A 57,671-nucleotide genomic window follows, 5' to 3' on the forward strand; every position below is an offset into this window, starting at 1 on the left:
TGTCTGATCAGAGTCTTTAACAAACGGCTGATCCACGATGCAGATTTCTTCTAAATACTTGCGGATTCTTCCTTCAACCATCTTGTCGACGATTTTTTCAGGTTTACCTTCATTTAATGCCTGCTGACGCAGAACATCGCGCTCGTGATCAAGTTCAGCCTGATCTACTTCGTCGCGTGAAACGTATTTAGGGTTTAATGCTGCAGCGTGCATAGCAACATCTTTCGCAACTGTTTCGTCAGTAGTACCTTCTACAACTGTTAATACGCCGATGCGTCCGCCCATGTGCATGTACTGGCCGAAAGCGTCATTGTCAGTTTTGGTTTCAACTGCAAAACGTCTGATGTTTAATTTCTCTCCGATAGTTGCAACTGCGTTGTTCATAATTGAAGTTACAGTTTCACCATCAAGTTCAGAGCTGTATAAAGCTTCTACATCTGCAGGTTTAGTTGCAAGGATGTGTGAAGCGATTCTTTTAACAAGTGTCTGGAATGCTTCGTTACGTGCAACGAAGTCTGTTTCAGAGTTGATTTCAACGATTACCGCTTCGTTTCCTTCAGAAGTGATGTAAACAGCACCTTCTGCAGCGATACGGTCAGCTTTTTTAGCTGCTTTTGCAATACCGTTTTCACGGAGGTAATCGACTGCTTTGTCGATGTCTCCATCAGTTTCGATAAGCGCTTTTTTACAGTCCATCATGCCTGCGCCTGTTTTTTCACGTAGTTCTTTAACTAATTTTGCTGAAATAGCCATTGTTCAGTCCTCCATATAATTGTTGTAAAAAAGGTGATAAGTATTACGCTTATCACCTGAATTCTCAATTAATTATTGCGCGTTTTCTTCTGTAGTTTCAGCTGAAGCATCTTCTTCTTTTAAGTCGATATTTTGTTCTGCTGCTACTTCTTCGTCTGAAATACCGCGCTGACCTTCTAAAACAGCATCCGCCATTTTGCTTGTCATCAGTCTGACTGCGCGGATAGCGTCGTCGTTAGCCGGGATTACGTAGTCGATTTCGTCAGGGTCACAGTTAGTGTCGACCATTGCTACGATAGGAATTCCTAATTTTTTAGCTTCTGCAATCGCGTTGCGCTCTTTACGAGGGTCAACGATGAAAATAGCGCTAGGCATTTTCTTCATGTCGCGGATACCGCCTAAGAATTTGTTTAAGCGTGCGTATTCTTTACGCAGTTCAACAACTTCTTTTTTAGGAAGAACGTCGAAAGTTCCGTCAGCTTCCATTTTTTCAATTTCAGAAATTCTCTTGATGCGTTTGTTAATCGTCTGGTAGTTAGTTAAGATACCGCCTAACCAGCGCTGGTTAACGTAAAGCTGTCCAGCACGTTCCGCTTCTTCTTTGATAGCGTCCTGAGCTTGTTTTTTAGTACCGACAAACAGAACCTGTCCGCCTTCTTCAGAGATTGACTTAACGAAGTCGTAAGCCTCTGCAACTTTTTTAACTGTTTTTTGCAGGTCGATAATGTAGATGCCGTTACGTTCCGTGAAGATGTATTTGCTCATCTTAGGGTTCCAGCGGCGTGTCTGGTGTCCGAAATGCACACCTGCTTCAAGCAATTGTTTCATAGTAATTACTGCCATGATTTGTTTCCTCCTAATTGGTTTATACCTCCAGCATCGTGCTGAATAACCACCTGTAAACAGGCACCGGTTAATCCCTTACTCTGCTGTGCGTATTTGGTCTTTTGACCGATTAATACTATATCATATATATTCCTTCTCTGCAAGTTTAGCTTTCTTTGCGGAGCTCCGGAAGGAAGTCTTCTTTTTTAACTTTGATAAACGTTCCTTTCATACCGAGTGAACGGGATTCGATTACGCCTGCACTTTCAAGTTTACGGAGTGCGTTAACGATAACCGAACGCGTAATGCCGACACGGTCTGCAACTTTAGAAGCAACGAGCAGTCCTTCATCTGCATCAAGCTCATCAAAAATGTGTTCGATTGCTTCGCGCTCTGAATACGACAGAGAACGGATTGCCATGGCAATGCTCGCTTTATCGCGTGCTTTCTGTTCAACTTCTTCATTTTTCTCGCGGAGGATTTCCATGCCGACCACTGTACCAGCATATTCTGCAAGAACGAGATCGTCTTCTGAGAATTTATTTTCTCTCCGTCCAAGAACCAGTGTGCCTAAACGGTTGCCTCCGCCGTAAATCGGCACGATGCATGTTTCTGAATCCTGGTAAGGATCTTCAGCCGGGAAGATTGTTAAGTCATCTTCAAAAGCGATGTTTTCGCGGGTTTCTGTAATACGCATAATCTGGTTAACGTAATAGTCCGGGAATTGTCTGTTATCCAGCATATCGACGATGCGTTCGTTTTCGATTGTCTGAACAACACCGATACCGAGCAGTTTACCTCTCTTTGATACGATAAAAGTATTACACTCCAGAATACGACTTAATTTATCCGCTACTTCTTCGAAGTCTACTTTAATGTTTGAACTTCCTTGAATTAAATTGTTAATCTCACGTGTTTTCTGTAATAAACTTGGCATGGTTATTTCACTCCTGTTAAATTATAAAATAAATTCGCTTAAATCTTTGTCTGTAGAAATATGGTCCAGTTTTGAATCGACATACTGCTTCGTAATTTCAACGTGCGCGCCCTGCATATTGCTCGCTTCGAACAAGAGTTCCTCAAGCAGCGTTTCTAAAATCGTATGCAGTCTCCGCGCACCGATATCGTCTGTCTCGGAGTTTACTTTGTAGGCAATTTCAGCAAGCGCCTGGACCGCTTCATCCGTAAATGATACGGATACGTCTTCTGTCTTAAGCAGCGCTTCGTACTGTTCGAGCAGGGAGTTCTTCGGTTCTTTTAAGATACGTTCGAAATCGTCCGCCGTTAATTTGTTCAGCTCGACGCGGAGCGGGAAACGCCCCTGCAGCTCAGGTATTAAATCACTTGGTTTCGCCACGTGGAAGGCGCCCGCCCCGATGAATAAAATATAGTCTGTTTTTATCGAACCGTATTTAGTCTGCACCGTTGACCCTTCGACAATCGGTAAAATATCGCGCTGCACGCCTTCTCTCGACACGTCTCCCGAGTTCTGGCTGCTCTTCGCTATCTTATCAATTTCGTCGATAAAAATAATACCTGTTGTTTCCGCGAGCTCTATCGCTTCGTCGTTTACATTATCGATATCAATCAGCTTTTCAGCCTCTTCATCGATTAAGTACTGACGGGCTTTTTTAACCGTCATCGTCCGCTTGTGTTTTTTCTTCGGCATTAAGTTCTGCAGCATGTCGCCCATGCCGTTGTTATCCATGCCCGGCATCATCATGCCGAGCTGGTTCGAACTTTCCGCAACTTCAATCGTTACTTTCTCGTCCTCGAGTTTGCCCGCGAGCAGCTGGCTTTTAATATCGCGGCGTTTCAGGCGGACAGAGTCATCGACTTCTTCAATTTCTTCTTCCTCGCCCTGCTGGTTCATAAACATTTCAAACGGATTTGAGCCCGTCTGTTTCTGTTTTTTACGTCCCGGAGCGAGCAGGCCTGTCAGACGTTCGTTAGCCAGGTTTTCCGCATCTTCAGCAACTTCTTTTTTCTTCGCTTCTTTGACCATGCGGACGGCGCTGTCAACGAGATCCCGGACCATCGACTCAACGTCGCGGCCGACATAGCCGACTTCCGTGTACTTCGTCGCTTCGACTTTCGTATACGGACTGCCTGTAATTTTCGCTATGCGTCTCGCAATCTCTGTTTTACCGACACCAGTCGGCCCGATCATCAGAATATTTTTCGGAATAACTTCCTCTTTTAATTCATCGTCGAGCAGCATTCTTCTGTAACGGTTGCGCATAGCAATCGCAACTTTCCGCTTCGCTTCATTCTGTCCAATAATACTTTCGTCGAGACGTGCTGTAATTTCTCTTGGAGAAAGATTAGTGTTTGGCATTTATCTCACGCTTCCTTAATCGATTGTTTCTACTATTATATTGTCGTTTGTAAATACGCAAATTTCGCTTGCCAGTTTAAGACTGTCATAAGCAATCGTTTCGGCACTTAAATCAGCACCGTATTTTTTCATGGCGCGTCCTGCTGCGAGAGCATAGTTGCCGCCGGAGCCGATTGCGAGAATGCCGTCATCCGGTTCGATGACTTCACCGGTGCCGGAAACGAGCAGCAGATCACTTTTATCCATTACAATCAGCATGGCTTCCAGCTGCCGGAGCATTTTATCGCCCCGCCACTCCTTAGCCAGTTCAACTGCAGCACGCTGCAAATTGCCGTTGTACTCGTGCAGATTTGCTTCAAATTTCTCAAACAGCGTAAAAGCATCTGCCACACTGCCCGCAAAACCTGCTACAACCTGGTCGTTAAAGAGCCGGCGGACTTTTTTAGCTGTATGCTTCATCACAACCTGATTGCCGAGTGTTACCTGGCCGTCGCCTGCAATCGCCATTTTGTCATTATGTCTGATCGCGAATATCGTCGTCATTCATGTCACCTCTTCTTATTACTGGGGTGTGCATTTAAATAAGTCTTTTTAAGCTGTTCTGTCGTCACATGCGTATACCGCTGTGTCGTCGATAAAGACTCGTGGCCGAGCAAATCCTGCACCGCCCGTAAATCTGCTCCGTTGTTCAGTAAATGCGTTGCAAATGTATGCCTGAAAGTATGCGGGTGAATGTCTAAATGAAGTGCGCTCCGCTTGACCGTCATATCGATAATATGCCGGAGTCCGCGGACTGTGAGCGGTCCCCCTCTATGGTTTACCCACATTGCATCATTCTTAAGTATATCTTCGCTGTATATTTCCGCATAGTTTCGAAGCGCCGCCGCTGCGCGGTCATGAAACGGGACGACCCGCCATTTGCGTCCTTTGCCGAGTACCCGGACAATCTGCACAGTGAAATCAATATCCTGCAGCCGGAGGCCGATCATTTCGCCCGCCCGCATACCTGTCGCATAGAGCAGCTCCAGTATTGCGAGATCCCGTTCGTACATTTTATGATTCTCATCCAGGCTGCCAAACAGCGCTTCGATTTCGTTCGGATACATGAAATCCGGAAGTACAGCTTCCTTCTTCGGAAAAGGCAGTGCCGTAAACGGATTTATATCGACGCATTCCCTGTCAGCCAAATAATTATAGTAGCTTCGGAGCGTCGATATTTTCCTCGATACCGTTGATTTTTTTAAATTGCGTTCATACAGCATTGCCAGATAGTTTCTTGCATCCATATATTTAAACGATGGAACCGATAAACTTTCTCTCTTTAAAAAAGTTATGAACTCATGAATATCATGATCATAACTTTTTATAGAATGATCTGAAAAATTACGCTGATACTTGAGCATACGCAGGAAATCATTAACGTAAATTTCAACCACCTCATTCTTTGTCTGAATTTTATCATAATTTAAATTATTTATCCAAGCAATACAATAGTCACCTGTCCATAAATAAACAACATTAGCTATTTTAAACCATTTTTAAAGAAATTGCACTTAATTGTACAAATATTTATAATTCTGTCGAAATGGAAGACAATAAAGGCGCTTACATTAGCGCCAACAGCAAAAAACCGCCCACGCGGGCGGTTCACTCTTAGCTTGCGTCTTCTGTGTAATCGCAGTTCGTACATTTAACCTGCGCTTTTTTGCCTTTCTTCGTTTCGACCAGATAGTGTTCGCATTTCGGGCAGTCGCGTCCGATAGGACGGTCCCATGAGACGAAGTCACATTCAGGGTAGCGTTCGCAGCCGTAGAAGATTCTGTTTCTCTTCGATTTGCGTTCGACAACTTCCCCTTCTTTACAAGTCGGGCATTTAACGCCGATTTCCTTAACGATTGCTTTGGTGTTGCGGCAGTCAGGGAAATTCGAGCATGCCATGAATTTGCCGTAGCGACCCATTTTATAAACCATCGGAGATCCGCATTTCTCACAGTCTTCTCCGACCGGTTCATCTTTAATTTCAATTTTTTCCATCTCTTCTTCCGCGCGTTCCACCTGCGGACTGAATCCTTTGTAGAACTCATCGATCACTTCGCGCCATTCTTTATCGCCTTCAGCGACCGAGTCGAGACTTTCCTCCATATTGCGTGTAAACGCAATATCGATAATGTCCGGGAAATATTCCACGACCTGCTCGTTTACAATTTCACCGATTTCTGTCGGGATAAAACGCTTCTGGTCCATGCGGACATAGTTGCGTTTTTGAATCGTATCGATTGTCGGTGCGTATGTTGACGGACGTCCGATTCCCGATTCTTCAAGCGTTTTAACGAGACGCGCTTCGGTAAATCTCGGCGGCGGCTGCGTAAAGTGCTGGGCCGGCTCAATTTTTTCAGATGTCACTGTCTCGCCTTCGTTCATTTCGGGAAGTTTGCTGTTTAAATCATCTTCTTCGTCATCCGAACCTTCAATATAAATTTGCATAAACCCTTTAAATTTAATCGTCTGGCCCGTGCTTCTAAAGAGCACGCCGTTGTTACTTAAATCAATTTTAACAGTATCCAGTATTGCCGGTGCCATCTGGCTCGCTATAAAGCGATCCCAGATCAGTTTATACAGACGGTGCTGGTCGCGGCTTAAGTACTGTTTCATATTATCCGGTGTGCGGTTTGCCGATGTCGGGCGTACTGCTTCGTGTGCATCCTGGGCTGCCGCTTTGTTCGATGATTTCTGTGTTCCGGTAAATTCTTTGCCGTAGGCTGATTCAATTAAATCGTAAGCTTCATCTTTGGCAGTATTCGAAATACGCGTCGAGTCCGTTCTCATATAAGTAATCAGACCGACCGTACCTTCTTTTTTAATATCGATACCTTCATAGAGCTGCTGGGCAAGCATCATCGTTTTACGCGCTTTAAAATTCAGTTTGCGCGCCGCTTCCTGCTGGAGAGAAGATGTTGTAAACGGCTGTGCCGGATAGCGTTTCTTCTCTTTTTTCTCTACGGAATCGATGTGGAAGTCGTTGCCTTTCAGCTGATTTAATACTTTATCGACATCGTCTTTAGTTTTTAGTTTGGTCTTCTGCTTGTCTTTCTCAAGCTTATTGAATTTACCTGTAAATTTCGAACGCCCTGTTTTAAATGTTCCTTCGATAGACCAGTATTCTTCCGGAACGAATTTACGGATTTCATTTTCACGGTCGATAATCAGCTTCAGTGCCACTGACTGCACACGTCCCGCCGATAATCCTTTTTTCACTTTCTTCCATAATACAGGCGAAATATTGTAACCTACCAGACGGTCGAGTATGCGACGGGCCTGCTGGGCATCTACCAGCTGCATATCGATTTCTGCTGGTGTTTTAAAACTTTCCTTCACCGCGTCCTTTGTAATTTCATTGAAAACTACGCGGTAATAATCATTGTCCGGTCCGAGCGCATGGCTTAAATGCCAGGCAATTGCTTCCCCTTCCCTATCGGGGTCACTTGCGAGAAATACTTTTTTCGCTTTTTTTGCTTCTTTTTTCAATTCTTTCAATAACGGGCCTTTACCCCGTATCGTAATATATTTAGGTTCGTAATTATTTTCTGTATCAATTCCAGTCTGACTGCGCGGAAGATCTCTCACGTGTCCCATGGAAGCAATTACTTTATATCGTTTACCGAGGTACTTTTCAATCGTCTTTGCTTTCGCAGGTGATTCTACGATAACTAAATTGTCTGCCACTCTGCTGCCTCCTAATTTACTTTTAATCTATACAAGTCCAAATGATACACAGTTAAATTTTACTTTGTCAATAAAAATCGATTTATTATAATATTCAGCGTTCCGGAATTCAGACGAAATCACTCTGTATATCCTCTGCTTCCGTGACGATAGTTGCACCTTCTTTCAGGCGCAAGTTGGTGCCTTTAGACAGCGCTGAAGTAATGCTTCCCGGCAGGCAGTAAGCGTTCCGGTTCTCATCGAGCGCCATTTCGAGCGTAATAAGACTGCCGCTTTTTTCTTCCGCTTCAGTCACCAGCACACCGCGGGCGCACCCGGCAATAATTCTGTTTCTGGCCACAAACTGCCATTTTTGAATTGGAGTATCCGGCGGATATTCGCTGATGGTCAGATGGTTTTTCTCCATTTCAGTGCGGATGCCCGCCGTCGTTTTCGGATAATGCGTATTATGACCGAAGGCGAGCACACCGATTGTCTTTATGTTATGTGAAAGTGCTGTCCGGTGGGCCGCTTCATCTGCCCCGTAGGCAAGTCCTGATATAATAGCAATGTTTTTTAAAGACGGCAAGAGGAGCTCGAGAGATTTTCTGGTATAGGCGGTCGCCTTTCTGCTCCCGACGACCCCGAGCATCTCTTCCTTTAAAAGAGCAGCATTCCCCCGGTAATATAATATGTAGGGAAAATCATAAATTTCTTTCAGCAATGCCGGATAAAGCCCGTGCTCATGCGTAAGATAGCCGATGTTATCCCTGTCGAGACGAGCTATAATTTTCTTTCTGTCGAGCGACCCTGCATAGTTAATTTTCTTTTTTAATTCAGGCGAAATCCAGCTCTTATTTAAGAGTGTCAAATATTCTTTAGCAGTGACCCCTGCAAAACTCAGCAATAGTAAATCCATAAACATCCCCCTGTTATTCCGATACTTATATTATAGATGTTTCTCAGGAATTTCAGATATCATTTTGCCGACAAAACCTTCCAGAAAAAGACAAAAAAAGACGATAATCCATGCGGATTACCGTCTGATTCACTCACTTAGCTGAGTTATATTTCATTTATTTTACAGTCAGGCATTTTTCGTAAAGCCCGTCTTCTTTTTTGATGCGCTCGATAAGCGTTTCACCAATTTCAGAAGGTGTTGCAGCTGTTTCAATTCCGCATTCGTTCATAATACGGATTTTTTCATCAGCTGTCCCTTTACCGCCTGAAATAATCGCACCGGCATGGCCCATGCGTTTCCCTGGAGGTGCAGTCTGTCCGCCGATGAAGCCGACAACAGGTTTAGTCATGTTATCGCGAACCCACTCTGCCGCTTCTTCTTCAGCAGTACCGCCGATTTCCCCAATCATTACTACAGCGTAAGTTTCAGGATCTTCGTTGAATTCTTTTAATACATCGATAAAGTTCGTTCCGTTAACAGGGTCTCCGCCGATACCGACAGCAGATGTCTGGCCGACACCTTCCTGTGTTAACTGGTGAACTGCTTCATAAGTTAACGTCCCTGAGCGTGATACAACACCGACGTGTCCTTTTTTGTGGATATAGCCGGGCATAATACCGATCTTAGTTTCATCGGCAGTAATAACACCCGGACAGTTCGGTCCGATAAGACGCGTGTTTTTATCTTCTAAATAACGTACAACTTTAACCATGTCGAGTACCGGGATGTGCTCGGTAATACAAATTACGAGGTCAAGCTCAGCATCTGCAGCTTCCATGATTGAGTCCGCTGCGAATGGAGCCGGCACGTAAACTACCGATACAGTTGCGCCAGTTTCTTTTTTAGCTTCTTCTACAGTGTTGAATACAGGAACGCCTTCAACATCTTGTCCGCCTTTACCAGGTGTCACACCAGCAACAATCTGAGTACCGTACTCAAGCATCTGCTTCGTGTGGAATAGTGCTGTTGAACCGGTAATACCCTGTACAATTACTTTAGTATTTTTATCTACAAATACAGCCACAATATATTCCTCCGTTATTATTTATTTTCGTTTACAGCAGCGATGATCTTCTGAGCACCTTCAGCCATTGTGCCTGCCGGTGTGATTGCAAGACCTGAATCTGCAAGAATTTGTTTACCTTCTTTAACGTTTGTACCTTCCAAACGCACTACAAGAGGTATTTCAAGACCGACATTATTGACAGCCTCAACGACACCTTCAGCGATAACGTCACACTTCATAATGCCGCCGAAAATGTTTACAAAGATTCCTTCTACTGCTTTATCGCTTAAAATAAGTTTGAACGCTTCAGTAACTTTCTCAGCAGTCGCGCCGCCCCCTACGTCGAGGAAGTTGGCAGGTTTTCCGCCGAAGTGGTTAATCGTATCCATCGTTGCCATAGCAAGTCCGGCACCGTTAACCATACAGCCGATGTTACCTTCTAAGGCGATGTATGCTAAATCGTGTTTTGAAGCTTCGATTTCTTTTTCATCTTCTTCATCGAAGTCGCGTAATTCAACGATATCTTTGTTTCTGTATAAAGCGTTCGCATCGAAGTTAACTTTCGCGTCAAGCGCAATAACTTCGCCGTCGCCTGTCGTAACAAGCGGGTTGATTTCCATAATTGCTGCATCTTTTTCGATAAACACATCGTATAAAGAAAGCATTAATTTAGCTGCTTTGTTTACTGATGCTGTTGGAATATTAATATTGAAAGCAAGTCTCTTAGCCTGGAAAGGCAGAAGACCTACTGCAGGGTCAATCACTTCTTTAAAAATCTTTTCAGGAGTTGCTTCTGCCACTTCTTCGATTTCAGTTCCGCCTTCTTCAGAACCCATTAATGTTACGCGGTTCGTCGCGCGGTCAATTACGAAACCTAAGTAGTATTCGCTGTCGATATCGCAGCCTTCTTCAATCAGAAGACGTTTGATTTCAGTCCCGTCCGGACCGTTCTGATGAGTAACTAAGACTTTGCCTAACAGTTCTTCGGCATATTCTTTAACCTCATCGACAGATTTTGCTATCTTAACGCCGCCTGCTTTACCACGGCCACCTGCGTGGATTTGAGCTTTGACAACGTAGACATCTGAATCAAGTGTTTTTGCAACTTCAACTGCTTCTTCTGGTGTAAGAGCAACGTCACCTTTAGGTACGTTTACACCCATTGAGCGAAAAATTTCTTTTCCTTGATACTCATGGATATTCATGATTTTCCTCCTAAGACTTTTTAATAAAGCTTACATACTCAATTATAGGAAACCCATCGTTGAATGTAAACGTGTAACTGGTAACTAATGAAACAAATTATTGTTATTTTAAGAAAGTTTGAAAAATAAATCACAAGTTGCAGAAAATATGATTCGAAACCGTAAGAATATACTTTTTTGCTATTAAAAGTTTGTGAATTTTCATACTTAAATTTGTCCGCTGGTCATACTTTTTACCGGTTCAAAAGTTTTTCTGTGGATAGGTGTTGCCCCGTATTTATGCAAAGCTTCAAGATGCGCTTTTGTGCCGTAGCCCTTATGCTTCAAAAAGCCGTAATCCGGATATTCATCCTCGTATTCTGCCATCATTAAGTCACGAGTTGTCTTTGCGATTATCGAAGCGGCTGCAATTGAATTGGAGACCGCATCACCTTTTATAAGCGAGGTCTGCGGAATATTATTGCCGAGCGTCATCGCATCGATCAGTAAATGATCAGGCGTCCGCGGAAGATTATCAATCGCGCGCTGCATGGCAATTTTCGTCGCCTCATAAATATTGTGCTTATCGATTTCCGCCGCTGTCGCAATGCCGATACCGTACTCAGCGTGCTCCATAATTTCTTCGCGCAGAGCAAGCCTCTTTGACTCAGGTACTTTTTTAGAGTCATCGAGGCCGATTATTTTATAATCATCCGGCAGAATCACAGCCGCAGCTACCACGTCGCCCGCAAGCGGTCCGCGCCCTGCTTCATCGACACCCGCGAGACTGGCAGCGGGATGCTCGTTTTCATGGCGCATCATCGTGTCGTAATGCTCCAGGAGCGCCCTTTCTTTTTGGAGGAGGCGCGCCCTTCTGTTAAGCGCGCTCTGTACACCTTTTCGTTCGTCTTCGTGAAAAGGCGAGGCAGTTAAATCTGCCAGGGTTTTTATCTTGTCAATTTCGAGTTTAATATCGCTTATCTTCATATAATCATTCCGCACTCTCTGCGAGGTCGAAGGTAAAACGCCCGATTTTAGCATCGCGTGTATCGTAGATAACTCTTTCTGTCACGCGCTCGTAGTCGATTTCATTGCCGCTCATTTTAAAGCCGCGCGACTGGCCGATTGCATCAAAAATTTCCACGATTTCGGTGTTTTCATCGATGTTAATATTGTAAAACTGTTTGAGCGCATCAAGGTGATGCTCCTGCATGAATTTAAGGGCAAAGATCGCAATGTCGTCGAGGTTCACGACGTTATCCTTAATTGCACCCGTCAGCGACAGTTTCTGTCCGATTGACTCGTCTTCGAATTTCGGCCAAAGCACACCCGGAGTGTCGAGCAGTTCCATCTTAGTTCCCGCCTTAATCCACTGCTGCGCTTTCGTCACGCCCGGCGTGTTGCCGGTTTTCGCCACTTTTCGTTTTGCTATATTATTAATAATCGTGGATTTGCCAACGTTCGGAATTCCGACAATCATTGCTCTGATCGCACGCGGATTAATGCCTTTACGCTCCATGCGTTCAAAGATTTCTTTCGTCGCTTCAACGACTGTGTTTTCAATTTTCTTCAACACGTTCGGCTCCTTACCGTTCAGCGCTATAGGATAAACTCCTTCAGCCTTCAGGCGGTTAATCCAGCGATCCGTTTCCTTGTTATTCGCCATATCTTTCTTATTCAGTACAACCACTCTCGGCTTATCACCGATGACGTGATCGAGCATCGGATTTTTGGAAGCATAGGGAATGCGCGCGTCCAGTATTTCTATAACGACGTCCACCTTCTTCAAACTCTCTTCAATCTGGCGGCGCGCCTTCGCCATATGCCCCGGGAACCAGTTAATTGACATCTTCGGTTGCCCCTTTCTGTATTGTTATTTTTAAAATTTGATTTTCTTGTGTTTTGTTTATTCCTCTTGTATTTTATCATGATTTTGGGCGGGATGTGAGGAGGATTGGGTTTTGTCAGACACTGTCAAAGCCACGGTGTCCGACAAATCCTGTTATCGGACACTATCAAAGCCACGGTGTCCGACAAATCCCGTTATCGGACACTGTCAAATCTACGGTGTCCGACAAATCCAATAAATATCTTATCAGTTAAGATAATCTTTATATTTACGGGTATTCTGCTCTTTTTTCATCGCTTCAGTAAAATCATAGTACTTAAATATATAATTACTTGATTTATATCTGCCTGCAGCATCACAGTACTTATTCAAAATTCTCTGGAGGGTGCGCACGTTAACAGCTCCCCCCATAAACCCCATCATCCTCCGGCTGGTCATCTCCAAATCTCCAAATAAATATTTAAAATCGCTGATAGCCCGCACTAGATGAGTTTCGTTGCTTTCCCGGGAGCCGCAGCTGAGGCATAGATGATGAAAACTTTGTTTTTCCAGCCTAAAGCTCCCGCACCCGCCGCAGTATAGTCCCTGCCTGACCATATCGAATTCGACGCGGAGTTTAAAATAAGGATTCGGCACGATGTGACGCTCAATCACATCTGCAAGTTCAGAAGCGCAGCCGCCGCTGTATTCATTTTCAAAACTCCGGAAATAACGGCGCATGTCATAGCGCATCACAAGGTGCTGAAAGAGACTTCCTTCCCCTCCGGAAAGCCTGAATTCTTCATGAGGGAAAACCAGTTTTCCGGACACTTCAAACTCAAAAGATACGGCCCGTTTCAACCTCAAAAGCTTTCCAACAGCGCGCCTGAGCTGGCTGAGCGCGTCGTCCGGGAGAGCGTAATCCCCTCTGTACCAGGTTGTCCCTTCCACCCGGTAATCGCCTGAAAAATTTTTAATTTCGTTAACGGTAATACCGGACTCACTAACGATTAAAGTGTCGTACTGGGTGACAGATCCTTCAATCTGTAAATATAAATCACGGAAAACATATAAATTACTGTGCCCCGCCTCGTCAAACAGTAAATCATAGGTGCGCTCGCCGGCAGCGCCGCGCCGAAGTCTCCATAAATGTTCCTCAGAATTTTTATCGAGTCCTCGCCACCTTGACAAAGCCTGATAGAACAGCAGTTCTTCCGGATCTTTCCGGTCAGTCAAAAACATTTGCACCGCCTCCACAAAGTAAATTTGCTACTTCATTTATACAACGGCCCGACAGCATAATACAACATTGCTTAACTTTAGTTAACATTAAAACTAAGCAAAAAAATACCCGGACCAAACTGGTCCGGGTATGATAAAGTGCCTTATCGGATTTCTCTGATGCGGGCAGCTTTACCGCGCAGGTTGCGCAGGTAGTAAAGTTTAGCACGACGTACGCGTCCACGGCGGACAACGTCGATTTTCTCGATTTTAGGCGTGTGTACAGGGAATGTACGCTCAACACCAACACCGTAAGAAATTTTACGTACAGTGAAAGTTTCTGAAATTCCGCCTCCGCGGCGTTTGATTACAACACCTTCGAAAAGCTGGATTCTTTCGCGGTCTCCCTCTACGATACGAACGTGAACTTTAACTGTATCTCCTGCTTTAAATTCAGGGATATCAGTTTTCAACTGGTCTTTAACGATAGAATTTAATAATTCCTGTGACATAATATATCTTCTCCTTCTTCCAATTATCTTGCCCGAATTGCTTTGGCAGCGGATGATTGTGATATTTACGTGTATTTACACTCGTATAATATTACCATACAAACTATGGTCATTCAATATGTTTTAAAATAAAACTGAACTTTATCCGTCCAGGAGATCCGGACGGCGTTCCTTTGTGCGTTTCAGACTTTCTTCATGGCGCCATTCTTCAATCAGTTTATGATTTCCGGACAAGAGCACATCCGGCACTTTCATGCCGCGGTATTCTCTCGGGCGGGTGTAATGCGGATGTTCAAGCATACCCGTCGAGAATGAATCTTCCTGATGGCTTGCTTCATTGCTCAGCACATCCGGAATCAGACGGACAATTGCATCAGTCATTGTCATCGATGCGAGCTCGCCGCCTGTTAAAACATAATCACCGATGGATACTTCATCGGTAACGAGCGAACGAATCCGCTCATCGTAACCTTCATAGTGGCCGTTGATAAAGACAATGTTGTCTTCTTCAGCCAGCTCTTCAGCGAGTTTCTGGTCAAACGGCCTGCCCTGCGGGCACATTAAAATAACGCGCTTGTTATCGCCGATATCCAGACTGTCCATAGCGTTGAAGACAGGTTCCGGTTTTAAAACCATGCCTGCCCCGCCGCCATATGGATAATCATCGACTTTGTTATGTTTATCGTTTGAAAAATCACGGAAGTTAACCATATGATAATCAACGATGCCTTTGTCTTTGGCGCGTTTTAAAATAGATGCTCCGAGGACACCTTCGTACATGTCCGGAAACAATGTTAAATAGTATATATTCATTAATCCAACAATCCTTCGAGTGGTGTAATTTCAACAAGCCCGCGGTCGAGATCGACCGTTTTAACGACCTGTTCGATGTACGGAATTAAATATTCGCGTTCGCCTTCTATGACCCAGACGTCGTTTGCTCCGGTGAACATCACTTCAGAAATTTTACCGAGCTCGGTATTATTATCGAGATTAATAACCGTCAGACCGACGATGTCACGAACGTGATACTCGTTCTCTTCAAGCTTGAGATCTTCTTCGTTTTCTTCGATAAAAACATCCTTGCCTTTTAAGTCGAGAATGTCGTTCATATTCGACACCCCTTCAAACTTCAGCAGATGGAAGTTCTTATGCGTGCGGTAGCTTGCAATCGTCAGTACTTTACCGCCGATTTCCACCGTCTTGCCCGCTTGAAAACGTTCATCCAGAAAATCGGAGTCGCTCAATATTTTAACTTCGCCGCCGACACCGTGGAAATTTACCAGTTTACCAATTTTAATTCGCAAGATGAACACCTCTTATAAAGAATAAAAAGACACACTGTTAAAGTGTGTCTTAATGCAAATCAACAAACACTTTCTTTGACGCGTCTCTGTCAGCGTTTGAAACAACGATGCGGAGCGCTTTAATAAACCGGCCGCCGCGGCCGATTATTCGCCCGACATCTGATTCGTGCACGCTTATTTTATACGAAACTTTATGCGGCGTCTCGTCACGGTTAATAACGAGTTCTTCCGGATAATCCAGCATCGGTTCAAGAATTGTTTGAAGTAATTTGTCCATCGGAATTATTTCCCGAATTTAGCATTGTGGAACTGTTCCATGATACCTTTGTCACTGAAGATGTTACGTACAGTGTCGCTTGGTTTAGCACCATTCTGCAACCACTCTAACGCTTTTTCGCTGTCTAGGACAACGTTATCTTCAGATTTAGAAACCGGGTTATATGAACCGATTTGTTCGATGATTCTACCATCTCTCGGGCTGCGTGCATCTGCAACTACGATACGGTAGTAAGGATTTCTTTTAGAACCCATACGAGTTAATCTAATTTTTACTGCCATGTGTGAAAACTCCTCTCTCTACTTCTTTTCGACTTACTTATCATAACAAACAAGAATACACATGTAAAGAGTTTTTTCTTTACATGTGTATTTTACTTTTAGAATGGCAGACCCATGCCGCCGAACGGGTTTCGGCCTTTCTTTTTGCCGCTCGTCATCTGTTTCATCATTTTCTTCATTTCATTAAACTGTTTTAAGAGACGGTTGATTTCCTGCAGTGAACGGCCGGAACCTTTAGCGATACGCTTTTTGCGGCTGGCGTTCAGTTTTTCAGGGTTTTCGCGCTCATCGAGTGTCATCGAACGGATAATCGCCTGTACATGGTCGATTTCCTTGCCTGAGAACTGCATTTTATCGAGTCCTTTAATTTTGTTTGCACCTGGCATCATTTTTAAGAGATCATCCAGCGGTCCCAAAGTTTTCACCTGGTCCATCTGGCTCAAAAAGTCGTCGAGTGTAAAACTCGAGTCCTTCAGTTTTTTCTCAAGCGCCTTCTGCTCATCTTCATTAACGTTGCCCTGTGCTTTTTCAATAATGGACAATACATCGCCCATGCCGAGTATGCGGGAGGCCATACGTTCCGGGTGGAAGGCTTCGAGCCCATCCATTTTCTCGGACACCCCGACAAACTTAATCGGTTTCTCAGTAACGGAGCGGATAGACAGTGCTGCCCCGCCGCGCGTATCGCCGTCGAGCTTCGTCAGCGTCACGCCTGTAATATCGAGCAGCTCGTTAAATCTTTCTGCGACATTTACGGCATCCTGTCCCGTCATCGCATCGACGACGAGCATAATTTCATCCGGCTTCGACAGTTCTTTAACATTTTTCAGCTCATTCATCAGTGCTTCATCGATGTGCAGACGGCCTGCCGTATCGATAATCACCGTATCGAGATGTTCTTCTTTCGCGTGCTGCAGCGCTTTTTCTGTAATTTCCTCAGGTTTTACCTGATCGCCGAGAGCGAAGACAGGAATATCGATTTGTTTTCCGACCGTCTCCAGCTGATCAATCGCTGCCGGACGGTAAATATCCCCCGCTACTAAGAGCGGGCGCTTATTGTGTTTTTTACGCAGGTGCAAAGCAAGCTTCCCTGCTGTTGTCGTTTTACCCGCACCCTGCAGGCCGACCATCATAATAACTGTCGGCGGTTTCTGCGCGAGATTAATTTTCTGATTTTCTCCGCCCATGAGCGATGTTAACTCTTCCTGAACGATTTTAATGACCTGCTGGCCGGGTGTTAAGCTCTGCATAACAGCCGAGCCGAGCGCGCGTTCTTTAACATCGTTCACGAACTGCTTCACGACTTTAAAGTTAACGTCCGCTTCAAGCAGTGCGAGGCGCACTTCGCGCATCATTAATTTAACGTCGGACTCCGTTACTTTACCTTTCCCTTTAATGCGGTCCATCGTGGACTGCAGACGTTCTCCAAGACCTTCAAAAGCCATAGTGCCGTCCTCCTTAATCCAATTTCTCTAATCTTTCGATTATTTTTCTGACGTCCTCGCTGATATTATCGCCGAGCTTATTTTTCAGCTCCGCGTACAGTTCGAGACGTTTATTAAAATTTTTATACATACCGAGTGTGGCCTCGTATTGTTCCAGCATATCGCGTGAGCGCTTAAGGTTATCATAGACAGCCTGCCGTGTCACGTTCATCTCTTCTGCGATTTCACTGAACTGAAAATCTTCCAGATAATACAGTTCAATATATTTCTGCTGTTTGTCAGTTAACAGAGACTGATAAAAATCATACAGATAATTCATCCGCATCGTGCGTTCTAAATCATTCGTCATCTTTATCTTCCTCTAATTTTTCTTCGAGTGTTTCCGACTCCTGAATCATATCAGCAAATAAGCCGTATACATAGTTTTCCGCATCGAACGGCTGCAGATCATCGAGCTGCTCGCCGAGTCCGACAAATTTAACCGGGATGCCGAGTTCGTTTTTAATAGCCAGCACAATACCGCCTTTAGCAGTACCGTCCAGTTTGGATAAAATAATGCCTGATACATCAGTGACTTCTTTAAAGGCTTTCGCCTGGCTGAGTGCGTTCTGCCCGGTTGTTGCGTCGAGCACGAGCAGTACTTCATGAGGCGCTTCAGGCACGACCTTCTGAATGACCTTTTTAATTTTAGACAGTTCGTTCATCAGATTGCCTTTATTTTGCAGACGGCCTGCTGTGTCACAGAATAAAATATCCGCCCCGCGTTTTTTTGCTGCGCTGACTGCATCGAACATTACTGCAGCGGGATCCGAACCTTCCGCCTGTTTAATGACATCGACCCCGACGCGGTCGCCCCAGACCTGGAGCTGGTTAATTGCACCGGCGCGGAAAGTATCTCCCGCAGCGAGCATAACCTTTTTGCCTTCCTGCGTATACTTGTGTGCGAGCTTGCCGATTGATGTCGTTTTGCCGACACCATTAACACCGACCATTAAGACGACAGTCAGCCCGTCTTCATTAATATTCATTTCATCCGAAACATCGCCGTTCTGCTCGTAAATTTCAACCATTTTTTCAACGATGGTTTCCCTGAGTTCAGATGTTTCCGTAATATTTTTAAGCTGGGCTTCGCGGCGCAGCTCTTCGGTTAAGTCCATTACTGTATTAAAGCCGACATCGGCTGAAATCAGCACTTCTTCCAGTGCTTCGAAGAAATCTTCATCTACCGTACGGTAGCGTGCCATCAGCGCGTTGATATCCTGCTGGAATTTGTCGCGGCTCTTTTTAAGACCGACTTCAAATTTATAGCTGAGCTGTTCCTGCTCCCATTCTTCAAACTCATCGAGCGAAATCAGGCCGTCATCGAGCTTATCCGTCTGTACTTCAAGCGATGCAGGTTCTTGTTCCTGTTTTTTCTTCTTGCGTTTAAAACGGTCAAAAATCCCCATTAAATTCCTTCCTTTCCTGCCGGTTCTGGTTCTTCATAATTTTTTAAATCCACGCTGATCAATTTCGTGACACCTTGTTCCTGCATAGTGACACCGAACAGCCGGTCCGCTTCTTCCATCGTACCCTTACGGTGAGTAATAACGATAAACTGCGTATCAGCTGACAGCTTTTTCAAATATTTTGCATATCTCGTGACATTCGCTTCGTCGAGTGCCGCTTCAACTTCATCGAGAATAATAAACGGACTCACTTTCACCCGGAGTACACTGAACAGAAGACTGATTGCGGTCAGTGCACGTTCGCCGCCTGACAGAAGCGACAGCGATGACAATTTTTTACCTGGCGGTTCGGCAAATATTTCTATGCCGGAATCCAGATAATTCCCTTCTTCAAGAAGGCGCAGTTCCGCCCGGCCTCCGCCGAACATATCGCTAAATACTTCCTGGAAGTAATCGTTCACTTGATAGAATGTTTCTTTGAAACGCGCTGCGACTGCTTCATCCATTTCGCTGATGACGTCGAGGAGGGTCTGGCGTGCTTCGATTAAGTCATCTTCCTGCTCTTTTAAGAACGTATAACGCTCATTAACAAGCACGAACTCTTCAATGGCACCGATATTAACGGGGCCGAGTTCTTCAATACTCTTCTTGTTCAGTGTAATTTTCTGACGTTTTGCTTCAATGTTTTCGAAACTCTCAAATTGCCCGAGAGCAAGTTCATAAGTCATTTTATAATTGTCGCTTAAGTATGTCATTTTATTTTCAATTTGTGTATCTAAACCTTCGCGGGCAGCGGAATCAGTTCTCAGCTGTTCCTGGCTGCTGTCTGCGGATTTCCGCAGTTCACTTTCAGCTGCGGTTTTCTTCTCGTGCTCTTCTTTAATTGCCGCGAGTTTGCCGGTAATCGTTCCGAATCTCGCGTTCAGTTCGTCGAGGGCAGCTGATAACTGCACTTTGCTGTCTTTCAGTTCAGCGATGTTCATCGTCGAAAGATCATCGTTGATCATCTCCGCTTCGCTTTTCGTGTTATCAATATTATGCTTTAAGTTATCGATGTTATCACGGAGACGTTCAAGTGCCGCCTCGGTAAAACGGATTTCGCCGTCTATTAATATTTTATCATTATTCAGCTGCTGCAGTTCACTTTGAAGCTGTGAAATTTGAGTTTCTTTCTCGCTCTTCGACCGGCTCATCATATCGATGCGCGTATTAATATCACCCATCTGCTGAGTATAAATTTCAATTTTCCCATCGTAGTCGCCTGTCCCGGTATCCGGAGAGAGGCTCGCTACTTCACTCTTAAGTTCAGCCGCAGCAGCAGTTTTATTCGAGAGCTTAAAATCAAGCTGTGTGACTTCAGTCTGGAGCGCGTCATGGTTTTCACCAAGTTTTGTGCCTGCTTCTTCCAGCTGCTTCAGTTCTACAGTCGCCCCGGCAATCTGATCTGCTGTCTTGTCGACTGCCTCTTTCAGCACTGCTGTCTGTGTTGTATACTCTTTAATTTTTTCTGTAATTCCTGCAATTTCCTTCTTCGTTTCCATAATGGAGCCTTTGCGGTTTTTTGAACCGCCGCTCATTGCTCCGCCCGGCATAATCGTTTCACCGTCCATCGTAATGATGCGGACACGCTGGCCGGTTGCTCTTGCCATGGCAGAAGCATCGCTCAAATCTTTAACGACAACTGTCGTATTTAAGAGGTGCAGGAGCACTTTCCGGTATTCGCGTTTAATATCTGCAACTTCCGATAAAACCTGGTAATCGATATTTGACGCTTCAAGCGATTTTTCAACATCGACTGAAAGATAACGTTCACGAATCGTATCCAGCGGCAGGAAGGTCGCAAAACCAAAGTTTTTCTGCTTTAAAAAGGCAATTGCAGTACGCGCGTTATGTTCGACATCCATAACGATATTCTGACTGGCCTGGCCGAGTGCTGTATCGAGAGCCGTCATATATTCAGACGGTGCCGATATCAGTTCGCCGACGGCGCCGATAACACCGGGAATGCTGTCTTTGTTTTTGAGTACAGCCCGGACGCCGGGATAATATCCCTGATAGTTCTCCGACATATTTTTCAGCATATCGAGTTTCGACTGCTGGTTCTGAATAAAGTTTTCAGCCCGGCTGTAATCACTTTTAGCCTTGTCGTACTGCTCGTTCAGATTATTCAGTCTGAGACGGGTATTTTTATAATCCGTGCGCGTAGCGGTTAACTCACCCTCCGCTTCAGCCAGCATCTGTTTTTTCTCATCAAGAATACTCTTTAATTCCGCAGCTTCAGCATCGAGCGCTTCCAGACGTTCCTTTTTATACTGGATACTGTCAGCTATTTTTGACTGTTCATCACGGCTCCGGCGTTTATCGTTTTCGAGCGTGGTTTTCTTAACCATCAGCTCGTAATATTCATCTTTCAGCTTTTCAATATCGCTGTCATCTGTCGACTCTACGACAGCGAGCTCGCGTTTTTTGTCTTTGACGGCTTTTATCAATTCAGCCTGCCTGGATGTTAACTCAGCCTGCTTCTTTTCTTCTTGTGACAGCTCTTTTGTTAAGCCATTTAAATCTTCTTCGTAATTTTTAAGACGGGTATTCAAATCCTGCTTCAGCGTTTCTTTGTTCGTTTCACGTTCGGCATAGAGTGCGATACGCCCTTCGATTTTTTCGAGTTCCCGCGTCGTCTGAAGAAGTTCCTGATTTAAGCTGCGCTCTTCCTGCTGCAGTTTTTCCCGCTCTTCTTCAAGGGAATTAAGTTCGGTGAGCACTTCTTTCAGCGTAGTGCGGGCATGCTCTAAGCCAGACTCCTCTTTTTGAATCCTTGCGGTAATTTCATCGAGTTCTGTAAGAAGCAGTTTCGTATCGTAGACATTGACCTCGATGTCGCTTTGTGTCATTTCTTCTTTCAGCGCAAGGTATTCTTCTGCGATGGCACTTTCTTTTTCCAGACGGTGTACCCGGGAACTGATTTCTTCGATAATATCGTGAACACGCGACAGGTTCTGCTTCGTGTCGTCGAGACGTTTTTCCGATTCGTGCTTGCGGTTTTTATACTTCATTACACCCGCAGCTTCCTCGATAATCTTCCGGCGTTCAAGCGGTTTCGCCTTTAAAATTTCATCGACCTGTCCCTGGCTGATAATATTATATGCATTCTTTCCGAGACCGGAGTCTAAAAACAGCTCTGTAATATCTTTCAGCTTGGCTTTTTCGCTGTTGATAAAATACTCGCTGTCCCCGCTTCGGTACAGTTTTCTTGAAATAACCACTTCATTGCTTGAACCGAGTACATGGTCGTCATTGTTTAAAATCAGACTGACCGAGGCGCTGTTCATCGGTGTCCGGCTGTCCGTGCCGTCAAAAATAATATCTTCCATTTTCGAACCGCGCATCACGCGGGCCGACTGTTCACCGAGTACCCATCTGATTGCATCGGTGATATTGCTTTTGCCGCTCCCGTTCGGACCGACGACAGCAGTGACCCCGCTGTCAAACTTTATATTGACCTTATCTGCAAATGATTTAAAACCATGTGCATCGATCTGCCTTAAAAATACCATATGTCCCTACACCTCTTGGCCAAGTGCCCTAAGCGCACTTTTAGCTGCTTGTTGTTCTGATTCTTTTTTCGATAAACCGGCACCCGTGCCGTGCACTTCGCCGCCAATTGATACTTCTGTTTCAAAACGGCGGTGGTGACTCGGGCCTGTCGAGCTCACGAGTTCATAAGTGACACTCAGTGAGAATGCCTGATGCGAATATTCCTGCAGCATCGTTTTATAGTCGATAATTGCATTGTAATCTTCAGACGAAATATGTGGAAAAACGAAGTCGCTTAAAAATTTCCATACTCCGCCTTGTCCCTGATCTAAATACAGGGCGCCGAGAAAGGCTTCAAAAGCATCACTGACGATTGAGGGCCGGCTTCTGCCGCCGGTTTTTTCCTCGCCGCGTCCGAGCAGAATTAAGTCCGGCATATCGAGTTTCGAGGCAAATACTACAAGTGAAGGTTCACACACGATATTCGCACGAAGTTTTGTCAGCCTGCCTTCAGGCAGCTCTTCGTATTTGTTAAAAATATGATCTGATACCATCAATTCTAGTACTGCATCGCCGAGAAATTCGAGCCGCTCATTGTTATATCTTTTATCAAGCCCGAGATCGTTAATATACGAACTGTGCATGAAGGCCTGCTGATAAAGACCGGGTCTGTCCGCTTTAATATTAATTTTATCCGCGAATTTCTTAAACATTACATTAAATTTATCCAGTTTATCTTGTGCTGATGAGTCCGTTTTAACTTTGTCCAGCACGATTTCGAAATCCATATATCCACCTCTTTTATTTTACTATTTCCTGTATTTATTCACAAAGAAAAATCCACTTCATCATAAGTGGATTTTTCAAGTGTTTTATTGTTCTTTTTCTATTTTATCAATGAAATCCAGTGCGTCGCCTACTGTGTTGATTTTTTCAGCTTCCTCATCCGGAATTTCCATATCAAACTCATCTTCAAGTTCCATCACCAATTCAGCGATATCAAGTGAGTCTGCACCAAGGTCATCTTTAAAAGATGCTTCTCTTGTTACTTTTTCTTCATCGATGCCGAGTTTGTCAACGATGATGTCTTTAATTTTGTCAATATTAGCCATTGTTTCTTCACCTCCCTTAAATAATAGCACAGCTTTTAACCCATGTACATACCGCCGTTGACGTGTATAATCTGGCCTGTAATATACGATGCTTTATCACTTGCAAGGAAACTGACTGCGTTCGCAATATCCTTCGTTTCTCCGAAGTGCTTCAGCGGAATCTGCTGCAGCATGCCCTCTTTAATATCATCTCCGAGCACATCTGTCATGTCGCTCTTAATGAATCCCGGCGCGACACCATTGACAGTAATGTTTTTCGAGGCCAGTTCGCGTGCCACTGATTTTGTCATACCGTCGATTGCCGCTTTCGTCGCCACATAGTTCGTCTGCCCGGCATTGCCGAGCGAACCGACGATGCTTGAAATATTAATGATGCGTCCCGACTTCTGGCGGATCATCGGCCGCGATACGCTCTTAATAACGTTAAAGGCACCTTTAATATTCACGTCGACAACATCGTCAAACTCACTCTCTTTCATGCGCATTAACAGATTGTCGCGTGTAATTCCCGCGTTATTGACAACGATATCGATGGAACCGTACGTATCGGTAATATGTTTAATCATCGCTTTCACGTCATCGGCATTCTGCACGTGGCACTGATAGCTCTCAGCAGTGCCGCCGTTTGACTTAATCTCTTCGACGACCGCATCCGCTTTATCTTTTGAACCTGAATAGTTCACGATAACCGTATGCCCTTCCGCTCCGAGTGTCAGGGCAATTTCGCGGCCGATACCGCGCGAAGCGCCTGTGACCAATGCTGTTTTACTCATTTAAAAACACCTCTGCCTGTTCGAATGTATCGATATTTGAAGTAGCTATTTCTTTCGTATTTTTGCGTACCAGTCCCGACTGGACTTTCTTCGGCCCGACTTCAATTGCTTCAGTCACACCGAGTTCTGCTGCTGTTTCCACGCATTCCACAAAACGCACCGGGTGCGTAATCTGTTCAACGAACTGATGTTTAATCACACCAGCTTCAGTTTCAGCCTTGGCGCTGACATTTTGGATGACCGGAATTCCGGCATCTTGAAAAGTAATCTGTTCTGTAAATTCTTTAAACTCCTGACGGGCGGGCTCCATTAAGTGAGAGTGGAAGGCACCCGATACTTTTAATGGAATAATCCGGCGTGCGCCGCGTTCTTTCGCCAGTTCCTTAAAGCGGTCAACCGCCTCTTTATCTCCTGATACAACCACCTGATCCGGTGCGTTAATGTTGGCAGGCACAACTTTTGTCTTGCCGTCTGACGCGCTGATGCATGCTTCCTCAAGATCTTTAAAGCCCATGCCGATTACAGCCGCCATAGCGCCTGAGTCCGCCCGGCTCATTAATTCACCACGCGTTGTGACAAGTCTCACACCGTCTTTTAAAGTTACAACACCAGCATGAACAAGCGCCGGCAGTTCGCCGAGCGAGTGGCCGAGCAGATAGTCGCCTTTTAAGCCAGTCGCAGCAAGTACTGCCAGACTGTGGGCAAATAAGGCAGGCTGCGTGTATTTAGTATCATTTAATCTTGCGTCATCTTCAGAGAACATTATTTCTTTTAAGTCAAAATCAACATATGAAAAAATTTCGTCGAGTACAGCGCGGGCTTTATCGTTTTGTTCATATAAATCTTTTGCCATCCCGCCGTACTGGGCACCCTGCCCAGGAAAAATAATTAATCTACTCATCATTTTCACCTATTAATTCTTTTATTTTGTCAATCGTACCTGAGTCTGCCATGATTTTCGCCTGTTTTACTGCATTGACGATGGCAGTCGCATCTGAAGAACCGTGAGCTTTAATTACATTGCCCTGCAGCCCCATGAGCGGTGCACCGCCGAATTGTCTGTAATCGAGCATGTTTTTAAGTTCCTGGAAATCATTTTTCAAAGCGAGAGCCGCAAGTTTGTTCACCGGATTTTTCAACATGATTTTCTTCACTTCGCCGAGCAGGCTTGAAGATGTGCCTTCAATTGTCTTTAAGACAACATTGCCGGTAAAACCGTCGGTTACCGCGATATCTATATTGCCTGATAAAATATCGCGCGTTTCAAAGAAGCCTGCAAAATTCAGCCCGCTGTTTTTTAAAAGCTGATAGGTTTCTTTTGTCAGTTCAGTCCCTTTAATCTCTTCGCTGCCGTTGTTAATCAAACCGATTGAAGGATTTTTGCGGCCTTCAATATTTTCCATATACACGCTTGCCATTTGTGCAAACTGCAGCAGGTGGTTCGGTTTGTTTTCCGAATTAGCGCCCATATCCAGCATCAGCATGCCTTTGTCAGAAGTTGTCGGCAGCATCGTTGTAATCGCAGGACGTTCAATCCCTTTAATACGCTTCACGCCGAACAGACCGGCACTCATAATTGCACCTGTGTTGCCAGCTGACACAACCGCATCCGCTTCACCGTCGGCTACAGCTTTCACTGCTCTTACCAGGGAACTGTCTTTTTTTCTTCTGACAGATTTTACCGGGTCATCTTCCGACTCGATTTTTTCTGTTACTTCAATGAAAGTTACCCGCGGGTGGTTCCCGCTGTAGCTGCCCGGCATGCCAAACGCCAGAATCTCTACATCATCAAAAGTATCTGCTGCCTGCAGAACACCTTCTTCTATCACTTTCGGGGCATTGTCTCCGCCCATTAAATCTACAGCAATTCTAGCCATCGTCTATTCACCTTCATTTTTATAATACATCTCAAATTTTCCTGTAAAAATTACTTTGCCATCGACTTTTGATTCCACTTCGATGTGCGCTTTATTATTGTCCATAGTCGTTACTTTCGCTTTTGCGACAACTTTATCGTTTAATTTCGCCGGACGCTTAAAATCCACCGCCGCATGCTGTGTCAGCGCGAGCGGCTCATCGATTAAAGCAACGCAGAGCGAATTCGCCTGTGCGAACAGAAAATGCCCCCGTGCAATTTGATTCTTTTCAAACACGTGACTTTCCTCAACGATAAAAAGCGACAGCGCGCTCTTATTCAGTTCAATATCGATAATTTCCCCGACTACTTCCTGAATTGACAGTGAGCGGATTTTATCAACACCCTCACGCGCCACATTTTTAATGCGTGCACGCAGCTCAGGAATGTTCAGTTCCAGTCGGTCCAGACGTATCGTTTGAATCGATACACCGAAAATATTCGCCAGCTGCTCATCCGTCAAAAACGGATCATCGGAAATATGAGACTCCAAACTCGATTGACGCTCCTGTTTTTTTAGCTTCACCATTCTGATTCCTCTTTTAGTAGTTGGTATTAACATCTATATATAACACTAGACTCAGTATATAAAACCTGACTCATGATTTCAATTATTTTAAAGAAGTTTTTAAATTTGGAGAGCGTGTTTGGTGTTTGTCAGACACTGTGCCTCCTTTTCATACAAAAAGCATCCGAATCCATACGATAAAGGACTCAGATGCTGTTAAGTTTACATAACTCCCATCAGAAATCAAAACAATCAGCGCAATTCTCATCATTCAACCAATTCAGCCTTAACAATCAGCCGCTTCTCAAACAGCAGTGTTTCCGGGTTATACTCTTCGCATGTGATGAGGGTGAGTTCCTGTACCGCACCTTCAGTCTGGTCGAGGACGCCGACTTCCGACGGTGCGACTTCGAACATCTCGGTGATTTTATAGACGCGCGTTTCATCGTGCGTGATGAAGTTTATCGTATCGCCGACTGAAGCACGGTCGATATAGTTGAAACGGATACCTGCACCTTCGACACGGTGGCCGGCAATCGGGATGTTCTGCATATCCAGGTGATCGTTTTCTTCCAGAAAGCTCACGCCGTTCCGCAATTTCTCTTCTGTCAGCGGCCCTTTGTAGACGGGTTCGAGAATATCTGCACTCTCAATTTCAAGCGCCCCTGCCATATCATCACCGATATTAATACCTGCAGCTTCCTGTTCTGCACCGGTGATGAACGTTTCAAGCGGGTTCAGTTTTACATCATCGTCACCGTCCTGATACGCGGTAATCAGCCGGTCGTTGACCTGGTCTGTAAAATATTCACGGATATCCTGCCAGAAAAACAGCATAACAGCTGCGATAATCATTAAAATACCGACAGTTCTGATGAATATTCTCAAAAAATTCCCTCCACTCGCCGCAATTTTTTATAAATTATTATTTTCATACACCTGAACCGCTTCGTCTCTCGCCACTTCAAGGATTCTGTAGTCTTCTGTAATATCCGCAATTTTAAATTGCGGCAAACCGCTCTGACGGACACCGAAGTAATCCCCGGGCCCGCGCATTTCAAGGTCGCGCTCACTTAAAACAAAGCCGTCAGAAGTGCTCGTCATAATATCCATGCGCTGCTTGGCGTTTTCCGTTGCCGGGTCGCTCACCAAAACGCAGTAGCTCTTCTTGCTGCTTCTGCCAACCCGGCCGCGCAGCTGGTGCAGCGTGGACAGACCGAATCGCTCGGCGTTAAAAATAACAATTGCTGTCGCGTTCGGCACGTTGATGCCGACTTCGATAACCGTCGTCGATACGAGCAGCGGTTTCTCCAGCGTTTCAAACGAGCGCATCGCTGCATTTTTCTCTTCAGCTTTCATTCTGCCGTGCACCAGCACCACATCATCCGGGCTGAAATACTCTTCAAAAATCTCATATATTTCATAGACGTTTTTTAAATCGAGCGTTTCCGATTCTTCGATTAAAGGTGCCACGATATAGGCGCTGTGTCCTTTATCGATTTCCGATTTCACGAAACTGAGCACGTAATCGATCTCCTTGAAGCGGCGCCATTCCGTTTCAATCGGAATGCGGCCTTTCGGCATTTCGCGTATAACTGACACGTCCATATCCCCGTAGGATGTAATCGATAAAGTTCTCGGAATCGGTGTCGCCGTCATATAAAGCACGTTTTTTCGGTAAGCCTTATTATTCAGCTTTTCGCGCTGGTTCACACCGAAGCGGTGCTGTTCATCGATAATGATAAACGACAGGCTGCTGAAGATTACATCGTCTTCAATCAGCGAATGCGTGCCGACGAGAAGATCGATTTCACCCGCTGCGAGCCGGGCGAGTATATCGCGTTTCTCGGCCGGCTTTGTCGTACCTGTTAATTTAGCAATCGTCAGTTCCTCGCCGTAAGTGTCTTTAAAACTTTCGTAATGCTGGTTCGCCAGCACTTCCGTCGGCACCATAACAGCACTTTGTTCACCGATGGTCTTAACTGCGTAAACGCAAATCCCTGCCACAATCGTTTTACCGCTACCCACATCTCCCTGCAGGAGGCGGTGCATTGAAATATTCTGCTTAAAGTCTCGGCATATGTCATTGACGCTTTTCTTCTGGTCACCTGTCAGTTCAAAAGGCAGTGTATCGATAAAAGTTTTAAGTTCATCAATCTTATAATCGACAACAAAACGGTCGCTCCTGATGCGTTCTTTCTGACGGCGTTCCATAATTTTAAGCTGGTAATGGTACAGCTCATAAAATTTTATTGTCCGTCTCGCAGCAGCAACCGTTTCATGACTGTCCGGAAAGTGGAGCGCATACAGCGCATCCCGAACCGGCATCAGTTTGTACTTAGCTCTGAGCGCTTCCGGCAGGTCGACGTTAAAGTTTGTCATATCAAAGGCCGAGCGGACGATTTTCTGGAATGTTTTCGACTGCATTACACCGCCGAGCGGATATTTTACCTGGTAGCCGCCGCCTGCTTCAAAGATTAGCTTCGTTCCATTAATTTCAAGCTTGTTGCGGTTGAATTTGCCGTAGAGCCGGGCAAATTCACCGTTAATAATCTTACTTTTTAAATAAGGCTGGTTAAAAAATGTGATTTTTACATAAATGCCGTCGACATCCATAAAAAATGTCAGACGGCTTTTGCCCCTGCGGAAAAAGGCGACTTGCGGTTCTGTTTTTACAGTGCCTTCAATCGTAATATTCGCCCCGTCCGGCGCTTCATTTAAATTGACGACGCTGTGGTCTATGTAGCCCGCCGGCAGGTGAAAAAGCACATCATTCATGCCCGCAATACCAAGACCGAACAGTTTCTCTGCCACCTTGTCGCCGACGCCTTTTAATTCTTTAATACTTCTGTCCGGGCTCTGTACGACATGAATGCCGCTCATTATTTCGCACCGAAAAGTTCAGCTTTTAAGCGTTCTCCCGTCGGAGTCGCAGCCAGTCCGCCGCGTCCTGTTTCACGCAGTGCCGACGGCATGGTTAAGCCGATCTTGTACATCGCTTCGATAACTTCGTCTGGCGGAATGCGCGATTCAATTCCTGCGAGCGCCATATCCGCTGCTGTCAGCGCATTCGTTGCGCCTGCTGCATTCCGTTTAACACACGGCACTTCAACAAGGCCGGCAACAGGGTCGCACACTAAACCGAGCATATTTTTCATGGCGATCGCAAATGCGTGCGCGCTCATATCCGGCGTGCCGCCTGCGAGTTCAACGAGGGCGGCTGCTGCCATAGCGCTCGCACTGCCGACTTCCGCCTGGCAGCCGCCCGCAGCACCTGAAATACTTGCGTTATTTGCAACCACAAAGCCGAAAGCGCCCGAAGTAAACAGAAAACGGATTTTCTGTTCTTCTGTAATCGACGGATCTTTTTTAACCATGGCAAATAAAACACCCGGCACGACACCCGCTGATCCTGCTGTCGGTGTCGCACAGATTTTGCCCATCGCTGCGTTCACTTCATTGGTGCTGACTGCATTCGCAATCGCAAGCAGATTAAGTTCACCGCTTAAGCCCTTGCCGGAATCGATATATTTCTGCATCTTCACAGCGTCCATACCGGTCAGGCCGGTTGTTGAATGAACACCTTCAAGGCCTTCAGCTACAGCACCTTCCATCGTCGTTAAATTAGTTTTCATTAAATTATATATATCGAGGTAGCTGTGCCCTGTCGCTTCCATTTCCTGCCTGATCATAACTTCGGACAAGGAAATCTCTTCTGACAGCGCACGTTCCACAAGCTGATTTATACTGTTAAACATAAGTTAGCCTCCCGTCATTTCAATTACGCGGTCAACGCCTTTAACCGCTCTTATTTCTTCTAAAGCTTCGGGTGAAATTGTATCGTCAAGTTCGACAGTCATCAAAGCGACCTGCCCCTTTTCTTTTCGGGAGACGCTCATCTGGGAAATATTCAGCTGTTCATCGCCGAGTTTCGTCGTGACGCGTGCAATCGTCCCGAATTCATCTTTATGGAAGACCAGCAGCGCATGATAGTTGCCGGAAATATTAATATTATAGCCGTTAATACTCACGAGCTCTATCTTCCCGCCGCCGATCGACACTCCTTCGATTACGAGTTCTTCTTCGTCTTTATAAAGCTGCAGCACCGCTGTATTCGGGTGAGAGCGTTCTTCCTGCATTTCGATAAAATTATACGTTAAGTTGTTGTTTTCAGCTTCTTGTTTAGCATTGATAATTCTTTCGTCGTCGGTATCATAGCCGAGAATGCCCCCGAGCAGCGCAACATCTGTTGCATGGCCCTGGTAAGTATCCCGGAAGGAGCCGTACAGGTAGATATCCACCTTATCCGGCTGGCCGCCGAATAAGTTTCTTGCGAGCAGCCCGATGCGCGCGGCACCTGCTGTATGCGATGATGACGGCCCGACCATCACAGGTCCGATTATATCAAAAACGCTTTTAAACTTCATAGTTTCCCCTCCTAAAGTACAAAAAGCCACATCGGAATAACCGATGCGGCTGATATTGTTATTCCACAGATATTAAATAGCTGTAGACTGGCTGTGCACCATTATGAATTTCAAATTCAACATCTTCATGTGTGCCTTCAATATCTTCAATTACTGTTTCCACTTCTTCTTCAGTACCGCCTTCACCAATCAGTATCGTAATGATTTCTGTATCTTCATCAATCATCTTCTTGATAAGCGTGTTAAGCGTATCTACTCTAGAATCGCTGGCAGTAATAATCTTACCTTCGGCAATACCCATATGCTGATCTTTCTTAATGTCCACACCATCTATTTTAGTGTCGCGGACTGAGTAAGTCACCTGTCCTGTCTGGACATGTTCGAGCGATTCGCTCATCGCTTTCTTGTTATCTTCAAGCGATGCTTCCGGATTAAAGCTGAGCATGCTCGCAAGGCCCTCCGGAATTGATGTGGAAGCAACTACGGCTGCCGGAATCTCAAGTACTTCCGCCGCCTGTTCAGCTGCCATGATTATATTTTTATTGTTCGGAAGAATAATGACCTGTTTGACATCTTCGCCTTTAATTACGTTAACTATATCCTCAGTTGCCGGATTCATCGTCTGGCCGCCGTTAATGACGTGCGTCACGCCGATGCTCTTGAACAGTTCGTTAATTCCTTCACCTGAAGAAACCGTAATAATTGCTGTGTCGTAAGCCTGCTTTTCAGCAGCATGATTAGTATCTCCGTGAACAGTTCTGAATTGTTCACGCATGTTTTCAACTTTCATCTTAATGAGCTCGCCGTAAGTCGCAGCATAAGTGAATGCCTCGCCCGGTGTTTCCGTGTGGACGTGTACTTTAACGATTTCATCATCGTTTATAACGAGCAGCGAGTCACCGAATCCGCTCATTTCATTACGGAATTCATCTTCCTTAAACTCGCGTTTTCCGTCTTCAAAACGCACCATGAATTCAGTACAGTAGCCGAATTCAATATCGTCAACGCTCATAAAGTCGTTAAAGTCGTTTTCGTGGTCATGGTCATCGATTGCAGGTGAATCGGTTTCGGCAGCATCTTCGGCAATTTCTTCGCCCGTCAGTGCACTTAAGAACCCTTCATAAACATAAACGAGACCCTGGCCGCCTGAATCGACAACGCCGACTTCTTTCAGTACAGGGAGAAGGTCCGGTGTGCGTTTAAGCGAAGCTTTTGCTTCTTCAAGCGTTGCGGTCATGACATCGATTACCGACGCATTGCTTTCATTAAATTCTTCCGCTTTTTTCCCTGCATCTTTTGCCACAGTTAAAATTGTACCTTCTACAGGTTTCATTACTGCTTTATAAGCAGTATTCACACCCTGTTTTAAGGCTTCGATAAATTCATCTGCTCTGATTTCATCTTTTGTTTCAATCGCTTTAGAGAATCCTCTAAATAATTGCGAGAGAATAACGCCCGAGTTTCCGCGTGCCCCCATCAGGAGCCCTTTGGAGAAATGTTTCCCCACGTTTCCGATATGCGTGTCATCAAGCGGTTCAACTTCAGCTGCGCCTGAAGACATCGAAAGATTCATATTTGTGCCCGTATCACCGTCAGGAACGGGGAAAACGTTTAATGAATCCACATAATCAGCATTTTTCTTCAGATTACGCGCCCCGCTCAAAATCATCCGGCGGAACATCAAGCCATCTATCTTATCCATTGTATTGTAAATCCTCCCCGACTATTCGTCTCCGCCGATAATGCGTACACCTTGTACGTGTATATTTACAGCTTCAATACTTAATCCTAATGTTTTTTCAAGTTTATATTTTACAGTTGTCTGTACGTTAGCTGCCACTTCTGAAATTTTCACGCCGTAGCCGACAATAATATACAGTTCAATCGCCAATCTGTCTTCGTTATGTTCGACAATTACACCGCGTGAATAATTTTCTTTACCGAGCAGTTCCGCAAATCCGTCACGGACCTGATTTTTAGAAGCCATACCGACTACGCCATATGATTCGACAACGGTACTGCCGGCAATATTTGCTATTACGTCTGTAGAAATTTCAATTTTACCTAAGTCATTTTCAATTTCCAGAGCCATTTATTTCGCCTCCCAATACATCATTTAATTATAAGCAAATTCCCTCGGGAAATACAAGTGTTATTATAGTGTTTTCCAGGTCTCAATATTTACTTTTCCGAATGTTTGTTATCGATAATATTATATCATACCGCATTTTCTATAAACACATATATGTGAACACTGCAAAAAATTACCCGTACCGAAGCTTCGTTGAAAACCTCGTTACGGGTAAAATTTTATCGTCTTTACTGCTATTCTTCTTCTGCTTCTTCAGGCTGCGCCTGAGGCAGATCAATCATGACACCCTCGCCGCCGATAGAAATCGGCTGGGCACCGCTCCATTTTTCAATCATCTGCTGCATCAGTACTTCTTCGCTCAGCGATTCCTGAACGATTCTGTTAGCCTCCGCTTCCCCTTCAGCTTCAATGCGCTTCCGTTCAGCTTCTTCTGTCGCAATCAGTTTATCCGTCTTCTTACGCTCAAGTTCCTGGGTTGCTTTAACGCGGTCATCTATCGCTTTTTGAGTTTCAGCATCAGGCTGGGGTGCGCTGAGCATAATATCCTCAATAATAATTCCGTCTTTTTCAAGATCTTCTTTAGCAATTTCAATCGTCTCGAGTTTAATATCTCCGATACGCTCACCGAACGCTTCGATTACCGTATATTCAGACACCGTCTGGCGGAGAGCATCGTTGATCCGCGTTTTAATATAGCCTTCTTCCAGATCTTCAATTGTAATATTGCCGAATTTCTTATACACTGCCGATGCTTTTTCGCTGTCGACGTGGTAATTCAGTGCCACCGGCATATTGATTGTCTTGCCGTCAATCGTTGCGACTGCAAGCGATTCGTAGTTTTTATTCTGAGTACGAACCGGATATTCAATCACGCGTTCTGTCGGATAAACGAGATGCCATCCCTGACCAAGTACTTCATCCTGCACTCCGCCGTTAATGCTGTATATAACCCCGACGTGCCCATTTTCAACTTTCGAAACCATTAAAATCAGTCCGACAATCAGACCGGCAAGGACTATTGCCCCTACTCCTATCGCTGCATACATTTTTTTCATTTTCTGTGCTCCATTTCCGTAATAAGATGTTCAAGTTCTTTAATTTCTTCTTCAATCATTTTTGCTTCCACTGTATGGCCGTACTTTTTCAGATGCGCATCATATGTAATATTTTTGCGTTTAATTTCATGCTTCAGCTTTTTTATCTCATCATATTCATCGTACTTATGTCCGAGCGTTCTGAGCTCATGCCGGAATATATAAGCCAGCGCAATAATTAAAATAGCGAGCATTATTCCTGCAAACAGCAGTAATTTAAACATGTACCGTTCCTCCTCCCGGCATTTTCACTTGAAAAATGAATTTATCTTCTGCATCTTAATTTCCCGCGTTGTTATCGTACCACGTACAACCTGTGCGTAAATGGTTTTTTGAAATTATTATTGAAAAATTTCTTGATATATAAAGCGGTGAAAGGATTTTGCTGCTCTTGCAAAATTCATTTTTAAACATTCAAAAACAATCGATTTTGTGCGAAATATATAGACAATAAACGCGAATTAATGTATCATATTGGAGTATGCATAAAGAAGAGATGAACATGATTATGTAAATTAAATTAAAGGAGTGGGATAAATGGTGAAAGAATGTTATGTAACAGGACGCAGATCAAGATCTGGTAACAACCGTTCTCACGCGCTTAACTCAAGCAAAAGAACTTTCGGTGCTAACTTGCAAAAAGTTAGAATCATGGTTGACGGCAGACCTAAAAAAGTTTGGGTTTCTGCTCGCGCGCTAAAATCAGGTAAAGTTGAACGTGTCTAATACTTCAATTTAAAAACTGGTATCACTTTATTTAAGTGGTATCAGTTTTTTTATGGTTTTGCGGAAGGGTTGGTATGATGGCAGCTCATATGTATCCGCGGATGCTGGGATTGGTATGAGCGGGTTTCATGTGTATCCGCAGACGCTGGGATTGGCATGAGCGGGTTTCATGTGTATCCGCGGACGCTGGGGTTGGTATGACAGGGTGTCATATGTATCCGCGGACACTGGGGTTGTCATGACAGGGTTTCATATGGATCCGCGGACACTGGGATTGGCATGAGCGGGTCTCATATGTATCCCAGTGCCACAGGGTTGATATGACAGCCGCTCATATGTATCCCAGCTCAACAGGGTTGATATCCCTCACCTCTCTCCTCTACACACAGCAAACCCCTCCTGAAATTAAAATTTCAGGAGGGGTTTATTTTAAAAGAAGGACAGCAGCCAGACGATAAACATACCGATGAATATCGCGGGTATCATGTTGCCGACACGCATGTGCGTGACGTTAAGCATGTTCAGTCCGATAGCAAGGAGGATGACTCCGCCGGTCGCACTGACCTGGTCGACCATCGTGCCGAGTACGTCTGCCGGTATAAAGTTCGCGATTTGCCGGGCGCTGATAATTATCGCAGCGATGTAAAAGAAGGTCGGAATACTGGACAGGATAACACCTCGTCCGTAAGCCGTTGTCATCACGAGCGCGATAAAGAAATCCATTGTCGCTTTCGTGTACAGTACGTCGTTGCTGCCCTGGAGGCCGGCATCGAGACCGCCGACAATCCCCATCGCTCCGACGATAAAGATCAGCATTCCTGAAATCAAACCTTGAGAAATGTTACCGCCGTGCTTATCCCCGAGCCGGACTTCCATTAAGTGGCCGAAACGGTTGAGCAGTTCTTCGAGTTTGACTACTTCCCCGATAACCACCCCGATGATGAGTGATATAAGCGTCGTCAAAATATCAGTGGCCCCGACGACCATCTGTATTCCCATCGTAATAATAAATAATCCCTGTATTTTCATAATTGCATCTTTGATATGTTCGGGAATAAAAGTAAATATCATTCCGAGCGCGCCGCCGATAATAATCGCCAGCGAGTTGGCGAGTGCCCCTGCAAATATCATTCAATCACCTCTAGTCTGCTGATTTAATCATTAATATATCTTTATCCGTCTTAACGGTTACAGTATTTTCTTTAAATTCATTGCTGACAGTTAAAGTTCTGCCGATACTTACGTATGTATCCTGAATATCATATTTGAAACCTTCGAGAGTAAGCAGCGTCTTATCGTACAGCGGAATAAGAGAAACGTATCTTTTATCATTATCAGCCTCAATTGTATGAACGCCCTGAGGCAGCAGCCGGATATCGTTCGTTTCATTAAGAAGCCGAATATCGAGTTTCCGGAGATCCTCGTGCGCAAGCAGCTGAATGTTCATGAGCTCGTGGTCTTTTCTGCCGCCGAGCGCGCCGTATACATCTATCGCTGTATAGCCGAGTTCCGCCAGCGACAAGAGCGCAAGCTCACTGTCCGTAAAATTTTTAGCACTCGGCACAATATCGAGTTCAAGACTCTCTTTAAATAAGCTTAAATCTTCGGCTGTGACACTGTCGAAGTCGCCGTATGCCCGATCTATTTTAATTCCCGCTTCAAAGAGCCCTTTCACACCGGCATCGACACCCGCCCAAGGCGCATCGTGTTCAGCGGTAAACGGAATATTGCGGAGCAGCACGTTAATGTGTTTCATAGCATCATTCCTTTAAGGCACTAATTGCGGCAGCTTTATCGTCTGCTTTAAATAAATAAGAACCGCTGACGAGTAAATTCGCACCGTGCGCCTTAACAATTTCGGCAGTTTCGCCGTTAATGCCGCCGTCGACTTCTATATCAAATTTATTAGTTAAAGTTTCACGGATGGATACGAGCTCATCCAGTTTTTCAACACACGAATCGATAAAGCCCTGGCCGCCGAAGCCCGGATTCACCGTCATAATTAAAACAAAATCAACGTCCGAAAGCAGATGGCGCACCGCTTCGACAGAAGTTTGAGGATTGAGTGCGATGCCTGCTTTCATGCCTTTACTTTGAATCAGCTGGACCGCACGGTGGGCATGCGGTGTCGCTTCAATATGAAATGACAGCATGTCGACACCCATATTTTTAAAGTCATCGACAAACTGTGTCGGATCGTATGTCATTAAATGAACATCAAGAGGAATCGATGCTTCTTTCGCAATCGCTTCACATACAGGAATACCATAGGAAATGTTCGGTACAAACTGGCCGTCCATTATATCAAGATGAAAAATATCTGCCCCTGCCGCTTCCATTTCTTTAATATCCGCACCGAGTTTTAAAAAATCGCCTGCGAGTAATGACGGTAATACTTTAACCATGTCTAATACCTCTCTTTTCTGTGATCAATTTCATTATAAATTTTTACATAGCTGTCGTATCGCGACTGCGCGAGCTCGCCCGATTCAACAGCCGCTTTAACGCCGCATTTCGGCTCGTTAATATGCAGGCACTCTCTGAATTTGCAGTTGTACTGATTAAAATCGATAAAACAGAATTTGATATTGTATTTATCGATATTTAAAAAGTCTATCGTTGCAAAGCCGGGAGTATCCGCTATAAAACCGCCGTCGATACTGATCAGTTCAACGTGGCGCGTCGTATGTTTACCGCGGTTTAATGCATTTGAGATTTCGTCTGTTTTTAAATCCAGATGCGGCAGCAGCGTATTTAACAGCGTCGATTTTCCTGCGCCCGACTGGCCTGCGAGTACGCTCAGCTTCCCATCAAAAACATCCTTTAAATCTTCGTTAATATGGTCTTTATCGGTAAAATATACTTCGTACATCGGTGTATACACTCTTTTTATTTCTTCGATAAGCGTATCATTGTCGTTCAGATCATTTTTCGTCACGATCAGCACCGGATTTATATCATTCGCTTCGCTGTAGGCAATAAAACGATCGAGCAGGTAAAAACTGAAATCCGGAGATTTTAAGCTCGCCGTTAAAAGCAGCTGGTCAATATTTGCGACCGGCGGTCTGTTAAGCGAATTTTTACGAGGCAGAATCGCTGTAATATAGCCTTCGTCAACATTTTCTATCTGGAATTCAACATAGTCTCCGACAAGCGGGCTTTCCGCTGTTTTTCTGAAACGGCCGCGTGCACGTGTTTCGTACACCTTCTTATTCGATTCTACATAATAAAAGCCGCTCAGCGCTTTAATAATTTTTCCTGTCTGCATATAACACCTCAGAATTATTTAAATACTATTTTATTATAACAACAAATTAACTGTGATAATATTGAATTTGTATAATAGAACTGGGAGGATACAAAAATGGATATAAATATTTCACAAATCGATACCGTTCAGCGAGATGACAACAGCGTCATTATCGATGTCAGGGAAACTGATGAACTTGAATTATCAGGATTTTTACCTGGTGCAGTGCACTATCCGATGAGCACATTTGATGTCGATGAAACTTCGCTCGATAAAGATAAAAGCTACTACATTGTCTGTAAATCAGGCGGACGCTCAAAACGCGTACAGGATTATATGACATCCCGAGGCTACGACGCGCACAACGTCGAAGGTGGCATGAGCGAGTATACAGGACCGCGAAACTATATGCACTAATTAACAATAAACGCGCAGCTCATAGTTTTGAGCTGCGCGTTCTTTATATACTTTTTTATTTTCTGTCTACTACTTCGTGAACGTTCTTAATGATAAATCCGCTCTTAACGTATCCCGGGATACTGTTAAGGTCGACTGTCAGATCCTGTTCAGGTACATCGTAAGTCACTTTTTCAGCGAAGTATTTCATCGTTTCTTCCATAATGATTACCGTGATCCACTCACCGGCACAACGGTGGTTAGTCCAGTAGTCTCCGCCGCCCTGAGGAATAAGGTCGAACGGCGAGCCGTCCCAGTCTTCAAATCTTTCCGGACGGAATTCATTCGGGTCATCCCATAATGTTTCATCATGCATGGTACCGTAGACGTCCAATGCAAGACGGTGTCCTGCAGGAATTGTGACTCCCTGGAAGTCGATATCTACTTTAGCTTGACCAGGCAGGAATGGTACAAACGGGTAGTAGCGGCGGACTTCCTGAGAAAACTTGTATGCATAATCCGGTTCGCTCTTAATTTTTTCTCGCGTAATCGGATTTTCATGCATAGCAAGCAGACCGAAAGATACAAATCTGTTGATTGCGATTAATGGACGGAATGTATTCATTAAGTCGATTGCACAATTTCGTGAGTCCATCGGGTTGCCGAGGTAATCCTCCCAGTGTGCGAATTCGTAAAGCGCCGTGCCTTCCGGCGGATGAATGTTGCCTTTACGCGTTTCGATAATCTGCTCTTCAAGCCAGTCTTCTACGCGTCGTCGAGCGTTTTTAGATTCTTTATATCCTTTAAATACGCCTCCGAGACCTTTGAATGAATCGATCATGATATCCATATCTGTTGCGATTCTTTCGATTTCTTCCGGCGGTGCCTGCACTCCGGCCCAGCGTGTGCCAACTTTAGTCAGAAGAACGATAGATTCGCGGTAAATATTTACCTCGTCCATACTTTCCATACGCTGAGTGTTTGCACGCCATAAAGTACGTGTTAATTCACGCACGTAGTTCAAGTTGCCTTCAGTCATTAAACTCATAAATAATGCTTTTCTGTCGATATGTTTTTTACCATCAATCGTATGGATTGCACCTTTACCGAAAAGCGTATTAACGATACGTTTTGGCAGCATACCTTCACGCTGCACGATATCGTTGTTGTAGAACATTTCCGCGCCTTCTTTACCTGTAACGGCAACGAACGGTTTTCCGCCTAATGCTTTCGTTTCAAATACTGTAGTATTTAAGCGATTTCGCTGATTTGTTGTGTAAAGATATCCCTGTTTCATTACTTTCAAAGTATTATCCAGGCCTTTATCCCTCTTAAGTGATGCCATAATTTTATTCCTCCAATTCGAATGTACTTCACCATTATATATAAACAATAAAGCCAATGCCAATATTTACTGTTTATCCACAGTTTCACTTATAACTTCTTCTCCGTCAACCTCAACACGGTACTGTCCGGATTCTCCTTCGGTCAGAATCAGTGAAATCGTATGGTTCGTATCCTCGGTAATTTCAAGAGTTTCCGAGACTTCCTTAATATCGCTGTCTTTATCACCGATAAAGATTTTCACCTCGACGGGCTCCATTTCAGAATCTTCTTTATCTTCGTCTTTGTCGCTGTCACTGCTTTCTTCTTCCGATTCAGGATAAGGGATGTTCAGCGAAATCTGATAAGTCGTTTCATCGGGAGGCTCTTCTCCGAGCGAGACAATAACGTTAATCTGAGAGCCCGGAAGGAAATCCCCGTAACTCGGATCCTGCGAGACTATCGCCCCTTCCGGCACTTCGCTGCTGTACACTTCTGTCGTCACGTTAACGATAAAGCCCCGGCTTTCCAGCTCTTCTCTTGCAGCTTCAAGGGAAGTCCCCACGTAGTTCGTAATCGGCACCGGTTCGATCCCGTCCGATACTGTAAATCTGACCGGTGTGCCGTCAGGATAAAGTTCTTCGCCTTCAGGCACCGACTGGTCGAGAATTGTACCCGGCGGTTCATCGCTGTACTCGTTCTCCGCACCGACGTTAGTAAAGCCCGCCGCTTCAAGTTCTTCTGCCGCGTCTTCATACATTTCGCCGACATAGTTTTCCATCGTATACGGCTCTTCTCCGAGCGAGACAAGCATATCAACCGTCCCGCCGCGTTCGACTTCCGTTCCGGATACCGGCGTCGTTTCAATGATCATGCCTTCTTCAAAATTATCATCGTACGTTTCTGAAATATTGCCTGCCTCAAGATCTTCTGACATCAGGTACTCCTCTGCCTCTGCAACTGTCATATTCTGCAGGTTTTCGAGGCTGACTGTCGGCGACTGTCTCGGCCACAGCAAGTAGATGACTGCTGCAGCTGCAGCGAGCAGAAATAACAGGATAAACAGAACCCACGGCCATTTACGGCGCTTTTTCGGCGGCTCTTTGTCAGCTTCCTGCCCTCCTTTAGACTCATGCACAGGGAGCGGAGCCGCCTGGTTTTTTTCTTCGGCCACCGGTGTTTTCTCCACGGGCGCCGCTGTAATCATCGTTTTTTCCTGTTCTTCCTTCTTAACCGGAGTGTAAGGATCCGTAATATCTTGATAGTAGACGAGTGCCGACAGTACATCATCTGCATGCCTGTATCTGTTAACCGGTTCTTTTTCGGTACACTTCATAATGATATTTTTTAAGCCGACCGGAATATCCCGGTAGTCGGAAATATCCGGAAAAGGCTCCGAGATATGTTTTAAAGCTACTGATACGGCAGTTTCAGCTTCGTAAGGCAGACGCCCGGTCAAGAGTTCAAACAGCATAATACCAAATGAATATATATCGGTGCGTTCGTCTGTATTTTGTCCCTTTGCCTGTTCGGGAGAAATATACTGGACAGAACCGATGACCTGATTCGTTTCAGTCATGCGCGTTTCGCTCAGTGCTTTAGCAATACCGAAATCGGTAATTTTTACTCTGCCGTCTTTATCCAGCAAAATATTCTGAGGTTTGATATCCCGGTGAATAATTCCCCGGTCATGAGCATGTTCGATGCCGCGGAGCGTCATCATGGCAATGCTGATAACCTCGTCTATTTCAAGCGGGCTGTTTTTTAAAATATATTCTTTTAAGTTGGGTCCGTGAACAACTTCAGTGACGAGTATGTGATACTCATCTGTTTCATCCACATCGAGGACGCTGACAATGTTCGGATGAGACAACTGGATTGTACTTTCAACTTCCCGCTGGAAGCGGCGCACCGATTTTTCCTTATCCAGCGGATCTGCCTTAATCATCTTCACGACTACTTCACGGTTTAAAATAATATCTGTCGCCAGATAGACGGAACTCATGCCGCCGCCTAAGTATTTCGCAATCTTGTAACGTTCGGATACTACTTTACCGATCACTCTTCCCCACCTGCTTTCAGGTCGGCTAAAACAACACTGATATTATCCCGTGACTTATTATGTTCTGCAGTTTTTGTCAGCTGCTCCGCTTTTTGCTGAAGTGTCATTTTCCTGCTGTACATCATATGATGAATTTCGTCCGGTCGTACAGTATCCGTCAGACCATCCGTAGCCAGCACGACATAATCATACTGCCTGCCGCGGAGACGAAACACATCAGCCTGAATAATTTTTTCAGTACCCATCGCTTTCGTTATTAAATTCCGGCGCGGGTGTGTCAGCGCTTCTTCTTCGGTAATTTCCCCGCTCGACACAAGCACGTTTACAAAAGTATGATCTTCGGTGACCTGTTCAATTTTACGGTTATTCATTACATAAGCACGGGAATCACCGACATTTAATACGAGAATCGAGGACTCGATAACTGCTACGAGCACGAGCGTTGTACCCATGCCTCTGTATTCGGAATTTTCTTCCTGATAATCGTATAATTCATGATTCGTTCTCATGACAAGATCGCGCAGAAAGCGTTCTGCTTCATCTATATTAAACAGGTTATTATTTTCCCAGGCGGTCTTTATTTTATCGTAAACGAACTTGCTTGCCACTTCACCGTACTGGTGACCGCCCATGCCGTCAGCAATAAGGAGCAGCGGCTGGCGGGTGCGGTTATAAAAATGCCCTGTTAAGTCTTCATTGATATCTCTGTAATTACCGCAAATACTTTTCTCTGTTACTTTCAAGATTAAGCCTCCTATCCGTCACTTGCTGTCAGATTTTTTAAATCTTGCAATGAAAAAGCCGTCGGTTTGATGTTCATACGGAAGGATCTGTCTGTATGGTCCCGTAAAGTTAAAGGCCGGAATATTAAAATCATCGAATTCAATATCTTCATGACGCTTTTTAAATGTATATGCAACATTTTCATTTTCCAGCTGATGAATCGTGCAGGTCGAGTAAATTAAGACGCCGCCCGGTTTTAAATATTTTTTAACATTATCTAAAATTTCAAGCTGTAATTCAACTAATTCGTTAATGCTTTCTTCATTTCGTTCGTATTTAATTTCAGGTTTTCTTTTCACTACCCCGAGGCCCGAACACGGGGCATCGACGATAATCCGGTCAAACTGCTGTCCGTAATCATGGCGCGCTGCATCTGCAACAAAGGCATCGTAATTCGCATGCTTTAAGCGTGATGCTTCATTATCAATCAGTGTAATTTTATGTTCGTGTACATCACCGAGCGAGACAAAACCGTCTTCCATTGATTCAAGCGCATGCAGCCCCTTGCCGCCCGGCGCGCTGCAGGCATCGAGAATATTGTCATCGTCATCCGGTTCCAGTGCCAGATTGACAAACATCGATGAAACGTCCTGAATCGCAAAAAAACCGTCCTTATAACTGCGGCTGTGTGTAATATTCTGCCCGTTAAACTCAATCGCATCCGGATGCAGGCCTGATTCTCTGACATCGTATCCTTCTGTCTTCAGCATTTCTATTAAGTTATCTCTGCCGACGAGTTTTTTATTGACTCTGAGATACATCTGGGGCTTTTCATTAAGCGATGAAAGCATACGCTCTGTTTCTTCGAGGCTGTAATGTTTAAACCAGTGTTTAACCAGCCATTTCGGCATGCTGTATTTTAAAGACAGGCGCGCTGCATCATTTTGAATATCATCGATAACAGGTTTTTCGCCGCGCAAATAGCCGCGGAGGATTCCGTTAATCTGTTTTCCTGCCTGCAGTCCGCCGCGTTCTTTGGCAATTTCCACCGCTTCATTAATGACCGCAAAGTCCGGCACGCGGTCGAGATATTCCAGCTGATAAACAGACAAGAGCAGCAGATACCGCTGCCAGCGGCGCAGTTTCGTTTTAATAAATGGTCTGATGTAGTACTCCAAAGTCAATTTGTGCTGCAGTGTGCCGTAGAGAATTTCTGTCAGCAGCCCCTTATCTTCGGGCTTCAGTTCTTCAAATCTTAAGGCATCGTTCAGCACGATATTGCTGTATGCTTTGTTGTCGATGACTTCTTCATATAATTCAAGTGCCAGTGCTCTCACTGTCATATATCTTCACCCAGTTTCCTGCCGATTAAATCACTGTTATTGTTAATAAAATCAAGCGCCTTATTTTTCTTCTTGCCGGCGAGCTGAACTTCCGTAATATTCACGAGTTCATCGGCGGCTGCAACCAGAAAACCTGAGTCGCTTTTATCGGTAATCGTGCCCGGTTCTTTATCCGTCCGCTGATTCGTCAGCTCCGCTGAAAATAATTTGAGGCGTTGGTCACCGAGCATTGTATGTCCTACCGGCCACGGTGCGAGACCGCGGATATGATTAAAGACTTCGCGTGCTGGTTTATTAAAACTGATAACTTCATCGCTTTTTAAAATATTCGGGCTGAAGGTCGCATCAAGGTCATTTTGAGGTGTGCGCTCGTTCGTTTCATCGAGAATTGCAGGCAATGTATCCATGAGGAGCGAAGCGCCGACTCTGCTCAGTTTGTCGAACATAGTTCCCGTGTTGTCGGAGTCTTCGATTTTAATGCTCCTCGAGGCAATAATATCCCCCGCATCGAGTTTTTTCGCCATATACATAAGCGTCACACCTGTTTCATCGTCCCCGTTAATGACCGCACGGTGAATCGGTGCGCCGCCGCGGTGTTTCGGCAGCAGTGAGGCGTGGACGTTCAGCGCACCGAGCACCGGTATATTTAAAATATTTTCAGGGAGCAGCTGGCCGAAAGCTGCTGTAATAATCAGGTCGGGCTGAAGGTCTGAAACAATGCTGAACGCTTCTTCGCTCTTCATCGTTTCAGGCTGATACAGTTCGATGCCGAGCAATTTTGCCGCAAGTGCGACCGGCGGATCCGTCATTACTTTTTTTCGTCCGACGGGTCTCGCCGGCTGAGAAATTACCAGGTCGACGCCGTATTCTTTATGAAGTTCTTTTAGTATCGGTACAGAAAAATCCGGCGTACCCATAAAGATAATTTTAGTCATATTAAATCTCCTACATAATATATTGTGGATCGACATCAATTTTTAAAGACAATCCTGTCTTTTTATAAATTTGTGTATATTTTTCATCGAGCGCATCGAGAACTGCTTTAAGTTCCGGTTCGCGTTTATATTTCAACAGAATCTGGAATCTGTTTTTGTTTTTAATTCTTTCAATCGGACTCGGTGACGGGCCGATAATAATACAGCTTTCACTGACATTTTCAACCAGTGTTTTGTGAATATCCGTCGTCGCCTGAAGACAATCCTGAATACGTTCCGCTGAAATAGTAAACAGAATGTGGAAATAGTAAGGCGAATAACGTGCAAATTTACGAAATTGCATTTCTTTTTCATAAAAGCCGCGGTAGTCATTATCCATCGCAAGCGTAATCGCGTAGTGCTCCGGGTTATAAGTCTGGAATATCACTTCGCCCGGCAGCTCGTGCCGGCCGGTGCGTCCTGCCACCTGAGTCAGAAGCTGAAAGGTCCGTTCATTCGCCCGGAAGTCAGGGAGGTTTAACATGGTGTCTGCATTCAGCACGCCGACCAGGGTCACGTTCGGATAGTCGAGTCCTTTGGCAATCATCTGCGTGCCGAGAAGTATCGGCACTTTGTCCGCTTCAAAGCGGTTAAGCAGCTGCTCATGAGCGCCTTTACGCTGAGTCGTGTCAACATCCATCCTGATAATATCAACATTAAAGGTGTCTCGTAAAATTTCTTCAACTTTTTGAGTACCCGTTCCTCTGAAGGTGACATCATTGGAACCGCAGTCTGCACATTTACGCGTAACCTGCTCTTCATAGCTGCAGTAGTGGCAGAGCAGACTGCTGTTGTTTTTATGATATGTGAGTGAAATATCACAGTTCGGACAATTCGGCACATGGCCGCAATTCTGGCAGATCTGGAAGTTCGCAAACCCTCTCCGGTTTAACAGCAGCACGGTCTGCTCGCCTTTTTCTATCCTGTCCTGTATAGCCGCTTCAAGCTTCCTCGATAAAATTCCCGAGTTGCCGTCTTTGTGTTCGTCGCTCATATCGACAATCTCTGCTCTTGGCATAGGCTGCATACCCGGCCGGTGCGTCAGTTCAAAACGTTTATAGACGCCCTTTGAACTCCGTGCGTAGGATTCAAGTGAAGGGGTGGCAGAACCGAGGACGACGGGGCAATTATGAAATGCCGCACGCAGTTTCGCCACTTCCGCTGCATGGTACATCGGCCGTTCCGACTGTTTGTACGTCGTTTCATGTTCTTCATCGATAATAATGATGCCGATATTTTTAAAGGGTGCAAATACAGATGAACGTGCTCCGACTGAGACGCGGGCACGGCCGCTTTGAATTTTACGCCATTCATCGTATTTTTCACCGTGCGACAAAGCCGAGTGAAGCACGGCAACATCATCGCCGAAACGCGCTTTAAATCTGTTGACCATTTGCGGGGTCAGTGCGATTTCCGGCACCAGCATAATAGCATCCCGGTGGTTATCAAGCGCCGTCTGAATAAGCTGCAGATACACTTCTGTTTTTCCGCTGCCTGTAATGCCGTGCAAAAGGAAGGTCTCATTATTCTGATCGTTAAGCGCCGCATTAATACTGTTAAAGGCAGCTGCCTGTTCGCTGGTCAATTTCTTTTCATAATCAGCTTCAAATACCGCTGATTCATACGGATCGCGTTCAACAACCATATCGAGTTTTTCAACATAGCCTTTTTTCTCGAGTTCGCGGACGACTGCTTCTGAGTAGCCCTGCGCCTTCAGCTCTCTAAGCAGGACCGGCTCCTTGTAATCCTCAATGATCTGCAGTGCTTCGAACTGTTTCGGTGCGCGTTCAAGCGGTGCTTTATTTAAAAATAAGGAGCGCACTCCTTTTTGAACTTTTTTCTTTGTATGCTGTTTAATCTGAATATCTTCATAAATCTCGCCTGTTTCAATATAAGGCATGAGTTCTGCAAGATCCCTTGCCGGCAGACTCTTCGTTTCGAGTTCGCCGTTCACCGAATAGCTGTCATAAATAAATTTCGCCTCTCCTGAAGCTGTATCATCAAGCAGCAGCACTTTTTTTGATTTTGTTTTCAAAGCGACCGGCAGAATGGTTTCGATAACAGAAATATACGGTTCGATATAATAATTTGCCAGCTGTTTTGAAAGTTCGATCAGTTCATCCGTCAAAACAGGCTCGAGGTCCATGACCTTAACGATTTCTTTAACTTTGTCCGCCGGCACATCGCTGTCCTCGTGAATGCTCATCACGTAAGCCTGCACATGTCTCGGGCCGAACGGAACGAAGACACGGTGTCCCGGCTTAATAACATCCGTGAGGCGGTCCGGTATTTTATAGTCGAAGAGCCGGTTGACATCCTTCGAGTTCACTCCGACGATTACTGCTGCAAACATCAGTGCATCACCTTGTCAAGAACGGCATCTGTGATCTTTTCGGCAAGTGCGGTTTTGGCCATTTTAGCGAGCGGCACTCTGCTGCCGTCTTTAAAAATAATGGTCACTTCGTTATCATCGCTGTTCATGCCGATTGACGTATCCGACACATCATTCATAATAATCGCATCTGCATTTTTTGTTTTGAGCTTCGATTCTGCATAAGCTTCGACATTTTCCGTCTCCGCTGCAAAGCCGACAATATACATATCTTCACTGTTATGACCGGCATATTTTAAAATGTCCTGTGTTTCCGTCAATTCAATAACCGGCGCTTTGTCCGCTTGTTTTTTAATTTTCTGGCTGCTTTTATCTTTAACTGTAAAGTCCGAGACCGCTGCAGTAAAGATGCCGATATCTGCAGTCAAATGTGTTTTAACCGCTTCAAACATTTCTGCCGTCGATTCCACATCGATGCGTATCACACCCGCTGGGGCCGGCAGATTTGTCGGTCCGCTGACGAGGATTACTTCAGCGCCGCGGCGTTTAAAGCTGTCTGCTATACTGTAGCCCATTTTCCCGCTTGAAAAATTGGACAGGTAACGGATCGGGTCAAGACGCTCCCTCGTCGGCCCCGCTGTAACGAGCACACGTTTACCTTCCAGCTCGCGGCTTTCGTTCAGCATGTCATTAATTTTCTCCATAATATCCGGCACTGACGCAAGGCGTCCTTTTGCATTGTAGCCGCAGGCGAGAAAACCTGTTTCCGAGTCGATAAACTCCACACCCTGGCTTCGGATCCTGTCGATGTTTTCCTGGACAGACGGCTGGTGCAGCATATGAACGTTCATGGCAGGCGCCATTAAGACGGGTTTCGTATTGGCTGCGAGAACATTTAACAACATATTATCGTAGATGCCGTTCGCAAATTTGCCGATGGTGTTGGCTGTGACCGGCACTACTGCGATAAGGTCTGCCCACTCCCCGATATTAATATGTGCAATATGACTTGGGTTTTCTTCTAAAAAAGTATTAGTATAAACGTGATTTCTGCTGATGGCCTGAAAAGCGAGCGGCGTCACGAACTCGAGCGTGTTATCTGTCAAAACAACGCGGACTTCATGGCCGGACTGAATGAGTTTGCTCGTTAAATCAATTGCTTTATAACTTGCAATGCCTCCTGTAACTCCGAGGACAATATTTGCCAAATTAATCACCTCTTTAAAAAAAGCTGACAATTTCTTGTCAGCATCATTATATCTCTTTTATTTTTGTACAGTAACTTTGCCGGCTGCGATCTCTTCAAGAGAATAACCGACATTTGTTTTTGATCTGTATGAATCAAGGAGTGCATCTTCCGGATGTTCCTGTAATTGTCTTGCACGTTTTGCCGCCATCGTAACTACCAGATACTTTGAATCGACATGTTTTTTAAGTTCATGACCAGCTGGGTATAACATTAATTATTTGCCTCCAGTAAAAGTTTTCTTAACTTGTTTTCTACGCGGGAACGCTCGAGATGACTCGCTTCAACGATGCACTGTATTTTCTGGCGCGCCGTATCGACATCATCATTGATTACAACATAGTCGTATAAGTTCATCAGGCTGAGTTCGCGTCTCGCTTCTTTAATACGGTGATCAATCACTTCTTGTGAATCCGTACCGCGGCCGATTAGACGCTCTTCCAGCTGTGCCAGTGTCGGCGGAGCCAGAAAGATAAATAAAGCATCCGGGAATTTTTCCCTGACCTGTTTCGCACCTTCGACTTCAATTTCGAGAAAGACATCGTGTCCATCTGCAATTGTATCTTTAACGTAATCTACCGGCGTGCCATAGTAATTTCCTACGTATTCAGCGTACTCGATGAATTTATCCTGTTCAATCAGCGTTTTAAATTCTTCGTGCGACTTGAAAAAGTAATCTATGCCATCACGTTCGCCTTCTCGTTTCTGTCTTGTTGTCATAGAAATTGAATATTTAAAATTCGTCTCTGGGTGATCGAAAACAGCTTTGCGAACAGTGCCTTTTCCGACTCCCGAAGGTCCAGAGAGAACGATGAGCAATCCTTTATCAGATACCATAGAATGTAACCTTTCTAATTTTGATTACTTCTTAATGTACCATAGATTGCACAAAATTTCATCATTAAAGCGGACATTAAATCCGCATTCATGATAAAATAATATGTAATCATTTTGAGGAGGATACGCCATGGCTTTTGACGGAAATTTTACACACGCCCTCACAGAAGAGCTGCAATTTTTAGTGCGCGGTAAAATAAATAAAATTCAGCAGATGGATAATTCATCTCTCCTGTTTAAAATGCGCGCGGAGGGAAAAAATCATCAGCTGCTCATAAGCAGCCATCCGATGTACGCCCGCTTTCATCTGACGGAGCAGAAATATGAATTCCCTTTTGATCCGCCGATGTTTTCCCGTATTTTAAGAAAACATATCGAAGGCGGTTTTATTACGGAAATTAAGCAGCTTGGCAACGACCGCCAGGTGCATATTCATATACGTGCCATTAACGATATCGGTGATGATATTGAACGGATACTGATACTCGAAATCATGGGGCGGCATTCAAATATTATTTTAACAGATGAAAACTATAAAATTATCGACGGCATTAAGCATCTGACGCCGAATAACAACGTAAGGACGATTATGCCGGGCTTCACCTATGAAGGGCCGCCGACAGGCCGAAAATTAAATCCGAGAACTGAAGAGCTGAACGACCTGCCGAAGTTTATCGATTTTAATGCAGGCAAGCTGAAGCGGCAGATCTTAGCGAATATCGAAGGATTCAGCCCGGTCTTTATCGATGAAGTGGAATCCCGCGTTAAATATTTCAAGCCCGATAATATCGTCCCGGCAATTAAAGAGACGCTGGTGAAGGCTCGTAATATTCAGCCGGTATATTACGATTTGAAGAAACCGGTCTTTTACTTTACACCGCTCGAACATCTGGGTGAGCCGGATAAGGTCTACCGCACTCTCAGTGAACTGCTCGATGAATATTATCACCGCCGATACCAGATCAGCGCCATCCGCCAGAAATCGTCGGATTATCTGCAGGTCATTGAACGGGAACACGATAAGACCGTACGGAAAATTGCCAATCTTGAAGCGGATTTACAGGAAGCGGCCGAAAAAGATAAGTATCAGAAATACGGCGAACTGATTACTGCGTATATGCACAGCATAAAGAATTACCAGGAGTCGGCTGTCGTGATGGATTACTATACAAATGAGGAAATAGAAATTCCGCTCGATAAACAGCTCTCACCCGCTGAAAATGCCCAGCGCTATTACAATATGTACAACAAATTGAAAAACCGTGAAAAAGTTGCGGAAGAACAGCTGCGCCTTGCTCATATGGACGTGGAATACTTCAGCAACCTGCTGCATCAGATGGAAAATATTACGACAGAAGATGAAGTCGAAGAAGTGCGCCAGGAATTAATTGAAGAGAAAATTATTAAAGAGCGGAAACACGGCAAGAAGAAAAAGAAAGTAAATAAAATTCAGCTGCACGAGTTTGAAACATCGAACGGTCTGCCGGTTTTTGTCGGCAAGAACAATAAGCAGAATGATTATTTAACCAACCGGAAAGCACAGAACAACCATCTGTGGTTCCACACGAAAGACATCCCGGGATCCCACGTGGTCATTGCACACAATGCTTCCGATATATCCGAAGACGATATTTTAGAAGCGGCCATGCTCGCGGCTTTCCACTCGAAAGCCGGCCAGTCAGCAGGGGTCCCCGTCGACTATACTGAAATCAAACACGTTAAAAATATTCCGGGCACAAAACCCGGTTTCGTCACCTACAGCGAGCAGGCGACTGTACTGGTCGACCCCGATCCTGAAAAAGTTAAACAAATGAAGAAAGAATAATAAGTGGAAACCCGGAAAATCGCAATGATTTGCCGGGTTTCTCCATATCTTATAAGCCGTCGCGGAATGTACGCACATCAGCAGAACCTGCTGTATCCAGCACCCCGCGTTCTTCTGCCACACCGAGCAGCGTGTCCAGATCGCACAGTACTGTACAGGCGCATCCGGCTTCTGCGAATTTCTGTGACGCACCTTCAATACCGTAGGAAAATATCGCAGCGACACCTAATACTTCGGCGCCGTCTGCCCGGAGTACTTCTACAGCGTTCAGACTGGAGCCTCCTGTTGAAATTAAATCTTCAATCACGATAACGCGTTTGCCTGCAACTGCAGCGCCCTCTATCTGGCGCGCCGTGCCGTGAGCTTTCTTGCTGCCGCGGACGTAGGCCGACGGTTTGCCGAGACGGTCGGCTATCAGCGTCGCATGCGGAATTCCGGCAGTTGCTGTGCCCGTGATAATATCAGTTTCGCCAAATTTACCCAGTTCTTCAATCAGCAGCTGAATTACCTTGCGGTGTGCTTCAACATCTCCGAGTATTTGTCTGTTATCGCAGTAAATTGGAGATTTTATCCCGCTCGCCCAGGTAAATGGTTCTGACGGCGACAGTTTTACCGCATCGATATCGAGCAGTGTATGCGCAACTGATGAATACATATTATTCTCCCTCCCATAATCGTTTAATTTCGCGATATGCCAAAAGAGGCTGGTCACTTTGTGTAATCGGACGGCCGACAACGATGTAATCGGAACCGAGCATTTTCGCTTTTTCCGGCGTGACTACACGGACCTGATCATCGCTGTTGTTTTCCGAAAATCTTATACCCGGTGTTACCGTTAAGAAATCTGGAGAAATTTCATTGTGAATCATCCGGCTCTCAAGCGGTGATGACACCACTCCGTCGAGTCCCGCTTTATAAGCAAGTTTTGCATAGTGAAGCACGCTGTCGGTTAAGGACAGAGGAGTCTGCTGTTCCTGCTGCATCGTTTGTTCATCCTTACTCGTCAGCTGTGTTACCGCGATAATTTTACCCGCTGCATTTTCTTTTCTAAACGCCGCTGCCGCCCGCTGCATCATATCAAAACCGCCTGCTGCATGCACATTAACCATATCCACATTGAGTTTACCGAGCACCGACATCGTGCGTTCCACTGTCGTCGGGATATCATGTAATTTTAAGTCCAGAAAAACATCGTGGCCGTATGCTTTAATTACATCTATAATTGCCGGTCCGCTCTGCATATATAACTCCATGCCAATTTTAACGTACAGTTTTTCATCGAAGCCGGCTAAAAATGTTTTCGCCTCTTCGTATGTACTGAAATCTAAAGCAATAATCGGTTTCGCTGCCATCTTAAAACTCCTCCTAATGTGTTAAAGAAAAGCACGTCCTTTTATATCGTGAATGTGCACTAACTTTTCTTCTGTTACTTTTCTTTCAAGCCCCTCAATCAGTTCCTTGCAAATATAAGGGTTCGTAAAGTTCATCGTGCCGACTGCCACTGCATCTGCTCCAACGCTGATAAAGTCCAGTACATCATCGACAGATGCAATGCCGCCCATGCCGATAATCGGAATATCCGGCAAGGCCTGCCTGACCTGATACACCATATTCAAAGCAACAGGTTTAATTGCCGGTCCGCTGAGTCCCCCCGTCGTGTTCGAGAGAATCGGACGGCCGTAATTATCGAGCCGCATACCGACCAGCGTGTTAATCATTGTGAGGCCGTCTGCTTCTCCCGAGACACTTTTTGCCATCTTAACTATGTTCGTCACATTCGGTGACAGTTTGACGTACACCGGTTTCGCACTTGCTTCTTTAACTGCCGCTGTCAGGCGCTTGGCTGTTCCAGGATCAGTGCCGAACTGAATACCGCCCGCTTTAACATTCGGACATGAAATATTTAATTCGAGCGCGCTGACGTTCGGTGCTCTGGATATTTTTCTCGCCACTTCAACATAATCTTCAATTTTAGTTCCAGCGACATTGGCAATAACCGGCACATCAAACTGCTCAAGGAATTTAAGTTCATTAGCGATAATGTGATCAACTCCCGGATTCTCGAGTCCGATAGCATTCAGCATGCCGCTCGATGTTTCAGCAACCCGCGGTGTTTTGTTGCCCATTCTCGTTTCTTCAGTCGCAGCTTTAATCATAATTGCACCGAGTTCAGACAAATCATACAGCTGTGAAAATTCTCTGCCAAAACTGAAACATCCCGATGCCGGCATGACCGGATTTTTTAAATCCAGGCCGGGCAGGGAAATGTGTAATTTGTCTGTCACAGTACAACCGCTCCTTTTTCAAATACGGGACCATCCGTACAAATTTTAAGATGACCGCCTGCTTTAGTTTCGCAGACGCAGGCATAACACACTCCAAAACCGCAGCCCATGCGTTCTTCCAAGGAAATAAAACCGTCCATCGGCATGGTCTCATCTAAAACCTTCAGCATTACTTTCGGACCGCATGCGTAAAATTGATTGAAATCAGTGCCGAGTTTTTGAATAACATCTGTAACAAAGCCTGCTGAACCGTATGTGCCGTCAGCTGTCGCAATATATGTCTCACCGAGATTTTTAAACTCTGCTTCGTAAAAGACATCTTTTTTGCTGTTAAAGCCGAGCACATGTGTCGTTTTCACACCGCGTTCCTTCAGCTGTTTTGACAGCTCATACAGGGGCGGCACACCGATGCCCCCGCCGACAATCAGTACATGGCTGCCGCCTGCCGCTGCAGTGATATCGTAACCGTTGCCGAGCGGCATCAGGAAATCCAGAGTTTCTCCTTCATTAATTTCCGCAAGCTTTCTTGTCCCCGCTCCCTCTGCTCTGAAGACAATCGTAATTTCATTATTGTCATAATCAATATTGGAAATCGAGATGGGACGGCGCAATACATGTTCAGTCGACTTCGATACTCTCACATGAACAAACTGTCCCGGACGGAGCGTATATTTATGAAGCTCCGTTTTCAATACCAGTTCAAAAATATTATCGGCAATTTCTGATTTTTTTATTGCGGTTGCAAGTTGCAGCATGTCAGCACCCCTGTTTACTTATTGTTGTACACAATTTTTCCGTCAGCAATTGTCATAACGATATCGCTTGTCAGCCTCTCACCGTGAAACGGTGTATTCTTTGCTTTCGATAAAAACTCATTTTTGTCGAGTGTATATTCGCGGTTTAAGTCTATCAGCGTTAAATCAGCAGTCTTGCCTGTTTTTATAGTTCCGCTGTCGAGCTTAAATACTTCACTCGGCTTAACCGTCATCCAGTCGATAACCTGCTGCAGGGTGAATACGCCCGTTTTAACAAGCTTGGTATAAACCAGCTGGAAGGCATTTTCAATGCCGACAATACCAAACGGTGCCGTTTCAATGCCCGCTGCCTTTTCATCTTCATGATGCGGAGCATGGTCTGTCGCGATAAAGTCGAGCGTCCCGTCAACGAGCCCTTCAATGAGCGCTGCCCTGTCATCCGAGCCGCGGAGCGGCGGATTCATTTTAAAGTTCGGGTCTTTTTCTTTTATATCATTTTCATCCAGCACTAAGTGATGCGGTGTCACTTCTGCTGTTACTTTAATTCCCGCGCGTTTCGCGTCCCGGATTACTCTGACGCTTTCTTTCGTCGAGACGTGGCAGACATGGTAATGACAGTCCGCCGCTTCAGCGAGCAGCACGTCACGTGCGATCTGCGTCGATTCCGTAATCGCAGGAATTCCTTTAATACCAAGTTTTTCACTCGTCTTCCCTTCGTGAATTGCTCCGCCGTATATCAGCGTATTTTCTTCTGTGTGAGCAACGATTGCCATATCCAGCTTTGATGCTGCCTGCATGGCACGGTACATCATGTCCGCGCTCTGTACACCGACACCGTCGTCTGTAAAAGCGAAGGCGCCCTCAGCTTGTAAGCTCTTAAAGTCCACGAGCTCCTCGCCTTTCAATCCTGTCGTAATCGACACGTAGGGCAGCACTTTTATGACCGCATCTTCTTTAATTCTCCGCTTTAAATCGCGGAGTATTTCAGGTGTATCGATAATCGGATCCGTATTCGGCATTGGACAGATTGTTGTAAATCCGCCGCGGGCAGCAGCTTTTGTTCCTGACTCAATTGTTTCTTTATGTTCGAATCCAGGTTCTCTCAGGTGGACATGAACATCGACGAGGCCCGGAGTCAAAAGCAGGCCCGTACAATCGATAACTTCTCCCTCTGAAGTAAGATTCTCGCCGATTTCAGCAATTTTACCGTCTTGAATGTAAACGTCTGATATTTTTTCTTTATTATTGAGTAACAGCGTAGCGTTTTTCAAAAGCATGCTTGTTGCCCCCTTCTCCGTCAAGTACTGATTCTAAGATACTCATGCGCATAAATACGCCGTTTGTCATCTGTTCAAAAATAACACTTTTTTCGCCTTCAACAACTTCATCTGTAATTTCAACATTGCGGTTAATCGGTGCCGGATGCATAATCAGGGCGTGCCGCTTCATGTTATTCATGCGCGCTTTGTTCATGCCGTATAGTGCATTATATTCTTCTTTCGGCATTTCTGAGTATGATTCATGACGTTCGTGCTGAACGCGGAGCAGCATAATAACGTCGCAGATCTCCACCGCTTCGTCAATACTGATATGCGGTATGCCGAGCGTATTATCCTGCAGTTCACGTGGACCTGAAAAGTATACTTCAGCACCCATCTTCGTCAGTGCCTGTGCATTGCTCTTTGCCACACGTGAATGTTTAATATCTCCGACAATTGCTATTTTAAGTCCGCAAATCTGACCTAAATTTTCATAAATTGTCATCATATCGAGCAGGGATTGTGTCGGGTGCGACCCGCTGCCGTCGCCGCCGTTAATAATTGGAATATTAAGATCTTTGAGGTTTTCGTAATACTTATTATCCGGATGCCTGACGACAAGGGCATCTGCACCGATTGCCTGGAGTGTTTTGCATGTGTCGTAAAGCGACTCTCCTTTAGAGACCGAACTCGTCGATACATCGAAAGGCAGTCTTTCAATGTTAAGATTTTTCTCCGCCATCTCAAAGCTCAGTTTGGTCCGCGTCGAGTTTTCATAAAACAGGTTAACAACTGTTTTATCGTTCAGCTTCATTACCGGCCTGCCGTATTTAATATCGATTGCTCTCGTAATTAAAGCTTCGATTTCCTCAGGCGTAACATGTTCCATAGATAATAAGTTTTTCATTCAGTCCGTCTCCCTCTTTGGTAAAATTAGATTTAGAATAATTCCTGCTACTGCAGCGAGTGCCATTCCTTCAAGATTGAATGGAATATTGCCTATCGTGAAGTCTAAATGTGCTTTACCGATTCCGATGACTAAAATCACAGATGCGATAACCAGATTGCGTTTGTTATCAAAATCAACTTTTGCGTCGACCAGCATCCGGAGGCCGCTTGATGCGATAATACCAAACAGCAGAATCGACACACCACCCATAACCGGTGACGGGATGCTCTGGACGACAGCCGTAAATTTACCGACAAAGCCGAGTATGACTGCAAGTACTGCCGCTCCGCCGATGACCCAGACACTGAAAATTCTCGTGATGGCAAGAACACCGATGTTTTCACCGTAAGTCGTTGTCGGCGGGCCGCCGATTGTGCTTGCGAACATCGTCGCTACACCGTCACCGATAATCGAGCGGTGAAGCCCCGGTTTTTTAAAGAAGTTGCGGCCGACAATTTTGTTAATAACCATCTGGTGGCCGATATGCTCGGAAATTGTCACGAAAACGATCGGCAGCATGACCATGAAGAGGCCGATGTTCATTGCCGGCGTGTAATCCTGATACGGGATATACAAGTCCGGCAGGACAAACCAGCCCGTGCTCTTAATCAGCTCGAGATCTACAATGCCGAACATTAAAGCTGAGATGTATCCTCCGATAATTCCGATTAAGATAGGAATTAACCCGAGTACACCTTTTAAGAAGATTGAAGCAAGTATCGTTATCGCGAGTGTAATCAGTGCAACTGTAATGTAGGTCATGCTGTAGCCTTTCTGGTTGCCGGAATCTGTATACATAGCCATATCCACTGCTACCGGTGCGAGGCCGAGGCCAATAACCAT

59 protein-coding genes and 1 pseudogene (2 of these 60 cut by a window edge) are annotated in these 57,671 nt (G+C 45.1%); 4 read left to right on the plus strand and 56 right to left on the minus strand.

Going from position 1 to position 57,671, the window contains the following annotated elements; all coding sequences use genetic code 11:
* The 36 genes from tsf to IR135_RS00415 form a co-directional block, all read right to left on the minus strand.
* Positions 1-753: the 5' portion of a translation elongation factor Ts gene (gene tsf, locus IR135_RS00240; protein WP_115885786.1), read on the minus strand. 126 nt of this gene lie to the left of the window's left edge; the window shows 753 of its 879 coding nt (coding positions 1-753); it begins with the start codon at positions 751-753; its stop codon lies off the left edge, out of view.
* Positions 754-825: 72 nt separating this feature from the next.
* The gene (gene rpsB, locus IR135_RS00245) at positions 826-1,596 is read right to left on the minus strand and encodes a 30S ribosomal protein S2 (RefSeq protein ID WP_115885785.1); all 771 of its coding nucleotides are present in this window, start codon (positions 1,594-1,596) and stop codon (positions 826-828) included.
* Positions 1,597-1,744: 148 nt separating this feature from the next.
* On the minus strand, positions 1,745-2,515 hold the full coding sequence (gene codY, locus IR135_RS00250) for a GTP-sensing pleiotropic transcriptional regulator CodY (RefSeq protein WP_115885784.1): 771 nt from the start codon (positions 2,513-2,515) through the stop codon (positions 1,745-1,747).
* A 21-nt stretch (positions 2,516-2,536) separates the two neighbouring features.
* The gene (gene hslU / locus IR135_RS00255) at positions 2,537-3,916 is read right to left on the minus strand and encodes an ATP-dependent protease ATPase subunit HslU (protein WP_135095651.1); all 1,380 of its coding nucleotides are present in this window, start codon (positions 3,914-3,916) and stop codon (positions 2,537-2,539) included.
* A 15-nt stretch (positions 3,917-3,931) separates the two neighbouring features.
* Positions 3,932-4,459, minus strand: a complete 528-nt coding sequence (gene hslV / locus IR135_RS00260; protein ID WP_135095653.1) for an HslVU peptidase proteolytic subunit — start codon at positions 4,457-4,459, stop codon at positions 3,932-3,934.
* Between the two features lie 5 nt (positions 4,460-4,464).
* Complete coding sequence (xerA, locus tag IR135_RS00265; protein WP_318272228.1) at positions 4,465-5,343, minus strand: site-specific tyrosine recombinase/integron integrase; 879 nt, start codon at positions 5,341-5,343, stop codon at positions 4,465-4,467.
* Positions 5,344-5,569: 226 nt separating this feature from the next.
* Positions 5,570-7,639, minus strand: a complete 2,070-nt coding sequence (gene topA / locus IR135_RS00270) for a type I DNA topoisomerase (protein WP_135095655.1) — start codon at positions 7,637-7,639, stop codon at positions 5,570-5,572.
* A gap of 109 nt (positions 7,640-7,748) precedes the next feature.
* A complete protein-coding gene (gene dprA / locus IR135_RS00275) occupies positions 7,749-8,537 on the minus strand; it encodes a DNA-processing protein DprA (RefSeq protein WP_135095657.1) in 789 nt (262 codons plus the stop codon).
* Positions 8,538-8,694: 157 nt separating this feature from the next.
* On the minus strand, positions 8,695-9,603 hold the full coding sequence (gene sucD / locus IR135_RS00280; protein WP_115885778.1) for a succinate--CoA ligase subunit alpha: 909 nt from the start codon (positions 9,601-9,603) through the stop codon (positions 8,695-8,697).
* 17 nt (positions 9,604-9,620) lie between these two features.
* Positions 9,621-10,790 carry an ADP-forming succinate--CoA ligase subunit beta gene (sucC, locus tag IR135_RS00285; RefSeq protein WP_115885777.1) on the minus strand — a complete coding sequence of 390 codons (1,170 nt, stop codon included), beginning with the start codon at positions 10,788-10,790 and terminating at the stop codon, positions 9,621-9,623.
* A 207-nt stretch (positions 10,791-10,997) separates the two neighbouring features.
* The gene (locus IR135_RS00290) at positions 10,998-11,756 is read right to left on the minus strand and encodes a ribonuclease HII (RefSeq protein ID WP_135095659.1); all 759 of its coding nucleotides are present in this window, start codon (positions 11,754-11,756) and stop codon (positions 10,998-11,000) included.
* Between the two features lie 4 nt (positions 11,757-11,760).
* Complete coding sequence (gene ylqF / locus IR135_RS00295) at positions 11,761-12,618, minus strand: ribosome biogenesis GTPase YlqF (protein ID WP_135095661.1); 858 nt, start codon at positions 12,616-12,618, stop codon at positions 11,761-11,763.
* Between the two features lie 246 nt (positions 12,619-12,864).
* A complete protein-coding gene (locus tag IR135_RS00300) occupies positions 12,865-13,839 on the minus strand; it encodes a nuclease-related domain-containing protein (protein ID WP_135095663.1) in 975 nt (324 codons plus the stop codon).
* A gap of 143 nt (positions 13,840-13,982) precedes the next feature.
* Complete coding sequence (gene rplS / locus IR135_RS00305) at positions 13,983-14,330, minus strand: 50S ribosomal protein L19 (protein ID WP_115885773.1); 348 nt, start codon at positions 14,328-14,330, stop codon at positions 13,983-13,985.
* A gap of 141 nt (positions 14,331-14,471) precedes the next feature.
* Positions 14,472-15,143, minus strand: coding sequence for a tRNA (guanosine(37)-N1)-methyltransferase TrmD (gene trmD / locus IR135_RS00310; RefSeq protein ID WP_115885772.1), 672 nt, complete (start codon positions 15,141-15,143; stop codon positions 14,472-14,474).
* On the minus strand, positions 15,143-15,637 hold the full coding sequence (gene rimM / locus IR135_RS00315) for a ribosome maturation factor RimM (RefSeq protein WP_135095665.1): 495 nt from the start codon (positions 15,635-15,637) through the stop codon (positions 15,143-15,145). The genes trmD and rimM overlap by 1 nt, the downstream gene beginning before the upstream one ends.
* A gap of 49 nt (positions 15,638-15,686) precedes the next feature.
* Positions 15,687-15,914: a KH domain-containing protein gene (locus tag IR135_RS00320; protein WP_115885770.1), complete on the minus strand. Its 228-nt coding sequence runs from the start codon at positions 15,912-15,914 to the stop codon at positions 15,687-15,689.
* A 5-nt stretch (positions 15,915-15,919) separates the two neighbouring features.
* Positions 15,920-16,195 carry a 30S ribosomal protein S16 gene (rpsP, locus tag IR135_RS00325; protein WP_115885769.1) on the minus strand — a complete coding sequence of 92 codons (276 nt, stop codon included), beginning with the start codon at positions 16,193-16,195 and terminating at the stop codon, positions 15,920-15,922.
* Between the two features lie 98 nt (positions 16,196-16,293).
* Positions 16,294-17,640, minus strand: coding sequence for a signal recognition particle protein (gene ffh / locus IR135_RS00330; protein WP_135095673.1), 1,347 nt, complete (start codon positions 17,638-17,640; stop codon positions 16,294-16,296).
* Between the two features lie 13 nt (positions 17,641-17,653).
* Positions 17,654-17,989: a putative DNA-binding protein gene (locus IR135_RS00335; RefSeq protein ID WP_135095675.1), complete on the minus strand. Its 336-nt coding sequence runs from the start codon at positions 17,987-17,989 to the stop codon at positions 17,654-17,656.
* The gene (gene ftsY / locus IR135_RS00340) at positions 17,979-19,088 is read right to left on the minus strand and encodes a signal recognition particle-docking protein FtsY (RefSeq protein WP_135095677.1); all 1,110 of its coding nucleotides are present in this window, start codon (positions 19,086-19,088) and stop codon (positions 17,979-17,981) included. The genes IR135_RS00335 and ftsY overlap by 11 nt, the downstream gene beginning before the upstream one ends.
* Entirely contained in the window at positions 19,088-22,642 is a 3,555-nt protein-coding gene (smc, locus tag IR135_RS00345) for a chromosome segregation protein SMC (RefSeq protein WP_135095679.1), read from the minus strand. Before smc ends, ftsY begins: the two co-directional genes overlap by 1 nt.
* 6 nt (positions 22,643-22,648) lie before the next feature.
* On the minus strand, positions 22,649-23,410 hold the full coding sequence (gene rnc, locus IR135_RS00350) for a ribonuclease III (protein WP_318272183.1): 762 nt from the start codon (positions 23,408-23,410) through the stop codon (positions 22,649-22,651).
* 84 nt (positions 23,411-23,494) lie between these two features.
* On the minus strand, positions 23,495-23,734 hold the full coding sequence (locus IR135_RS00355) for an acyl carrier protein (protein WP_026867576.1): 240 nt from the start codon (positions 23,732-23,734) through the stop codon (positions 23,495-23,497).
* Between the two features lie 35 nt (positions 23,735-23,769).
* Positions 23,770-24,507 carry a 3-oxoacyl-[acyl-carrier-protein] reductase gene (gene fabG, locus IR135_RS00360; protein WP_115885764.1) on the minus strand — a complete coding sequence of 246 codons (738 nt, stop codon included), beginning with the start codon at positions 24,505-24,507 and terminating at the stop codon, positions 23,770-23,772.
* On the minus strand, positions 24,500-25,408 hold the full coding sequence (gene fabD / locus IR135_RS00365; protein WP_135095681.1) for an ACP S-malonyltransferase: 909 nt from the start codon (positions 25,406-25,408) through the stop codon (positions 24,500-24,502). The genes fabG and fabD overlap by 8 nt, the downstream gene beginning before the upstream one ends.
* Positions 25,401-26,384 carry a phosphate acyltransferase PlsX gene (plsX, locus tag IR135_RS00370; RefSeq protein ID WP_135095683.1) on the minus strand — a complete coding sequence of 328 codons (984 nt, stop codon included), beginning with the start codon at positions 26,382-26,384 and terminating at the stop codon, positions 25,401-25,403. Before plsX ends, fabD begins: the two co-directional genes overlap by 8 nt.
* Positions 26,385-26,387: 3 nt before the next feature.
* Positions 26,388-26,951, minus strand: a complete 564-nt coding sequence (fapR, locus tag IR135_RS00375; RefSeq protein ID WP_115885761.1) for a transcription factor FapR — start codon at positions 26,949-26,951, stop codon at positions 26,388-26,390.
* A 246-nt stretch (positions 26,952-27,197) separates the two neighbouring features.
* Positions 27,198-27,818 carry a class A sortase gene (locus IR135_RS00380; RefSeq protein WP_135095685.1) on the minus strand — a complete coding sequence of 207 codons (621 nt, stop codon included), beginning with the start codon at positions 27,816-27,818 and terminating at the stop codon, positions 27,198-27,200.
* 27 nt (positions 27,819-27,845) lie between these two features.
* Positions 27,846-29,813 (minus strand): ATP-dependent DNA helicase RecG, encoded by a 1,968-nt coding sequence (gene recG, locus IR135_RS00385; protein ID WP_135095687.1) that lies wholly within the window; start codon positions 29,811-29,813, stop codon positions 27,846-27,848.
* Entirely contained in the window at positions 29,813-30,688 is an 876-nt protein-coding gene (gene sdaAA, locus IR135_RS00390) for an L-serine ammonia-lyase, iron-sulfur-dependent, subunit alpha (protein ID WP_135095689.1), read from the minus strand. Before sdaAA ends, recG begins: the two co-directional genes overlap by 1 nt.
* Positions 30,689-30,691: 3 nt before the next feature.
* Entirely contained in the window at positions 30,692-31,357 is a 666-nt protein-coding gene (gene sdaAB / locus IR135_RS00395; RefSeq protein ID WP_135095691.1) for an L-serine ammonia-lyase, iron-sulfur-dependent subunit beta, read from the minus strand.
* Positions 31,358-31,415: 58 nt separating this feature from the next.
* Complete coding sequence (locus IR135_RS00400; RefSeq protein ID WP_135095693.1) at positions 31,416-33,059, minus strand: DAK2 domain-containing protein; 1,644 nt, start codon at positions 33,057-33,059, stop codon at positions 31,416-31,418.
* A 21-nt stretch (positions 33,060-33,080) separates the two neighbouring features.
* Positions 33,081-33,449: an Asp23/Gls24 family envelope stress response protein gene (locus tag IR135_RS00405; RefSeq protein ID WP_115885755.1), complete on the minus strand. Its 369-nt coding sequence runs from the start codon at positions 33,447-33,449 to the stop codon at positions 33,081-33,083.
* Between the two features lie 233 nt (positions 33,450-33,682).
* Positions 33,683-34,504, minus strand: coding sequence for a prohibitin family protein (locus IR135_RS00410; protein WP_135095695.1), 822 nt, complete (start codon positions 34,502-34,504; stop codon positions 33,683-33,685).
* Complete coding sequence (locus IR135_RS00415; RefSeq protein ID WP_135095697.1) at positions 34,501-34,767, minus strand: hypothetical protein; 267 nt, start codon at positions 34,765-34,767, stop codon at positions 34,501-34,503. Before IR135_RS00415 ends, IR135_RS00410 begins: the two co-directional genes overlap by 4 nt.
* Positions 34,768-35,080: 313 nt before the next feature.
* Between IR135_RS00415 and rpmB the strand changes: the two genes are divergently transcribed.
* The gene (gene rpmB / locus IR135_RS00420; RefSeq protein ID WP_115885752.1) at positions 35,081-35,269 is read left to right on the plus strand and encodes a 50S ribosomal protein L28; all 189 of its coding nucleotides are present in this window, start codon (positions 35,081-35,083) and stop codon (positions 35,267-35,269) included.
* A gap of 245 nt (positions 35,270-35,514) precedes the next feature.
* Positions 35,515-35,727 (plus strand): annotated as a pseudogene (locus IR135_RS11770) (hypothetical protein); the annotation flags it as partial.
* On the opposite strand, the gene IR135_RS00425 reads toward IR135_RS11770, so the two are convergent.
* The 4 genes from IR135_RS00425 to rsgA are packed head-to-tail and all read right to left on the minus strand — an operon-like array spanning position 35,699 to position 38,537.
* Positions 35,699-36,400: a DUF554 domain-containing protein gene (locus IR135_RS00425; RefSeq protein ID WP_135095699.1), complete on the minus strand. Its 702-nt coding sequence runs from the start codon at positions 36,398-36,400 to the stop codon at positions 35,699-35,701. The pseudogene IR135_RS11770 and the gene IR135_RS00425 sit on opposite strands and share 29 nt — an antisense overlap.
* A gap of 10 nt (positions 36,401-36,410) precedes the next feature.
* Positions 36,411-37,025, minus strand: coding sequence for a thiamine diphosphokinase (locus tag IR135_RS00430; RefSeq protein ID WP_135095701.1), 615 nt, complete (start codon positions 37,023-37,025; stop codon positions 36,411-36,413).
* A gap of 4 nt (positions 37,026-37,029) precedes the next feature.
* On the minus strand, positions 37,030-37,674 hold the full coding sequence (rpe, locus tag IR135_RS00435) for a ribulose-phosphate 3-epimerase (RefSeq protein WP_135095703.1): 645 nt from the start codon (positions 37,672-37,674) through the stop codon (positions 37,030-37,032).
* A gap of 2 nt (positions 37,675-37,676) precedes the next feature.
* Entirely contained in the window at positions 37,677-38,537 is an 861-nt protein-coding gene (gene rsgA / locus IR135_RS00440; protein WP_135095705.1) for a ribosome small subunit-dependent GTPase A, read from the minus strand.
* 96 nt (positions 38,538-38,633) lie between these two features.
* On the opposite strand from rsgA, the gene IR135_RS00445 reads away from it, so the two are divergent.
* The gene (locus IR135_RS00445) at positions 38,634-38,936 is read left to right on the plus strand and encodes a rhodanese-like domain-containing protein (RefSeq protein WP_135095707.1); all 303 of its coding nucleotides are present in this window, start codon (positions 38,634-38,636) and stop codon (positions 38,934-38,936) included.
* Positions 38,937-38,991: 55 nt separating this feature from the next.
* Here the strand turns inward: IR135_RS00445 and IR135_RS00450 are convergent, their stop codons facing one another.
* The 9 genes from IR135_RS00450 to gmk all read right to left on the minus strand — a co-directional run bounded on the left by IR135_RS00450 (position 38,992) and on the right by gmk (position 49,755).
* Positions 38,992-40,260, minus strand: coding sequence for a cytochrome P450 (locus IR135_RS00450; protein WP_194194239.1), 1,269 nt, complete (start codon positions 40,258-40,260; stop codon positions 38,992-38,994).
* 66 nt (positions 40,261-40,326) lie between these two features.
* Positions 40,327-42,300 carry a Stk1 family PASTA domain-containing Ser/Thr kinase gene (gene pknB, locus IR135_RS00455; protein ID WP_318272187.1) on the minus strand — a complete coding sequence of 658 codons (1,974 nt, stop codon included), beginning with the start codon at positions 42,298-42,300 and terminating at the stop codon, positions 40,327-40,329.
* Positions 42,297-43,043, minus strand: a complete 747-nt coding sequence (locus IR135_RS00460; RefSeq protein ID WP_135095709.1) for a Stp1/IreP family PP2C-type Ser/Thr phosphatase — start codon at positions 43,041-43,043, stop codon at positions 42,297-42,299. Before IR135_RS00460 ends, pknB begins: the two co-directional genes overlap by 4 nt.
* An 18-nt stretch (positions 43,044-43,061) precedes the next feature.
* Positions 43,062-44,366 carry a 16S rRNA (cytosine(967)-C(5))-methyltransferase RsmB gene (gene rsmB / locus IR135_RS00465; protein WP_135095711.1) on the minus strand — a complete coding sequence of 435 codons (1,305 nt, stop codon included), beginning with the start codon at positions 44,364-44,366 and terminating at the stop codon, positions 43,062-43,064.
* Positions 44,363-45,301 (minus strand): methionyl-tRNA formyltransferase, encoded by a 939-nt coding sequence (fmt, locus tag IR135_RS00470; protein ID WP_135095712.1) that lies wholly within the window; start codon positions 45,299-45,301, stop codon positions 44,363-44,365. Before fmt ends, rsmB begins: the two co-directional genes overlap by 4 nt.
* Before the next feature lie 10 nt (positions 45,302-45,311).
* Positions 45,312-47,693, minus strand: coding sequence for a primosomal protein N' (gene priA, locus IR135_RS00475; protein ID WP_135095714.1), 2,382 nt, complete (start codon positions 47,691-47,693; stop codon positions 45,312-45,314).
* Positions 47,693-48,880 (minus strand): bifunctional phosphopantothenoylcysteine decarboxylase/phosphopantothenate--cysteine ligase CoaBC, encoded by a 1,188-nt coding sequence (coaBC, locus tag IR135_RS00480; protein ID WP_135095716.1) that lies wholly within the window; start codon positions 48,878-48,880, stop codon positions 47,693-47,695. Before coaBC ends, priA begins: the two co-directional genes overlap by 1 nt.
* A gap of 57 nt (positions 48,881-48,937) precedes the next feature.
* Positions 48,938-49,132, minus strand: a complete 195-nt coding sequence (gene rpoZ, locus IR135_RS00485; protein WP_135095718.1) for a DNA-directed RNA polymerase subunit omega — start codon at positions 49,130-49,132, stop codon at positions 48,938-48,940.
* Positions 49,132-49,755, minus strand: coding sequence for a guanylate kinase (gmk, locus tag IR135_RS00490; RefSeq protein ID WP_115885740.1), 624 nt, complete (start codon positions 49,753-49,755; stop codon positions 49,132-49,134). The genes rpoZ and gmk overlap by 1 nt, the downstream gene beginning before the upstream one ends.
* A 130-nt stretch (positions 49,756-49,885) precedes the next feature.
* Between gmk and IR135_RS00495 the strand changes: the two genes are divergently transcribed.
* Positions 49,886-51,580 carry an Rqc2 family fibronectin-binding protein gene (locus tag IR135_RS00495; protein ID WP_135095720.1) on the plus strand — a complete coding sequence of 565 codons (1,695 nt, stop codon included), beginning with the start codon at positions 49,886-49,888 and terminating at the stop codon, positions 51,578-51,580.
* Between the two features lie 49 nt (positions 51,581-51,629).
* On the opposite strand, the gene pyrE is transcribed toward IR135_RS00495, so the two are convergent.
* The 7 genes in view from pyrE to IR135_RS00530 are tightly spaced (at most 21 nt apart) and all read right to left on the minus strand, a layout consistent with a single transcriptional unit that may run on beyond the window.
* Entirely contained in the window at positions 51,630-52,235 is a 606-nt protein-coding gene (pyrE, locus tag IR135_RS00500; protein ID WP_135095722.1) for an orotate phosphoribosyltransferase, read from the minus strand.
* Between the two features lies 1 nt (position 52,236).
* A complete protein-coding gene (pyrF, locus tag IR135_RS00505; RefSeq protein ID WP_135095724.1) occupies positions 52,237-52,932 on the minus strand; it encodes an orotidine-5'-phosphate decarboxylase in 696 nt (231 codons plus the stop codon).
* A gap of 21 nt (positions 52,933-52,953) precedes the next feature.
* A complete protein-coding gene (locus IR135_RS00510) occupies positions 52,954-53,865 on the minus strand; it encodes a dihydroorotate dehydrogenase (protein ID WP_135095726.1) in 912 nt (303 codons plus the stop codon).
* Complete coding sequence (locus IR135_RS00515) at positions 53,862-54,620, minus strand: dihydroorotate dehydrogenase electron transfer subunit (protein ID WP_135095728.1); 759 nt, start codon at positions 54,618-54,620, stop codon at positions 53,862-53,864. The genes IR135_RS00510 and IR135_RS00515 overlap by 4 nt, the downstream gene beginning before the upstream one ends.
* Before the next feature lie 14 nt (positions 54,621-54,634).
* Positions 54,635-55,897, minus strand: a complete 1,263-nt coding sequence (locus tag IR135_RS00520; RefSeq protein WP_135095730.1) for a dihydroorotase — start codon at positions 55,895-55,897, stop codon at positions 54,635-54,637.
* Positions 55,863-56,786, minus strand: coding sequence for an aspartate carbamoyltransferase catalytic subunit (locus IR135_RS00525; RefSeq protein WP_135095732.1), 924 nt, complete (start codon positions 56,784-56,786; stop codon positions 55,863-55,865). The genes IR135_RS00520 and IR135_RS00525 overlap by 35 nt, the downstream gene beginning before the upstream one ends.
* Positions 56,787-57,671: the 3' portion of a solute carrier family 23 protein gene (locus IR135_RS00530; RefSeq protein WP_135095734.1), read on the minus strand. Its footprint extends 423 nt past the window's final position; 885 of the gene's 1,308 nt are visible here — the last part of the coding sequence; its start codon lies beyond the right edge, outside the window; its stop codon occupies positions 56,787-56,789.

The sequence above is a fragment of the Jeotgalicoccus nanhaiensis genome (assembly GCF_015235105.1).
GTDB lineage: Bacteria > Bacillota > Bacilli > Staphylococcales > Salinicoccaceae > Jeotgalicoccus > Jeotgalicoccus nanhaiensis.

Bases quoted from the DNA above. Each gene is read 5' to 3' on its own strand.
- rpsB (WP_115885785.1), bottom strand. From the start codon at position 1,596: ATGGCAGTAATTACTATGAAACAATTGCTTGAAGCAGGTGTGCATTTC.
- codY (WP_115885784.1), bottom strand. From the start codon at position 2,515: ATGCCAAGTTTATTACAGAAAACACGTGAGATTAACAATTTAATTCAA.
- hslU (WP_135095651.1), bottom strand. From the start codon at position 3,916: ATGCCAAACACTAATCTTTCTCCAAGAGAAATTACAGCACGTCTCGAC.
- hslV (WP_135095653.1), bottom strand. From the start codon at position 4,459: ATGACGACGATATTCGCGATCAGACATAATGACAAAATGGCGATTGCA.
- dprA (WP_135095657.1), bottom strand. From the start codon at position 8,537: ATGGATTTACTATTGCTGAGTTTTGCAGGGGTCACTGCTAAAGAATAT.
- sucC (WP_115885777.1), bottom strand. From the start codon at position 10,790: ATGAATATCCATGAGTATCAAGGAAAAGAAATTTTTCGCTCAATGGGT.
- IR135_RS00290 (WP_135095659.1), bottom strand. From the start codon at position 11,756: ATGAAGATAAGCGATATTAAACTCGAAATTGACAAGATAAAAACCCTG.
- ylqF (WP_135095661.1), bottom strand. From the start codon at position 12,618: ATGTCAATTAACTGGTTCCCGGGGCATATGGCGAAGGCGCGCCGCCAG.
- IR135_RS00300 (WP_135095663.1), bottom strand. From the start codon at position 13,839: ATGTTTTTGACTGACCGGAAAGATCCGGAAGAACTGCTGTTCTATCAG.
- rplS (WP_115885773.1), bottom strand. From the start codon at position 14,330: ATGTCACAGGAATTATTAAATTCTATCGTTAAAGACCAGTTGAAAACT.
- trmD (WP_115885772.1), bottom strand. From the start codon at position 15,143: ATGAATATATACTATTTAACATTGTTTCCGGACATGTACGAAGGTGTC.
- IR135_RS00320 (WP_115885770.1), bottom strand. From the start codon at position 15,914: ATGGACAAATTACTTCAAACAATTCTTGAACCGATGCTGGATTATCCG.
- rpsP (WP_115885769.1), bottom strand. From the start codon at position 16,195: ATGGCAGTAAAAATTAGATTAACTCGTATGGGTTCTAAAAGAAATCCT.
- ffh (WP_135095673.1), bottom strand. From the start codon at position 17,640: ATGGCTTTTGAAGGTCTTGGAGAACGTCTGCAGTCCACGATGGACCGC.
- IR135_RS00335 (WP_135095675.1), bottom strand. From the start codon at position 17,989: ATGACGAATGATTTAGAACGCACGATGCGGATGAATTATCTGTATGAT.
- ftsY (WP_135095677.1), bottom strand. From the start codon at position 19,088: ATGGGGATTTTTGACCGTTTTAAACGCAAGAAGAAAAAACAGGAACAA.
- smc (WP_135095679.1), bottom strand. From the start codon at position 22,642: ATGGTATTTTTAAGGCAGATCGATGCACATGGTTTTAAATCATTTGCA.
- rnc (WP_318272183.1), bottom strand. From the start codon at position 23,410: ATGGATTTCGAAATCGTGCTGGACAAAGTTAAAACGGACTCATCAGCA.
- IR135_RS00355 (WP_026867576.1), bottom strand. From the start codon at position 23,734: ATGGCTAATATTGACAAAATTAAAGACATCATCGTTGACAAACTCGGC.
- fabG (WP_115885764.1), bottom strand. From the start codon at position 24,507: ATGAGTAAAACAGCATTGGTCACAGGCGCTTCGCGCGGTATCGGCCGC.
- fabD (WP_135095681.1), bottom strand. From the start codon at position 25,408: ATGAGTAGATTAATTATTTTTCCTGGGCAGGGTGCCCAGTACGGCGGG.
- plsX (WP_135095683.1), bottom strand. From the start codon at position 26,384: ATGGCTAGAATTGCTGTAGATTTAATGGGCGGAGACAATGCCCCGAAA.
- fapR (WP_115885761.1), bottom strand. From the start codon at position 26,951: ATGGTGAAGCTAAAAAAACAGGAGCGTCAATCGAGTTTGGAGTCTCAT.
- recG (WP_135095687.1), bottom strand. From the start codon at position 29,813: ATGAGCGGCATTCATGTCGTACAGAGCCCGGACAGAAGTATTAAAGAA.
- sdaAA (WP_135095689.1), bottom strand. From the start codon at position 30,688: ATGTTTAACAGTATAAATCAGCTTGTGGAACGTGCGCTGTCAGAAGAG.
- sdaAB (WP_135095691.1), bottom strand. From the start codon at position 31,357: ATGAAGTTTAAAAGCGTTTTTGATATAATCGGACCTGTGATGGTCGGG.
- IR135_RS00400 (WP_135095693.1), bottom strand. From the start codon at position 33,059: ATGGATAAGATAGATGGCTTGATGTTCCGCCGGATGATTTTGAGCGGG.
- IR135_RS00405 (WP_115885755.1), bottom strand. From the start codon at position 33,449: ATGGCTCTGGAAATTGAAAATGACTTAGGTAAAATTGAAATTTCTACA.
- IR135_RS00410 (WP_135095695.1), bottom strand. From the start codon at position 34,504: ATGAAAAAAATGTATGCAGCGATAGGAGTAGGGGCAATAGTCCTTGCC.
- IR135_RS00415 (WP_135095697.1), bottom strand. From the start codon at position 34,767: ATGTTTAAATTACTGCTGTTTGCAGGAATAATGCTCGCTATTTTAATT.
- rpmB (WP_115885752.1), top strand. From the start codon at position 35,081: ATGGTGAAAGAATGTTATGTAACAGGACGCAGATCAAGATCTGGTAAC.
- IR135_RS00425 (WP_135095699.1), bottom strand. From the start codon at position 36,400: ATGATATTTGCAGGGGCACTCGCCAACTCGCTGGCGATTATTATCGGC.
- IR135_RS00430 (WP_135095701.1), bottom strand. From the start codon at position 37,025: ATGAAACACATTAACGTGCTGCTCCGCAATATTCCGTTTACCGCTGAA.
- rpe (WP_135095703.1), bottom strand. From the start codon at position 37,674: ATGGTTAAAGTATTACCGTCATTACTCGCAGGCGATTTTTTAAAACTC.
- rsgA (WP_135095705.1), bottom strand. From the start codon at position 38,537: ATGCAGACAGGAAAAATTATTAAAGCGCTGAGCGGCTTTTATTATGTA.
- IR135_RS00445 (WP_135095707.1), top strand. From the start codon at position 38,634: ATGGATATAAATATTTCACAAATCGATACCGTTCAGCGAGATGACAAC.
- IR135_RS00450 (WP_194194239.1), bottom strand. From the start codon at position 40,260: ATGGCATCACTTAAGAGGGATAAAGGCCTGGATAATACTTTGAAAGTA.
- rsmB (WP_135095711.1), bottom strand. From the start codon at position 44,366: ATGACAGTGAGAGCACTGGCACTTGAATTATATGAAGAAGTCATCGAC.
- fmt (WP_135095712.1), bottom strand. From the start codon at position 45,301: ATGACTAAAATTATCTTTATGGGTACGCCGGATTTTTCTGTACCGATA.
- priA (WP_135095714.1), bottom strand. From the start codon at position 47,693: ATGTTTGCAGCAGTAATCGTCGGAGTGAACTCGAAGGATGTCAACCGG.
- rpoZ (WP_135095718.1), bottom strand. From the start codon at position 49,132: ATGTTATACCCAGCTGGTCATGAACTTAAAAAACATGTCGATTCAAAG.
- gmk (WP_115885740.1), bottom strand. From the start codon at position 49,755: ATGGTATCTGATAAAGGATTGCTCATCGTTCTCTCTGGACCTTCGGGA.
- IR135_RS00495 (WP_135095720.1), top strand. From the start codon at position 49,886: ATGGCTTTTGACGGAAATTTTACACACGCCCTCACAGAAGAGCTGCAA.
- pyrE (WP_135095722.1), bottom strand. From the start codon at position 52,235: ATGTATTCATCAGTTGCGCATACACTGCTCGATATCGATGCGGTAAAA.
- pyrF (WP_135095724.1), bottom strand. From the start codon at position 52,932: ATGGCAGCGAAACCGATTATTGCTTTAGATTTCAGTACATACGAAGAG.
- IR135_RS00515 (WP_135095728.1), bottom strand. From the start codon at position 54,620: ATGCTGCAACTTGCAACCGCAATAAAAAAATCAGAAATTGCCGATAAT.
- IR135_RS00520 (WP_135095730.1), bottom strand. From the start codon at position 55,897: ATGCTTTTGAAAAACGCTACGCTGTTACTCAATAATAAAGAAAAAATA.
- IR135_RS00525 (WP_135095732.1), bottom strand. From the start codon at position 56,786: ATGAAAAACTTATTATCTATGGAACATGTTACGCCTGAGGAAATCGAA.